Source organism: Klebsiella sp. CN_Kp066, from assembly GCF_040065135.1.
Taxonomy (GTDB): domain Bacteria; phylum Pseudomonadota; class Gammaproteobacteria; order Enterobacterales; family Enterobacteriaceae; genus Klebsiella; species Klebsiella oxytoca.
In genome coordinates, this window is the sequence record NZ_JBEAIU010000025.1 from 115344 (window position 1) to 170834 (window position 55491).

General features: G+C 57.9%; 53 protein-coding genes and 1 pseudogene (2 of these 54 running past the window's edge). 28 read left to right on the forward strand and 26 right to left on the reverse strand.

The features are described from left to right. A protein-coding gene (gene puuA, locus ABLV75_RS06995) for a glutamate-putrescine ligase (protein ID WP_004100960.1) crosses the window boundary here: on the reverse strand, positions 1-278 show its 5' portion. 1141 nt of this gene lie to the left of the window's left edge; 278 of the gene's 1419 nt are visible here — the first part of the coding sequence; the start codon lies at positions 276-278; its stop codon lies off the left edge, out of view. A gap of 224 nt (positions 279-502) precedes the next feature. Here puuA and puuD point away from each other — a divergent pair, with 224 nt between their 5' ends. The 4 genes from puuD (at position 503) to ABLV75_RS07015 (ending at position 4847) form a co-directional block, all read left to right on the forward strand. Next, complete coding sequence (puuD, locus tag ABLV75_RS07000; protein ID WP_160887670.1) at positions 503-1255, forward strand: gamma-glutamyl-gamma-aminobutyrate hydrolase; 753 nt, start codon at positions 503-505, stop codon at positions 1253-1255. Between the two features lie 25 nt (positions 1256-1280). After that, positions 1281-1838, forward strand: coding sequence for an HTH-type transcriptional regulator PuuR (gene puuR, locus ABLV75_RS07005; protein WP_004100955.1), 558 nt, complete (start codon positions 1281-1283; stop codon positions 1836-1838). 238 nt (positions 1839-2076) lie between these two features. Next, the gene (gene puuC / locus ABLV75_RS07010; protein WP_004100952.1) at positions 2077-3564 is read left to right on the forward strand and encodes an aldehyde dehydrogenase PuuC; all 1488 of its coding nucleotides are present in this window, start codon (positions 2077-2079) and stop codon (positions 3562-3564) included. A gap of 2 nt (positions 3565-3566) precedes the next feature. Then, on the forward strand, positions 3567-4847 hold the full coding sequence (locus ABLV75_RS07015) for an FAD-binding oxidoreductase (RefSeq protein WP_004100950.1): 1281 nt from the start codon (positions 3567-3569) through the stop codon (positions 4845-4847). Here the strand turns inward: ABLV75_RS07015 and ABLV75_RS07020 are convergent. Continuing rightward, positions 4844-5824, reverse strand: coding sequence for a LysR substrate-binding domain-containing protein (locus ABLV75_RS07020; protein ID WP_160887672.1), 981 nt, complete (start codon positions 5822-5824; stop codon positions 4844-4846). The genes ABLV75_RS07015 and ABLV75_RS07020 overlap by 4 nt on opposite strands. An 82-nt stretch (positions 5825-5906) precedes the next feature. On the opposite strand from ABLV75_RS07020, the gene ABLV75_RS07025 reads away from it, so the two are divergent. After that, positions 5907-6998, forward strand: coding sequence for a tartrate dehydrogenase (locus ABLV75_RS07025; RefSeq protein ID WP_004100945.1), 1092 nt, complete (start codon positions 5907-5909; stop codon positions 6996-6998). A 467-nt stretch (positions 6999-7465) separates the two neighbouring features. Here the strand turns inward: ABLV75_RS07025 and ptsP are convergent, their stop codons facing one another. Continuing rightward, positions 7466-9967 (reverse strand): phosphoenolpyruvate--protein phosphotransferase, encoded by a 2502-nt coding sequence (gene ptsP / locus ABLV75_RS07030; protein WP_004100943.1) that lies wholly within the window; start codon positions 9965-9967, stop codon positions 7466-7468. A 308-nt stretch (positions 9968-10275) separates the two neighbouring features. Here ptsP and ABLV75_RS07035 point away from each other — a divergent pair, with 308 nt between their 5' ends. Genes ABLV75_RS07035 through ABLV75_RS07055 form a run of 5 tightly spaced genes read left to right on the forward strand, consistent with a single transcriptional unit; the run spans position 10276 to position 15240 of the window. Next, positions 10276-11352, forward strand: coding sequence for a PTS fructose transporter subunit EIIC (locus ABLV75_RS07035; protein ID WP_348854910.1), 1077 nt, complete (start codon positions 10276-10278; stop codon positions 11350-11352). 20 nt (positions 11353-11372) lie between these two features. After that, a complete protein-coding gene (locus ABLV75_RS07040) occupies positions 11373-11693 on the forward strand; it encodes a PTS fructose-like transporter subunit IIB (RefSeq protein WP_004100938.1) in 321 nt (106 codons plus the stop codon). Between the two features lie 51 nt (positions 11694-11744). Next, positions 11745-14042 carry a formate C-acetyltransferase gene (locus tag ABLV75_RS07045; RefSeq protein ID WP_004100936.1) on the forward strand — a complete coding sequence of 766 codons (2298 nt, stop codon included), beginning with the start codon at positions 11745-11747 and terminating at the stop codon, positions 14040-14042. Beyond that, entirely contained in the window at positions 14008-14883 is an 876-nt protein-coding gene (locus ABLV75_RS07050) for a [formate-C-acetyltransferase]-activating enzyme (protein WP_004100933.1), read from the forward strand. Before ABLV75_RS07045 ends, ABLV75_RS07050 begins: the two co-directional genes overlap by 35 nt. A gap of 15 nt (positions 14884-14898) precedes the next feature. After that, positions 14899-15240: a PTS fructose-like transporter subunit IIB gene (locus ABLV75_RS07055; protein ID WP_004100931.1), complete on the forward strand. Its 342-nt coding sequence runs from the start codon at positions 14899-14901 to the stop codon at positions 15238-15240. Between the two features lie 120 nt (positions 15241-15360). On the opposite strand, the gene ABLV75_RS07060 is transcribed toward ABLV75_RS07055, so the two are convergent. After that, positions 15361-16128 (reverse strand): phytanoyl-CoA dioxygenase family protein, encoded by a 768-nt coding sequence (locus ABLV75_RS07060; RefSeq protein WP_004100928.1) that lies wholly within the window; start codon positions 16126-16128, stop codon positions 15361-15363. 252 nt (positions 16129-16380) lie between these two features. Between ABLV75_RS07060 and ABLV75_RS07065 the strand changes: the two genes are divergently transcribed. Next, complete coding sequence (locus ABLV75_RS07065; RefSeq protein WP_004100926.1) at positions 16381-17214, forward strand: AraC family transcriptional regulator; 834 nt, start codon at positions 16381-16383, stop codon at positions 17212-17214. A gap of 1 nt (position 17215) precedes the next feature. Here ABLV75_RS07065 and ABLV75_RS07070 read toward each other — a convergent pair whose 3' ends face one another. From ABLV75_RS07070 to ABLV75_RS07080, 3 genes are all read right to left on the reverse strand, one after another. Then, positions 17216-18118 (reverse strand): GGDEF domain-containing protein, encoded by a 903-nt coding sequence (locus ABLV75_RS07070; protein WP_024274011.1) that lies wholly within the window; start codon positions 18116-18118, stop codon positions 17216-17218. Positions 18119-18484: 366 nt separating this feature from the next. After that, positions 18485-18799: a hypothetical protein gene (locus tag ABLV75_RS07075; RefSeq protein ID WP_004100922.1), complete on the reverse strand. Its 315-nt coding sequence runs from the start codon at positions 18797-18799 to the stop codon at positions 18485-18487. A 33-nt stretch (positions 18800-18832) separates the two neighbouring features. Further along, entirely contained in the window at positions 18833-19231 is a 399-nt protein-coding gene (locus ABLV75_RS07080) for a MerR family transcriptional regulator (RefSeq protein ID WP_004100920.1), read from the reverse strand. An 83-nt stretch (positions 19232-19314) separates the two neighbouring features. On the opposite strand from ABLV75_RS07080, the gene ABLV75_RS07085 reads away from it, so the two are divergent. Continuing rightward, complete coding sequence (locus ABLV75_RS07085; RefSeq protein ID WP_004100918.1) at positions 19315-19788, forward strand: DUF2938 domain-containing protein; 474 nt, start codon at positions 19315-19317, stop codon at positions 19786-19788. 19 nt (positions 19789-19807) lie between these two features. Here ABLV75_RS07085 and ABLV75_RS07090 read toward each other — a convergent pair whose 3' ends face one another. Both ABLV75_RS07090 and ABLV75_RS07095 read right to left on the reverse strand, forming a co-directional pair. Continuing rightward, positions 19808-20581 (reverse strand): nucleotidyltransferase domain-containing protein, encoded by a 774-nt coding sequence (locus ABLV75_RS07090; protein ID WP_004100917.1) that lies wholly within the window; start codon positions 20579-20581, stop codon positions 19808-19810. A gap of 120 nt (positions 20582-20701) precedes the next feature. Next, positions 20702-21286 (reverse strand): LuxR C-terminal-related transcriptional regulator, encoded by a 585-nt coding sequence (locus ABLV75_RS07095; protein ID WP_004100916.1) that lies wholly within the window; start codon positions 21284-21286, stop codon positions 20702-20704. A gap of 681 nt (positions 21287-21967) precedes the next feature. On the opposite strand from ABLV75_RS07095, the gene ABLV75_RS07100 reads away from it, so the two are divergent. Together ABLV75_RS07100 and ABLV75_RS07105 are read left to right on the forward strand one after the other, a co-directional pair. Next, positions 21968-22669, forward strand: a complete 702-nt coding sequence (locus ABLV75_RS07100) for an oligogalacturonate-specific porin KdgM family protein (protein WP_004100915.1) — start codon at positions 21968-21970, stop codon at positions 22667-22669. 72 nt (positions 22670-22741) lie between these two features. Continuing rightward, a complete protein-coding gene (locus tag ABLV75_RS07105; RefSeq protein WP_004100914.1) occupies positions 22742-24451 on the forward strand; it encodes a pectate lyase in 1710 nt (569 codons plus the stop codon). A gap of 56 nt (positions 24452-24507) precedes the next feature. Here the strand turns inward: ABLV75_RS07105 and hpxK are convergent, their stop codons facing one another. The 7 genes from hpxK to hpxU form a co-directional block, all read right to left on the reverse strand. Next, positions 24508-25770 (reverse strand): allantoate amidohydrolase, encoded by a 1263-nt coding sequence (gene hpxK / locus ABLV75_RS07110; protein ID WP_004100913.1) that lies wholly within the window; start codon positions 25768-25770, stop codon positions 24508-24510. After that, positions 25767-27008, reverse strand: coding sequence for an alanine--glyoxylate aminotransferase family protein (locus ABLV75_RS07115; RefSeq protein WP_004100908.1), 1242 nt, complete (start codon positions 27006-27008; stop codon positions 25767-25769). Before ABLV75_RS07115 ends, hpxK begins: the two co-directional genes overlap by 4 nt. A 10-nt stretch (positions 27009-27018) precedes the next feature. Then, positions 27019-27759 carry an amino acid ABC transporter ATP-binding protein gene (locus tag ABLV75_RS07120; protein ID WP_004100907.1) on the reverse strand — a complete coding sequence of 247 codons (741 nt, stop codon included), beginning with the start codon at positions 27757-27759 and terminating at the stop codon, positions 27019-27021. Then, the gene (locus tag ABLV75_RS07125) at positions 27740-28396 is read right to left on the reverse strand and encodes an amino acid ABC transporter permease (RefSeq protein ID WP_032704835.1); all 657 of its coding nucleotides are present in this window, start codon (positions 28394-28396) and stop codon (positions 27740-27742) included. The genes ABLV75_RS07120 and ABLV75_RS07125 overlap by 20 nt, the downstream gene beginning before the upstream one ends. Next, positions 28396-29061, reverse strand: a complete 666-nt coding sequence (locus ABLV75_RS07130; protein WP_004100905.1) for an amino acid ABC transporter permease — start codon at positions 29059-29061, stop codon at positions 28396-28398. Before ABLV75_RS07130 ends, ABLV75_RS07125 begins: the two co-directional genes overlap by 1 nt. A gap of 9 nt (positions 29062-29070) precedes the next feature. Next, the gene (locus ABLV75_RS07135) at positions 29071-29856 is read right to left on the reverse strand and encodes a transporter substrate-binding domain-containing protein (protein WP_004100904.1); all 786 of its coding nucleotides are present in this window, start codon (positions 29854-29856) and stop codon (positions 29071-29073) included. Positions 29857-30071: 215 nt separating this feature from the next. Next, entirely contained in the window at positions 30072-30911 is an 840-nt protein-coding gene (gene hpxU, locus ABLV75_RS07140; RefSeq protein ID WP_004100902.1) for a MurR/RpiR family transcriptional regulator HpxU, read from the reverse strand. A 169-nt stretch (positions 30912-31080) separates the two neighbouring features. Here hpxU and hpxW point away from each other — a divergent pair, with 169 nt between their 5' ends. From hpxW to hpxZ, 4 genes are read left to right on the forward strand one after another with little or no spacing between them, the layout of a single operon-like run. Next, positions 31081-32664: an oxamate amidohydrolase gene (hpxW, locus tag ABLV75_RS07145; RefSeq protein WP_004100900.1), complete on the forward strand. Its 1584-nt coding sequence runs from the start codon at positions 31081-31083 to the stop codon at positions 32662-32664. Between the two features lie 9 nt (positions 32665-32673). After that, positions 32674-32862: an oxalurate catabolism protein HpxX gene (gene hpxX / locus ABLV75_RS07150; protein WP_004100898.1), complete on the forward strand. Its 189-nt coding sequence runs from the start codon at positions 32674-32676 to the stop codon at positions 32860-32862. Beyond that, on the forward strand, positions 32859-34256 hold the full coding sequence (locus ABLV75_RS07155; protein ID WP_004100896.1) for an AtzE family amidohydrolase: 1398 nt from the start codon (positions 32859-32861) through the stop codon (positions 34254-34256). The genes hpxX and ABLV75_RS07155 overlap by 4 nt, the downstream gene beginning before the upstream one ends. Then, entirely contained in the window at positions 34253-34639 is a 387-nt protein-coding gene (hpxZ, locus tag ABLV75_RS07160) for an oxalurate catabolism protein HpxZ (protein WP_004100894.1), read from the forward strand. Before ABLV75_RS07155 ends, hpxZ begins: the two co-directional genes overlap by 4 nt. A 170-nt stretch (positions 34640-34809) precedes the next feature. Here hpxZ and puuE read toward each other — a convergent pair whose 3' ends face one another. From puuE to ABLV75_RS07175, 3 genes and pseudogenes are all read right to left on the reverse strand, one after another. Continuing rightward, entirely contained in the window at positions 34810-35742 is a 933-nt protein-coding gene (gene puuE / locus ABLV75_RS07165; protein WP_004100893.1) for an allantoinase PuuE, read from the reverse strand. Next, positions 35627-36502: pseudogene (gene hpxA, locus ABLV75_RS07170) on the reverse strand (allantoin racemase). The gene puuE and the pseudogene hpxA overlap by 116 nt, the downstream one beginning before the upstream one ends. Continuing rightward, positions 36502-37218, reverse strand: coding sequence for a GntR family transcriptional regulator (locus ABLV75_RS07175; protein ID WP_004100889.1), 717 nt, complete (start codon positions 37216-37218; stop codon positions 36502-36504). The pseudogene hpxA and the gene ABLV75_RS07175 overlap by 1 nt, the downstream one beginning before the upstream one ends. A gap of 143 nt (positions 37219-37361) precedes the next feature. Here ABLV75_RS07175 and ABLV75_RS07180 point away from each other — a divergent pair, with 143 nt between their 5' ends. After that, positions 37362-38849, forward strand: coding sequence for an NCS1 family nucleobase:cation symporter-1 (locus tag ABLV75_RS07180; protein WP_023320685.1), 1488 nt, complete (start codon positions 37362-37364; stop codon positions 38847-38849). 109 nt (positions 38850-38958) lie between these two features. Next, entirely contained in the window at positions 38959-40278 is a 1320-nt protein-coding gene (gene guaD / locus ABLV75_RS07185; RefSeq protein WP_032704642.1) for a guanine deaminase, read from the forward strand. Positions 40279-40425: 147 nt separating this feature from the next. Here guaD and uraH read toward each other — a convergent pair whose 3' ends face one another. From uraH to ABLV75_RS07200, 3 genes are read right to left on the reverse strand one after another with little or no spacing between them, the layout of a single operon-like run. Then, positions 40426-40752 carry a hydroxyisourate hydrolase gene (gene uraH, locus ABLV75_RS07190; protein WP_004100883.1) on the reverse strand — a complete coding sequence of 109 codons (327 nt, stop codon included), beginning with the start codon at positions 40750-40752 and terminating at the stop codon, positions 40426-40428. Continuing rightward, positions 40749-41249 (reverse strand): 2-oxo-4-hydroxy-4-carboxy-5-ureidoimidazoline decarboxylase, encoded by a 501-nt coding sequence (gene uraD / locus ABLV75_RS07195; protein ID WP_004100882.1) that lies wholly within the window; start codon positions 41247-41249, stop codon positions 40749-40751. The genes uraH and uraD overlap by 4 nt, the downstream gene beginning before the upstream one ends. Beyond that, entirely contained in the window at positions 41227-42609 is a 1383-nt protein-coding gene (locus tag ABLV75_RS07200) for a nucleobase:cation symporter-2 family protein (protein ID WP_004100872.1), read from the reverse strand. Before ABLV75_RS07200 ends, uraD begins: the two co-directional genes overlap by 23 nt. A gap of 346 nt (positions 42610-42955) precedes the next feature. On the opposite strand from ABLV75_RS07200, the gene hpxO reads away from it, so the two are divergent. Beyond that, positions 42956-44110, forward strand: coding sequence for an FAD-dependent urate hydroxylase HpxO (gene hpxO / locus ABLV75_RS07205; protein ID WP_004100871.1), 1155 nt, complete (start codon positions 42956-42958; stop codon positions 44108-44110). Between the two features lie 267 nt (positions 44111-44377). Here the strand turns inward: hpxO and hpxR are convergent, their stop codons facing one another. Continuing rightward, the gene (hpxR, locus tag ABLV75_RS07210; RefSeq protein WP_004100870.1) at positions 44378-45310 is read right to left on the reverse strand and encodes a LysR family hpxDE operon transcriptional regulator HpxR; all 933 of its coding nucleotides are present in this window, start codon (positions 45308-45310) and stop codon (positions 44378-44380) included. Between the two features lie 125 nt (positions 45311-45435). Between hpxR and hpxD the strand changes: the two genes are divergently transcribed. Together hpxD and ABLV75_RS07220 are read left to right on the forward strand one after the other, a co-directional pair. Continuing rightward, positions 45436-46473, forward strand: coding sequence for a molybdenum cofactor-independent xanthine hydroxylase subunit HpxD (hpxD, locus tag ABLV75_RS07215; RefSeq protein ID WP_004112020.1), 1038 nt, complete (start codon positions 45436-45438; stop codon positions 46471-46473). 13 nt (positions 46474-46486) lie between these two features. Continuing rightward, on the forward strand, positions 46487-47455 hold the full coding sequence (locus ABLV75_RS07220; RefSeq protein WP_016807371.1) for a PDR/VanB family oxidoreductase: 969 nt from the start codon (positions 46487-46489) through the stop codon (positions 47453-47455). 185 nt (positions 47456-47640) lie between these two features. Here the strand turns inward: ABLV75_RS07220 and ABLV75_RS07225 are convergent, their stop codons facing one another. Together ABLV75_RS07225 and leuO are read right to left on the reverse strand one after the other, a co-directional pair. Further along, positions 47641-48120: a hypothetical protein gene (locus ABLV75_RS07225; RefSeq protein WP_162556713.1), complete on the reverse strand. Its 480-nt coding sequence runs from the start codon at positions 48118-48120 to the stop codon at positions 47641-47643. Positions 48121-48432: 312 nt separating this feature from the next. Beyond that, positions 48433-49380 (reverse strand): transcriptional regulator LeuO, encoded by a 948-nt coding sequence (gene leuO, locus ABLV75_RS07230; RefSeq protein WP_016807369.1) that lies wholly within the window; start codon positions 49378-49380, stop codon positions 48433-48435. A 948-nt stretch (positions 49381-50328) separates the two neighbouring features. Between leuO and ABLV75_RS07235 the strand changes: the two genes are divergently transcribed. The 5 genes from ABLV75_RS07235 to ABLV75_RS07255 all read left to right on the forward strand — a co-directional run bounded on the left by ABLV75_RS07235 (position 50329) and on the right by ABLV75_RS07255 (position 54751). After that, positions 50329-50709: a hypothetical protein gene (locus ABLV75_RS07235; protein ID WP_016807368.1), complete on the forward strand. Its 381-nt coding sequence runs from the start codon at positions 50329-50331 to the stop codon at positions 50707-50709. A gap of 47 nt (positions 50710-50756) precedes the next feature. Next, positions 50757-52781, forward strand: coding sequence for a protein-disulfide reductase DsbD domain-containing protein (locus ABLV75_RS07240; RefSeq protein WP_032734766.1), 2025 nt, complete (start codon positions 50757-50759; stop codon positions 52779-52781). Between the two features lie 6 nt (positions 52782-52787). Then, a complete protein-coding gene (locus tag ABLV75_RS07245) occupies positions 52788-53510 on the forward strand; it encodes a DsbA family protein (protein ID WP_024273993.1) in 723 nt (240 codons plus the stop codon). Between the two features lie 41 nt (positions 53511-53551). Further along, positions 53552-54310 (forward strand): thiol:disulfide interchange protein DsbG, encoded by a 759-nt coding sequence (dsbG, locus tag ABLV75_RS07250; RefSeq protein WP_032734763.1) that lies wholly within the window; start codon positions 53552-53554, stop codon positions 54308-54310. A 105-nt stretch (positions 54311-54415) separates the two neighbouring features. Next, the gene (locus ABLV75_RS07255) at positions 54416-54751 is read left to right on the forward strand and encodes a gamma-glutamylcyclotransferase family protein (RefSeq protein ID WP_024273992.1); all 336 of its coding nucleotides are present in this window, start codon (positions 54416-54418) and stop codon (positions 54749-54751) included. Between the two features lie 51 nt (positions 54752-54802). On the opposite strand, the gene ABLV75_RS07260 is transcribed toward ABLV75_RS07255, so the two are convergent. Continuing rightward, a protein-coding gene (locus tag ABLV75_RS07260; protein WP_004100857.1) for an LLM class flavin-dependent oxidoreductase crosses the window boundary here: on the reverse strand, positions 54803-55491 show its 3' portion. 340 nt of this gene lie beyond the right edge of the window; only the last 689 of its 1029 coding nucleotides appear in the window; its start codon lies beyond the right edge, outside the window; the stop codon is at positions 54803-54805.

The window sequence follows — 55491 nt, forward strand, 5'->3', positions numbered from 1 at the left end:
ATCTCCTGGCCGAGCCCCGCCTCTTCCACCACGTTGCCGAGAATATCCATGGCAAATACCGAAGCCGGGAAATAGCAGCCCTTCTCCAGCTTGTTCAGGCTGGAGACCGGGATCCGCTTACCGCGGAAGCAGCCGTTCAGATCGGTTAACAGCACATCAACGTATTGCGTATTGGGGTAACGCTCAAGGTAGCGCTTCACTTCCCAGGTGAATGCGCTGACCCGTCTCTCTTCCGACTGCTGAACAAAATTCTCAACTTCTACGATATTGGTTTCCATGATTCACCGCCGTTGTTGTAGTTTCGGACCCTGAATTGCACTGTTAAATATAATGTCCACCCTTCGAATGTGTATGCAAACAAATTGTTTGTCAAATGTTAAATTAAGTTTGCAAAGGGCAATATCCACTGCTAGATTGAGAAAATATTGAACGAAATGGCCGTTTTACCCGCTAACCCGGTCATAATTTAGTCCACTTTGTGAGGGCGATCATGGAAAATATAATGTACAAGCCAGTTATTGGCGTAGTGATGTGCCGAAACAGGCTTAAGGGTCACCAGACCCAGACTCTGCAAGAGAAGTACCTGAACGCGATTGTTCACGCCGGCGGCGTACCGATTGCCCTGCCGCACGCGCTGGCCGAGCCGGAACTGCTTGCTACGCTACTGCCGAAACTGGACGGCATTTATCTGCCCGGTAGCCCGAGCAACGTACAGCCGCACCTTTATGGTGAAAACGGCGATGAGCCTGACGCCGATCCCGGGCGTGATCTTCTGAGCATGGCGCTGATTAACGCCGCGCTCGAAAGGCGCATCCCCATTTTCGCCATCTGCCGTGGACTACAGGAACTGGTTGTCGCCACCGGCGGGACTCTGTATCGTCGTCTGTTCGAGCAGCCTGAGCTTCTTGAGCACCGCGAAGACCCCGAACTTCCCGTCGAGCAGCAATACGCGCCCTCGCATGAAGTTCAGGTTCAGGAGGGAGGATTACTTTCTCAGTTAATACCGGGCTGCAACACGTTTTGGGTAAACTCGTTACACGGGCAGGGAGCAAAAACGACGGGTCCACGGCTGCGCGTGGAAGCGCGTTCTCCGGACGGGCTAGCGGAAGCGGTCAGCGTTAACGACCATCCTTTCGCCCTCGGCGTGCAGTGGCATCCTGAATGGAACAGTAGCGAATACGCCCTGTCGCGAATGTTGTTTGAAGGTTTTATCACCGCCTGTCAGAACTATATCGCTGAAAAACAGCGACTCTGACCACTACCGTTAAGGAAATGCAAATATGAGCGATGACGGACTGGCGCCAGGGAAACGTTTGTCAGCGATCCGCCAACAGCTGGGTCTCTCACAGCGTCGTGCCGCCGAACTGTCTGGGTTAACACATAGTGCCATCAGCACCATAGAACAGGACAAAGTCAGTCCTGCCATCAGCACGCTGCAAAAGCTGCTGAAAGTCTACGGGCTGTCGCTCTCGGAATTCTTTTCTGAACCAGAAAAACCGGCTGAACCGCAGGTGGTTATCAATCAGGACGATCTGATTGAAATCGGCAGCCAGGGGGTATCGATGAAGCTGGTTCACAATGGCAATCCGAACCGCACGCTGGCGATGATATTTGAAACGTACCAGCCTGGAACCACAACCGGGGAGAGGATCAAGCATCAGGGTGAAGAGATAGGCACCATACTGGAGGGTGAAGTCGTGTTGACCATTAACGGTCAGGCGTATCACCTGGTGGCTGGGCAAAGTTATGCCATTAACACCGGCATACCGCATAGCTTCAGCAACACTTCGGCAGGTATCTGCCGAATTATCAGCGCCCATACTCCCACCACCTTCTGATTTATTAGCCTGAGCCTTTCTCAGGTTTTCTTCAGGCCTGCGCCGCCCGGGGTGAATTCCGGCGGCGCGAAGATAACGCAGTTCACCTTGCGCAATGCGGAAAAACGTATTCCGCTGGCCCCGGATAATTCACGCCTGTTAATGGGCAATTTAAACGGTACTCAACCCCGGGGACGCCCTGCGCCCTGAGGGTCTGAAATCACCACTTTTTTTCCGATTACGTCATTAAGGAGTCATGATGGATTTTCACAACCTGGCTTACTGGCAAGAAAAAGCAAAGAACATCGCGATTGAAACGCGGTTATTTATTAATGGCGAATACAGCGCCGCCGCCGATAACAGCGTGTTTGCCACCATCGACCCTGCCGCCCAGCAAACGCTCGCCGAAGTCGCGCGCGGCAAAAAGGCCGATGTCGATCGCGCGGTCCAGGCCGCCCGCAGCGCATTCGAGCGCGGCGACTGGTCGCAGGCCTCTCCTGCCCAGCGTAAAGCGGTCCTGAATAAGTTTGCCGACCTGATGGAGGCCCATTGCGAAGAGCTGGCGCTGCTGGAAACCCTGGACACCGGCAAACCGATCCGTCACAGCCTGCGCGACGATATCCCCGGCGCCGCCCGCGCGATTCGCTGGTATGCCGAAGCTATCGATAAAGTCTACGGCGAAGTTGCCCCTACCGGCGGCAACGAACTGGCTATGATCGTCCGCGAACCGATTGGCGTGATTGCGGCGGTGGTGCCGTGGAATTTTCCGCTGCTGCTGGCCTGCTGGAAACTTGGCCCGGCGCTGGCGTCAGGTAATAGCGTAGTGCTCAAACCGTCGGAAAAATCCCCACTCAGCGCCCTGCGACTCGCGGGCTTAGCGAAAGAGGCCGGACTGCCGGACGGCGTGTTCAACGTAGTGAGCGGTTTCGGCCATGAAGCCGGCCAGGCGCTGGCGCAGCATCCTGACGTCGAAGTGATTACCTTTACCGGATCTACCCGCACGGGTAAACAGCTGCTGAAGGACGCAGGCGACAGCAATATGAAACGCGTCTGGCTGGAGGCGGGCGGTAAAAGCGCCAATATCGTTTTTGCCGACTGTCCGGATCTGCAAAAAGCGGTTAACGCTACCGCCGGCGGTATCTTTTACAACCAGGGCCAGGTCTGTATCGCCGGAACCCGCCTGCTGCTTGAGGAGAGCATTGCCGACAGGTTTCTCGATCTCCTTAAAGAGCAGGCCAAAGGCTGGCAGCCGGGCAATCCGCTCGACCCGAATACCGCCATGGGCATGCTGATCGACAACAGCCACGCCGATAGCGTCCACAGCTTTATTCGCGCCGGTGAAGCGCATAGCACGCTGCTGCTGGATGGACGCAAAAATCCGTGGCCCGCGGCGGTTGGCCCGACCATTTTCGTTGACGTCGATCCCGCCTCCGCGCTCAGCCAGGAGGAGATCTTCGGCCCGGTGCTGGTGGTCACCCGTTTTAAAACCGAAGAGCAGGCGCTGGCGCTGGCCAACGACAGCCGCTATGGCCTCGGCGCGGCGGTCTGGACCCGCGATCTCTCCCGCGCGCACCGCATCAGCCGCCGTCTGAAAGCCGGCTCCGTCTTTGTAAACAACTACAACGATGGCGATATGACCGTGCCGTTCGGCGGCTATAAGCAGAGCGGCAACGGACGCGATAAGTCGCTGCATGCGCTGGAAAAATTCACTGAACTGAAAACTATCTGGATTGCCCTGGAGTCTTAATCATGACCGAACATACCACCAGCTATTACGCCGCCAGCGCCAACCGCTATGAACCGTTCCCGGCGCTGGAAGAAACGATCGGCTGCGACGTCTGCGTCGTCGGCGGCGGCTATACCGGCCTCTCTTCGGCGCTGCATCTGGCCGAAATGGGCTACGACGTGGTGCTGCTGGAAGGCGCGCGCATCGGCTTCGGCGCCAGCGGACGCAACGGCGGCCAGTTAGTTAACTCCTATAGCCGCGATATCGACGTTATCGAGAAAACCTACGGCCCGGACGCGGCGAAAATGCTCGGCAGCATGATGTTTGAAGGCGGCGATATTATTCGCGAGCGCATCCAGCGCTATCAGATTGCCTGCGACTATCGCCCCGGCGGGCTGTTTGTCGCGATGAATCATAAACAGCTGGAAACTCTGGAAGAGCAGAAAGCCAACTGGGAGCGCTACGGCAATACCCAGCTGGAGCTGCTGGATGCCAGCGCTATTCGCCGCGAAGTCGACAGCGACCGCTACACCGGCGCCCTGCTGGATCGCAGCGGCGGCCATATCCATCCGCTCAACCTGGCGATTGGCGAAGCTGACGCCATTCGGCTAAACGGCGGCCGGGTGTACGAGCAATCACCGGTTACCCACATTCAGCACACCAGCCCGGCGGTAGTGACCACCGCGCGCGGACAAGTGACCGCTCGCTACGTGATCGTCGCAGGTAACGCCTATCTCGGCGATAAGATCGAGCCGGAGCTGGCGAAACGCAGCATGCCGTGCGGCACCCAGGTGGTCACCACCGCACCGCTGTCTGAGGAACTGGCGCGCTCGCTGATTCCGAAAAATTACTGCGTGGAGGATTGTAACTATCTGCTGGATTACTACCGTCTGACCGCCGATAACCGCCTACTGTACGGCGGCGGCGTGGTCTACGGCGCGCGAGATCCGGACGACGTTGAGCGATTGATTATGCCGAAGCTGCTGAAAACCTTCCCGCAGCTGAAGGGGGTGAAAATCGACTACCGCTGGACCGGCAACTTCCTGCTGACCCTCTCACGGATGCCGCAGTTTGGCCGCCTCGATAACAATATCTATTATATGCAGGGTTACAGCGGCCACGGGGTCACCTGTACCCACCTCGCCGGACGGCTAATTTCGGAGCTGCTGCGCGGGGACGCCGAACGTTTTGACGCCTTCGCGAAGCTGCCGCACTACCCGTTCCCCGGCGGACGCAGCCTGCGCATTCCGTTTACCGCCATGGGCGCGGCTTACTATAGCCTGCGCGATCGGCTCGGCGTTTAATCCCCCCGGCCGACGGCGCCCGCCGTCGGCAATATCGCCGCCCCGCACTGCTGCGGAAAGCGCTGCTGAAAGTAGTGGCGTAAAAACTCCACGGTGGTGCGAATTTTGGCCGAAGTCGCCAGCCGAGACACGTATACCGCCCAGATATTGGCGGGCTGATAGTACTCCGGCAGCAGCTGTACCAGATTGCCGCTGGCGATATTCTCCTTTACGTCCCACCATGAGCGCAGCGCAATCCCCTGCCCGTCGAGGCACCACTGGTGGACGATTTCACCGTGGTTTGACGACAGCGGCCCGGTCACTTTGATGGCGTGCTCACCTTCTTTATCATCGCGCAGCTGCCAGACGCCAAAAGGCCGGTCGCGCTCTTTGATCACCAGACACGGTAGCGCGGCAAGGTCGCTCAGCTGTTTCGGCGAGGGATGGCGGGCGACAAACGCCGGCGAGGCGCAGAGGATGCGATGATTGCTGGCAAGCTGGCGGGCTATCAGGTTGGGCGCAATATCGTCGCCGACGCGAATATCCAGATCGACCCCTTCATTAGCCAAATCTACCAGCCGGTCGGCGACGTCGAAACGGATCTCCAGCTGCGGGTAGCGGCGGGCCAGCTCGGAGAGCGCCGGCGCGACCACCCGCCGACCAAAGCCAAAGCTGCTGATGATCCGCAGCGTTCCCTGCGGCACCTGCCGCACATCGGAGAGCTCATCCATCATCTGGTCGACATCCTGCAGAATGCGCTGCCCCCATTCGTAGATGCGCTCGCCCTCTTCGGTGATAGCCACTCGCCGGGTAGTGCGGTGCAGCAGCTGGACGTTAAGGGTTTGCTCCAGCAGCGATACGCGTTTGCTGACAAATGCCGGAGAGACGCCGAGCTCTTCCGCAGCGGCGGCAAAACCGGCGCGGCGGGCTACCAGCATAAAGACGCGTAAGTCGTTCAGCAGCGGAAGATTATTCATGATTCGTGTTTTATGTTTCACCAGTTGACGGGATTAATTATGAATTAGTCAATTATAGGATAGAGATGAAGTCAATTTTCCTTACCTCAAACTGAGAATAACGATGAATAAAACCTTACGTATTGCCGCCATCCCCGGCGATGGCATCGGTAAAGAAGTGCTGCCGGAAGGGGTGCGCGTACTGCAGGCCGCCGCCGAACGCTGGGGGCTGGCGTTAAGCTTCGAGCACTTCGAGTGGGCCAGCTGCGATTATTACGCCCAACACGGCACTATGATGCCCGAGGACTGGCACGCGCAGCTGAAAACCCTTGATGCGATCTATTTCGGTGCGGTCGGCTGGCCGGATATCGTCCCGGATCATATCTCCCTCTGGGGCTCGTTGCTGAAGTTCCGCCGCGAATTCGACCAGTACGTCAACCTGCGTCCGGTGCGCCTGTTCCCCGGCGTCCCCTGCCCGCTGGCGGGTAAACAGCCCGGCGATATCGATTTCTACGTGGTTCGTGAAAACACCGAAGGCGAATATTCCGCTCTTGGCGGCCATGTGAATCCGGGAACCGAACATGAAGTGGTGATTCAGGAGTCGGTGTTTACCCGCCGCGGCGTTGACCGCATCCTGCGCTACGCTTTTGAGCTGGCGCAAAGCCGCCCGCGCAGAACCCTGACTTCGGCGACCAAATCTAACGGCCTCGCCATCAGCATGCCCTTCTGGGACCAGCGCGTCGAAGCGATGGCGCAGCAATACCCGGAGGTGAAATGGGATAAGCAGCATATTGATATTCTGTGCGCCCGTTTCGTGCTGCAGCCGGAGCGTTTTGACGTAGTGGTCGGCTCTAATCTGTTCGGCGATATCCTTTCCGATCTCGGCCCGGCCTGTACGGGCACCATCGGCATTGCCCCATCGGCAAACCTCAACCCGGATCGCACCTTTCCGTCGCTGTTTGAGGCGGTACACGGTTCGGCGCCGGATATCTACGGCAAAAATATCGCCAATCCGATTGCCACCATCTGGGCTGGCGCGATGATGCTCGACTTCCTCGGCAACGGTGACGCTCGCTACCAGGCCGCCCATGACGGCATTCTCGCGGCGATTGAGCAGACCATTGCCAGCGGACCAAAGACGCCGGATATGAAAGGCACCGCCTCCACCCAGCAGGTGGGCGAGGCCATTTGTCGGGCTATTGTTGAACAAAAGTAGCGCCGCCTCCGGGAGAGTTTCATGCAGCTACGGATATGTCTCTGAAACAACGTGTTATGCAGCGATGCCCTGGCCCCCGCTGAAATCGGCGAACCGGAGGACCGAAGACAAGGGTTGGCCGCCAGGGATGGCGGACAGAGGCGAATCGAGACATTGATGTCGAGTTGAGCCGACCGCAGGCTGAGGGCCGGGAGGTGAGCGCAGTGCGCAGCACCGATTTCTTTGCGGGACCGCGGGGATTGTAAAGGGGGAGACGGTTTTCTCCCCCTTTACCCGTTCACGTTCGACGGAAATACATTTTCTGCCGAATAGCGGTGAACGGAATACGTATACATTCCCGGAGGCACCGGGCCCGGATATCCCGGGTCGCGGCGTAAACGCCTTACCCGGGCTACCGCCCCGCAGATCGCTGGAAAACCGTAGCCCCGGTAAGCGCAAGCGCCACCGGGGAGATTCTCCGGACCGAATTACAGCTCCAGCTCGCGCTGCAGCAGCGCCGCGATCGCCTCGCAGCTCTGCGCCGTCACCAGCGATTGCCGGAACTCTTCATGCATAATGCGCCGCGCCAGCCGCGAGAAAATACGCATATGCTGATCCCCCGCCGAATGCTTATTAAGCGTCAGCATAATCACAAACTGCGCCTCGTCGTCGCCCCACGCTACCGGCTGCGCCAGACGGGCGACGCTGATGGTCGACTGCTCGATATGCTCCGATTTACTGTGTGGAATGGCGAAGCTAAAGCCTAAACCGGTAGAGAACACCGCTTCGCGAGCCCACAGATCGGCTTCCAGCTTACGCGGATAGCGGCAGCGCCCGGCCAGCAGCAGATTATCAGTCATGCCCTTAATGACCTCCTCTTTGCTACGCCAGTCGCTATTCAGCGTAATGCACTGCGGAGTAATCAGCGGCGCGTCCTGCTGAGTCATGCGGAACTGGGCAAGCAGATGTTCCACCTCTAATGAAGTACGGCACTGCATCGCCTGGTTAAGCAGCTGACGGCAGGCGCGGCTGTCAAGCTGCGCCAGACGCGCCTTGGTTGCCGGAATCGACGGCGCGCTCATGCTCAACTCATCCAGCCCCAGCCCCACCAGCAGCGGCAGCACCGAACCTTTAGCCCCCAGCTCGCCGCACAGGCCAATCCATTTCCCCTGACGATGCACCGCCTGAACCGCGTAATCCAGCGCGCGCAGAAAAGCCGGATTGAGGCTGTTGTAGTGGCGCGTCACCCTGGCGTTATCGCGATCCACCGCCAGCAGGTACTGGGTCAGGTCGTTGCTGCCGATACTAAAGAAATCAATCTCTTCGCAGCACTGATCGATGATAAACATCACCGACGGCACCTCAAGCATAATGCCCAGCGGGATCTTTTCATCAAACGGGATATGTTCGCTGCGCAGCGACTGTTTAGCATCCGCCAACTGCTCTTTGACCCATAAGATCTCTTCCATCGAGGAGATCATCGGGATCATGATTTTCAGCGCGCCGTGCGCGGAAGCGCGCAGAATCGCCCGCAGCTGAGTGCGGAACAGCGCCTGATACTCCTCATAAATACGCACCGCCCGGTAGCCGAGGAACGGGTTATTCTCCGCCGGGATGTTGAGGTAGGCCACCGGCTTGTCGCCGCCGATATCCATGGTGCGGATGATAATGCTGCGCCCGTTGGCCGGCTCCAGCGCCTGGCAAAAGATGTTATACAGCTCGTTTTCCGACGGCGCGCTGGGCCTGTCCATATAGAGCATCTCGGTGCGGAACAGTCCTACCGACTGCGCGCCGTTGTTGAAGGCCGCCGCCGCCTCTACCGAATGGGCGATGTTGGCCGCCACCTCCAGACGAATACCGTCTTCCGTTCGGCCCTCTTTATCCAGCCAGGCCTGCTGCTGGCGGCGGATTTGCGCCTGTACCCAGGCTTCCTGCTGATAGTAGCGCGCCACCGCTTCATCGGGATTCACCGCCACCAGCCCGGCGTTACCGTCAATCTGTACCCGGCGATCGACCCACGGCAGCAGCGCCTCCATATCGACGCCCACCAGGGTAGGAATATTGAACGAACGCGCGAGGATCACCGTATGTGAAGTGGTGCCGCCGCTGCGCAGCAGCAGGCCTTTAAGCAGCGTTTTATCCAGTTCAAGAAACTGGCTGGGGGTGAGTTCATCGGCGAGGCAGATGGCCTCTTCGGTCAGCTTACCCGGTGCCGGAAAACGATCCTCACCGTAGATATGCTGCAGAAGCTGGAAGCACACATCGCGCACGTCCAGCACCCGCTCCTGCAAATAGCTATTGCCGGAAGCGCTGAACTGGGCGCAAAAATGTTCGCCGGTCGCGACCACCGCTTCAGCGCAGCTCAGACCGTTCAACAGCCCGTCCAGCAGATGCTGGCGCAGCGAGGCGTCGGTGGCCAGAGAGCGATGCGCCTCAAGGATCGCGCTGGCGGTACCGTCGTTATCCAGCAGGCGGAACTCAATATTTTTTACCAGCAGGGTCAGGCCCCTGTCCAGCGCCGCCTGTTCCTGTTCGATTGCGCCCGCTGCAGGCAGCGCGCCTGAATCGCGCAGGTCGAGGGACTTAAGATGGGTGAGCCTGCCGCCCGCGCTGCCGGCGCAGACCGGCAGCGCGTGAAACAGGGTAGGATTAAGACGCGAGAGGGATTCAGGAACCGGCTGAACGGCCATTTGCTCCGCCGCCGGCAGCGGCGCATCGCAGTGCGGGAACTCGTCGGTGATGAACGCCGTCAGTGTATTAAACGCCTGCTGTTCATCTTCACCGCTGACAACAAGCTGGCAGCGGTCGCCCTTTAAGGTATTGGTGCCAATAATCCCCAGCGCGCTTTTGGCGTTTCCGCGTCCTTCTGTGCGGGTGTTTACCCATTCGACTGAAGATGAAAAAGTATTGCACAGCGTTTCTACCAGGCTTGCCGGACGCGCATGTACGCCGTTGGGCAAATCACATATGAATTCAATTACCAGAGCCATCGCCTTCCTCCTGAATAATGCGTATTAGCCAAAAGGTAAAGAAAGAAGCCGCCCGCCACTACACGATAAAAGTGGTAATTACTGGATAATTGTATGGCTGAATCTTTTTTATGCTCGTGGTCACAAATCGCCTCGTGAAGGGCGTCAAAAACCCACCAGAACTAAGATTTGAGGTGGATCGCAATTTTCTCCTCGCCTTACAAATATCCAGTAAATGCACTTTTTCTCTACTATTTTATGCGCCGCCCTTTTTCTAATGTTGAGACATCAACTCAGTCACGGGCCACGCAGCGCTCAGGAGAAAAACAATGAACGAACTGGTGCAAATATTAAAAAATACCCGCCAGCACCTCATGACCGGGGTTTCACATATGATCCCGTTTGTCGTGTCCGGTGGGATCTTGCTGGCAGTCTCCGTCATGTTGTACGGCAAGGGCGCGGTGCCCGATGCCGCCACCGACCCTAACCTGAAAAAACTGTTTGATATCGGCGTCGCCGGTCTGACGCTAATGGTGCCATTTCTGGCGGCCTATATCGGCTACTCCATCTCCGACCGCGCGGCGCTGGCCCCCTGCGCCATCGGCGCCTGGGTCGGCAACAGCTTCGGCGCCGGTTTCTTCGGGGCGCTGATTGCCGGGATCATTGGCGGGCTGGTGGTTTACTACCTGAAGAAAATCCCGGTGCACAAGGTGCTGCGCTCGGTGATGCCCATCTTCGTTATCCCGATTATCGGCACCTTTATAACCGCCGGGATCATGATGTGGGGTCTCGGCGAGCCGATTGGCGCGCTGACCGCCAGTCTGACCGGCTGGCTGCAGGGCATGCGCGAAGGCAGCATCGTTATTCTCGCCATCATTATGGGCCTGATGCTGGCCTTCGACATGGGCGGTCCGGTGAATAAAGTCGCCTACGCCTTCATGCTGATTTGCGTTTCTCAGGGCGTTTACAGCGTAGTGGCCATCGCCGCCGTCGGTATCGCCGTGCCGCCGCTGGGCATGGGCCTGGCAACGCTGATTGGGCGTAAATATTTCTCCGCGGAAGAGCGCGAAACCGGGAAAGCCGCGCTGGTGATGGGCTGCGTTGGCGTGACCGAAGGCGCGATCCCCTTCGCCGCCGCCGACCCGCTGCGCGTTATCCCGGCCAATATGATCGGCGCCGCCGCCGGCTGCGTCACCGCCGCGCTGCTCGGCGCCCAGTGCTACGCCGGCTGGGGCGGGCTCATCGTTCTGCCGGTCGTCGAAGGTAAAGGCGGGTTTGTTGCCGGTCTGGCGGTCGGCGCCATCGTCAGCGCCGCCTGCGTCATTCAGCTCAAAGCCCTGGCGAAAAAGAAAACGTCAGACGCCAAAGCCGATGACGAGATGGATCTTGATTTCGAAATTAACTGAAACAGTGGAAGGAATATCGTATGACCAAAATTATCGCCGTTACCGCTTGCCCCTCTGGCGTTGCCCATACCTATATGGCCGCCGAATCGCTGGAGAGCGCCGCTAAAGCCAAAGGCTGGCAGGTCAAAGTCGAGACTCAGGGCTCCATCGGCATTGAGAACGAGCTGACCGCAGAAGACGTCGCCAGCGCCGATATGGTGATTCTGACCAAAGATATCGGCATTAAGTTTGAAGAACGCTTTGCCGGTAAAACCATCGTGCGCGTCAACATCAGTGATGCCGTGAAGCGCGCCGAAGCCATTATGAACAAAATCGACAGCCACCTTTCACAGAATGCCTGACTGAATGCCCGGGGCGCGCCCTGCGCCCCGCAAAATAACATGGAGTTTGTCATGACCAATCGCACTCAACGCTTAAAAGATCGTCTGTTCGCCAACCCGCGCGAAATCTCACTCGAGCGGGCGCTGCTCTACACCGCCAGCCATAAACAGACGGAGGGTGAGCCGGTAATGATCCGCCGGGCGAAAGCGACCGCATGGATCCTCGATCATGTGCAGATTTCGATTCGTGATGATGAACTGATTGCCGGCAACCGGACTATCAAGCCGCGCGCCGGAATTATGTCCCCGGAGATGGACCCCTACTGGCTGCTCAAGGAGCTGGACCAGTTCCCGACCCGCCCGCAGGACCGTTTCAATATCAGCGAAGAAGACAAGCGCATCTATCGCGAAGAGCTGTTCCCCTACTGGGAAAATCGCTCGATGAAGGACTTCATCAACGCCCAGATGACCGATGAAGTCAAAAACGCCGTCAGCACGCAGATTTTTAGCGTCAACCAGACCGATAAGGGCCAGGGACATATCATTATCGACTACCCTCGCCTGCTGGAAAACGGCCTCGCCGCGCTGGTGACGGAGATTAAGGCGGTGCGTCAGCAGCACCCGCAGAACAGTTTTTATCAGGCGGTGCTGATCCTGCTGGAAGCCTCCCAGCGCCATATTCTGCGCTATGCGGCCCTTGCCGATGAAATGGCCGCCGATTGTGCTGATGAACAGCGGCGCAAAGAGCTGGAGACCATCGCCAACATCTCCCGCCATAATGCGGTACACCGCCCGGAAGATTTCTGGCAGGCCTGCCAGCTCTTCTGGTATATGAACATCATTTTGCAGTATGAATCCAACGCCAGCTCTATCTCGCTGGGACGCTTTGACCAGTACATGCTGCCGTACTATCAGGCTTCGCTGAATCGCGGCCAGGATCCGCAGTTTCTTCAGGAGCTGCTGGAGTCGCTGTGGGTGAAGTGCAACGATATCGTTCTGCTGCGCTCCACCAGCAGCGCGCGCTACTTTGCAGGCTTCCCGACCGGCTATACCGCGCTGCTCGGCGGCCTGACCGAGACCGGACGCAGCGCGGTCAATATTTTGTCGTTTCTGTCCCTCGACGCCTACCAGAACGTTCGACTGCCGCAGCCGAACCTTGGCGTACGCGTCAACGAGCTCATCGATCGTCCTTTCCTGCGCAAAACCGCCGAGACCATTCGCCTCGGTACCGGCATTCCGCAAATCTTTAATGATGAAGTGGTGATCCCGGCATTTCTCAACCGCGGCGTATCGCTGGAGGACGCGCGGGATTATTCGGTGGTTGGCTGCGTTGAGCTGTCGATCCCGGGGCGCACCTACGGCCTGCACGATATCGCCATGTTTAACCTGCTGAAGGTGATGGAAATCGTGATGCTGGAAAACGAAAGCAATCCTGATATCACCTGGGATGGGCTGATTAACCAGATCCGCGACAAGATTCGCTATTACATTAAGCTGATGGTGGAAGGCAGCAACATTTGCGATATCGGCCACCGCGACTGGGCGCCGGTTCCCCTGCTCTCTTCTTTTATTGAGGATTGCGTGCAGCACGGTCAGGATATTACCGCAGGCGGCGCGCGCTATAACTTCTCCGGGGTCCAGGGCATCGGCATTGCTAACCTCAGCGACTCGCTGCACGCGCTAAAAGGGATGGTTTTTGAGCAAAAACGGCTCAGCTTCGCTGAACTTATCGCAGTGCTGAAAGCCAATTTCCAGACGCCGGAAGGGGAAAAAATTCGCGCTCGCCTGATCAACCGCTTCGAGAAATACGGCAACGATATTGACGAAGTGGACAACATCAGCGCCGCTCTACTGCGCTTTTACTGCAAAGAGGTAGAACAATACCAGAACCCGCGCGGCGGTCAGTTTACGCCGGGTTCCTATACCGTCTCTGCCCACGTGCCGCTCGGTTCGGTCGTCGGCGCCACCCCGGACGGACGCCTGGCGGGAGAACAGCTGGCGGACGGCGGGCTGTCGCCGATGCTCGGCCAGGACGTTCAGGGACCGACCGCGGTGCTCAAGTCGGTCAGCAAGCTGGATAACTTTCTGCTCTCCAACGGTACGCTGCTGAACGTCAAATTCACCCCGGCAACGCTTGCCGGCGACAGCGGCCTGAATAAGCTGGCCGACTTCCTGCAGGCATTCACCAGGCTGAGGCTACAGCATATTCAGTTCAACGTGGTCAACGCCGATACGCTGCGCGAAGCCCAGCAGCGGCCGCAGGATTTTGCCGGTCTGGTGGTGCGCGTTGCGGGTTACAGCGCCTTTTTCGTTGAGCTGTCGCAGGAGATTCAGGATGACATTATCCGCCGCACCGCGCATCAGCTGTGAGGTCATGGAAACGCGCGCCGATAAGGCGCGCATTTTTAACATCCAGCGCTACTCTTTGAATGACGGTCAGGGGATCCGCACCGTGGTGTTTTTTAAGGGCTGCCCGCATACCTGTCCGTGGTGCGCTAATCCGGAGTCGATCTCGCCGAAAATTCAGACCGTACGCCGGGAGAGCAAGTGCCTGCGCTGCTCGCGCTGCCAGCAGGACGTGGTCGAGTGCCCCTCCGGCGCGTGGGAGCAGATTGGCCGCGACGTTACCCTCGATCATCTGCTTAAAGAGGTGCTGAAGGATGAGATCTTCTTCCGTGCCTCGGGCGGCGGCGTGACCCTGTCGGGCGGCGAAGTCCTGATGCAGGCCGAATTTGCCGCGCGTTTTCTGCGCCGCTTGCGCGAATGGGGGATCAGAACGGCAATTGAAACAGCGGGCGATACCGCGTTCAGCCGCTTTTTTCCGCTGGCTCAGGCGTGCGACGAAGTGCTGTTCGACCTGAAAATCATGGATGAAACGCTGGCCCGGGAGCAGCTGCGGATGAATATGCCGCGGGTGCTGGATAACTTCACCCGTCTGGTCGAAGCCCAAATCCCGCTAATTCCCCGGGTGCCGCTGATTCCGGGATTTACGCTTAACGAAGAGAATTTCCGCCAGATCCTGGCGTTTTTGGCCCCCTTTAAGCTGCGCGAAATTCATCTTCTGCCGTTCCATCAGTTCGGCGAACCAAAATATCATTTACTGGGAAAAAAATGGTCGATGTCGATGATTAAGGCCCCTGCAGAATCTGAGATTCAGCCATTCAAGACGCTGGCCGAACGGGCCGGTTTTAGCGTGACCATTGGCGGATAACGCCTGGAGGATGCTATGGATTTCAATATCGTTGCCGTCACGGCCTGCGTCAGCGGCGTCGCTCACACTTATATGGCGGCCGAACGCCTGGAAAAGGTCGGCCACCATGAGAAATGGAATATCAAAATCGAAACCCAGGGCGCGCTGGGGGTTGAGAACAAAATTACCGCTGACGATATTGCCCATGCCGATGTCGTTCTGCTGGTGACGGATATTGAAATTGACGATGCCAGACGCTTCAACGGCATCCGCACCATTAAGACCAGCATCAAAACTTTTCTGCTGCAGCCGCAGCAGATTGTCGAAGCGGTTAAATGCATTATGAAAAAGCCGGTGGTTTATATTGAGATCCCTTGAGAGCGGGAAATCCCGGAGGCGGCGCGATGCGTCTGTCCGGGCTACCGGTGCTCAACGATTTTGTAGCCCGGACAGGTGCGCAGCACCGCCTCCGGGAACACCGTGTTTCGGCAATTTAATTTACGCCACCCCCAGCAGCCATTTCTGCGCGGGGGTCAAACGGCTGGCGGTTTCCGGCGTCAGCCAGCGCTGCTGATCCTGCTGCGCGGTATCCGCTCTGTCGATATATAAGCCGTGCAGCACCCGCCTTCTGCTGCCGACGCGGTTGCGCGTCCCGCCGTGCCAGGCGTGGGCGTTATAAATCATCACGCTGCCCGCCGGCGCGGCGAACACCACTTCATCAGGATGCGCCAGCTCCGGGTCGTCCAGCACCTCTTCCGGTAGCTCCGGACGCAAATGGGTGCCGGGGATAATGCGCGGTGCGCCGTTTTCAGCGCTCAGGTCATCAATAGCCCATATCGTATTCACCAGATGTACTTTCGGAAAGTCAGGACGCGGTTTTTTCCAGTCCGCATGCAGCGGCTGATGGCCGCCGTTAAACAACGCTTCCCGCGCGTTCAGGCTGGAGACTTTAAAATCGCCCTGAAAAATATACCGGCAGGCGGAAAGTATCAGCGGATGCGACCAGACCTTTTCCCAAATCACCCCTTTATTAATCAGGTTGGCAATGCGCGTGGCGGTCGCTTCCTGGTGGTGTTCAATGGCCAGACTGTCGCCCTCTCTCTCGACGATGGCGTCGATAAGCTCACGCATCGCCGCCAGCCACTCCGCGTCCACCACGTTATGCACAACGGTGTAGCCCAGGGTATCCAGTTCCTGTTTCATTGTCGGGCTCAGCGCAACATTTGCCCCCAGCGCATCCAGATAAACCGCAGATTGTTGTTCCATATTTCTATTCCTTAACTTATCGATAACACAAAACAAACTCTAATCTGCACCGACCGGGAATACATGAGGCCAAAACTACGAAAAACTGGACAAGCGTACGCGAGGAAGAAAAGTGTGATGGCTATCAAAATCCAGCTTTTTTCCTCTTTCTGTAGGGCAAACATTCGCGACCCAGCCTGACACAGAACAAATCACCACTGATAAAATAGATTATAATCAACAAGATAATTGTTCTCTTCTAAGGCGTACGGAATGATTGACGATCTGGCGGATATTTTAAATCGTTTAGTAAATCAGAAAGATAATCTGCACGTCAGATTCCCCGACCCGGATATCTCCGAGCCTGCGCTGGCGTTTAAAGTGCCCTTTCCGCGGCTGGAAATTGTGCTTGAGGGTGAGCTTAAGGAGAGCGGGCTGCCGCTATCGGAGACGATGCTCTCCGCCTCGCAGGTGCTCTACGTTCAGGCGGGCAAGTGGACGCTGCCGGAGTGGACCGGGTCAGCATCGACGTTAAGCATCCTCTTTGGCCGCCAGAAGCTCGGATTCTGCGTTCAGTACTGGGACGGCAAGCAGCTGCGCACGGAAAAGCAGAACGTTGCCCGCCTCGGGCCGCGCGTCGGCTCCTATCTGCTGCTATCGCTTAATGAAATCTGCCTGCAGCCGGATCCGGTGACCGCCAGGCTGGTGGTCGCGGCCCTGTTAAGCCACTGCCTTGAGCAGCTGGTGGGGCTGGAGATGCGCGTCAGCCGCAGTCGCGATCTGTTTCTGGCGGTGCAGGACTATCTCGAAGAGCATCTCAGCCAGCCCCTGACCCGCGAGTCGGTGGCGAAACGCTTTCATATTACGCCCAATTACCTGTCGCATATTTTTCAGAAATCCGGCTCCGTCGGTTTTAATGAGTTTCTCACCAGCGTTCGCCTGGAAAAGGCCAAAAAGCTGCTGCGCGGCTACGATCTCAAGGTAAAAGAGATCGCCCACAACTGCGGGTTCGTCGACAGCAACTATTTTTGCCGGGTGTTTAAACGCTACACCGAGCGTTCGCCATCAGAATATCGTCGCCACTGCCGCAGCGCGCAGCAGGGCTGACTCAGACGGCCCACTCGACCCGCCCGCGACCGTTATTTTTGGCCTTATAGAGGGCGTCATCGACCTTTTTAATGAACAGGTTTTGCGGTTCCCCTTTGTTACGCAGACCAACGCCGATACTGATCGACAGCGGATGGTCGTGGTTGATCAGGATCGCCCGGGCGTTTTGCAGAATAGCCTGCGCCAGTTCATCCACTTCCTGCGCCGTCATTCCGTCGACAATAATGGCAAACTCTTCGCCGCCAATCCTCGAAGGCAGCACCTTATCGCTGGTGAGCTTAGCCAGCTGCTTACCGAGAGCAAAGAGGACTTCGTCCCCCACCAGATGGCCCCAGGTGTCATTAATTTTCTTGAAGTAATCGATATCGACAATCATTAGCCCCAGCCTGCGTCCCTCCTTCTCGCGGATGGTGTCGATAAAGAAGCGACGGTTAGGCAGTTGGGTCAGCTCATCCTTTAATGATTGGGAACGCGCATCAACGTACAGCAGATTGATGCGCTCAATAATTTTGTAGACCCCGACCGCGCTCAGCAGCATGCCGGACAGGCGCAGCAGATCTTCACAGTAGTACCCCATCCAGCGCGGCTGGTGAAAGATTTCATCCATCAGATCGAACGTACCGCCGGCAATCCACAGCAGCAGTCCGTAGCGTACCCAGTTAACCGCCACGTGATTCATGCGCACTTTGGTGGAGCTCCAGAGCATAAACAGCAGAAATAGCAGCGCCAGCAGATCGATATACATTCCGGGATTAATCAAAATTTCGCGCCACGGCCCCAGCGGCGACGAGATATACGCGCACAGTCCGGTCACGGCGACGATGGCCAGCAGCGCCGGTAGAATATGGGTGCGGGAGATTGAAGATGAGGGTTGAATATGGATGTTTTTCTCGCGTTCGGGCATGGTCAGGTCTCTTAACAGCGCGGCTTGCCAGACTTTTAGCATAACAGCGCAGAGCGATTGAGCGAACTTTAAAGGCGCGCAGCCTGACGATGCGCAGCAGCGAGCAGAAGAGAGTGGACTGACCCCGAGGAATGTTCCAACCTACTACCAATCCATGGCGACGAAGTCAGTGGCGCGAATAATAAAGAGTTAACGCTACGAGGATGTGGCAATCGGTGCTGGGGGAAAGGCCTTTTCTGGACTCCGGGAGCGGTCTTCCATTTTTAGCCCGATGGCCGATGCTGAAGGGGCTGACTCTGCTATGCAAACAAGGCAGTGCTGATGCAGTTTATAACGCTCTGGTCCGCCGCAGACTCAGCCTCAAGGCTATCTCGAACTATCAGCTTCAACGTTAACGCTGACGTTCAGTCTCTTCGCCTCCATGGTTATTATCTTCCGGGCAAGGGCCCTGTCGCCGCCGTGCACCCGATCTATCAGCGCCTGGACGATTGTCATCATAAGAAAGTGCTGATTAGCCGGACAGAAATCGGTCATATCAATCCCGCAATCCGCCAGCTGCTGGTGCGCATCGCGCTCTGTCTGCGCAATAAGGTCAGTCACTTGCTCTTTCATTTGTTCGACGCGCGCAAAAACCACGCGATTAATGATTTCGATTTGCTCAGGTGTAAAATTTTTGTCCATTATAATGCTCTCATCACAGTCTGAAGTAATTAATCAGCCAACCAGCCTCAACCCTTTCGCCACCACTCTTTTGAACTCTTCACAATGAACAGGCTCCGGCTGCGTGCAGCGCGCTGCGTGCTTCAGCCCGCGGCTTAACAGCTGCAGCTTGCGCACGGTGGCATCAATCTCTTTCGCCCGCTGGAGGAGCAGCCCCCGGTTAATCGTGACCCCGGCTTGCGAACCAAACATCGCGGCAAGTTCATCCAGCGTAAACCCTGCCGCCTGCCCCAACGTAATGAGCTGCAGTTTATTGAGCACATTTTGGTGATATTGCCGTCGTAAACCGTTACGGCCAACAGGCTGAATTAATCCTTTTTTTTCGTAATAACGCAGCGCGGAGGGATTTATGCCAGAAAGATCGGCAATTTCCCGGATATCGAGGGCTTTCATGGTTGACTTAAACCTCGCTTCAAGTTGCACACTGGCTACCAGCCTGACATGCATTGGAAAAGGAGTACACCCTGGAGACGATGATGGTAGTAAAAACGGTCATAACGGGTATTGGCGCGACGCTGATAATGGATCTCTGGTCATTCGGCCAAAAATACCTGCTCAAGCTGCCGCCGCTAAACTATGCGCTGGTGGGTCGCTGGATTGCATGGCTTTTCAGAGGAAAGCTTTGCCATAATACCATCGCTTCCACGCCGGCATTGCGTGGAGAGAGCGTTATCGGCTGGGTGTTTCACTACCTGACCGGGGCCATTTTTGCTTTTGTCCCGCTGGCATTGAACGGAACCGTCTGGTTAAACGAGCCGACGCTGACGGCAGGCCTGCTGGCAGGCGTGCTAACGTTATTTGCGCCGTTCTTGATTCTTCAACCCGCATTGGGCTTCGGCATTGCGGCGTCACAAACACCTCGCCCGTGGCTGGCTCGCTTGCTGAGCGTGCTTACGCACCTGGCCTGGGGATGCGGACTTTATATCACGGCTATGGTTAGCAGAGCATGAGGCCAGGGCGCGTTTCCGCTCAGCTTTGACGACGATGAAACTCGACGTTAAGCCAGCGGGCAAAAGCCAGAATCCTTTTTTCAAAGTCGGCCAGGTCTCCCTGAGGTTCATGACTCACTGCCAGCAGGTAATCCATGTCATCAGCTTTTTCAGGATAGCGGGCAATGAGCTTACCATGGTGCTCAGCAAGGGTGTCCGGCCAGTCTTTGTCGTACTCACTACGCAGGATACTGGTTGCGCGGATGATTTTGCGTGCGGCAGCGCGCTGCAGCTGTAACCCTTCATTCTTATCCGCGGATGAGCGTATTTGTGCCATGAATTTTTCCAGTACCGGCAGGAAATCCCCATTTACGGCAACGGCGATAGCTTTTGCCGGTTTAAAGGGAGCAAACCGGCGGCTCAGATCTTCGCCGTACACGCAGACGCAATGATGTTTAAGCCAGTATCCCCAGCTCAGCGTATGATCCGGGTGCAGGACTTGCGGCAGCACACCGCAATCAAAATCGATTTTACTGACAACCGGATAGCTCTTTTCCAGTTCACGCTTAATCTCAGCGAGCCGCGCCGCTGTGGCCCGATCGGGGCGATCGTGGAATATCACGCTCATGTCGAGATCGGACTTGTCGGGCGTTGCTCGTCCTTGCGCCACGCTACCGTAAACATAAAGGCTATGCATCAGTTCAGGGAAGCACCGGGTTAGCGTTGCCACGACCCCGTCCACTACGCGGGCGAATTCGGGCTGCATTGCGTTCACTATTGGCAGGGCAATGTCGCCATTGCGATCGACAGCCATTCTTTCTCCTGTTTACTGACGGTATGCCCGCAACAACCTGCGGGCGGTACGTTGGCGCCTGACGGGCAAACAATATTATCTCGCGTTCGCCTTTCGCGCTTACCCAACGGGCTGCATTAATCAATAACCGCGATCCTCATTCAGCTTAGCCGGAGTGCGTGAGCGATCGCTGGCGCGCATTGCCGCATAGAGGGAGCATAGCTCCTGCAGGCTTTTGGTTCCCATACGCTTCATCAGCCGGGTACGCTGGACGCTGACCGTAGAGGGGCTAACCCCACGGATACGGGCAATATCATCCAGGGAATGGCCGCGCAAACTGAGCCGCATAATCTGTCGCTCCGCATGGGTAAAATTCAACCTGGTGGGCAAATAGGCCACGCTTTGGTTCTGCGCCGAGAACAGGCGCATCACCCTTAACGCCTGATGCAGCTCGTCTACCGTCAACCGCTCAGCTAAACAGAGCTTTAACAGGCCCGGAAACAGGCGGTTGATCGCCTCAAAATGGCGTTCGGAGGTGATGAAGATGGCGTAGTGCTCCGGCGGGTGGCGGAAGAAAAGAGCATAGATCTCCTGAATATCCATCCCATGGGTGACGTACATACAGGCCGCATCGCTCTCTGCCTCCGTTCCCGCCTCATCGCTAAGCGCCTGCAGTATCTTTTCTACTCCATAAATAAATACACGATCCTTTCCATAAATGGTCATCTTGTAGCCCCGAGGTCACCGTCTTTTATTATCCTTCCACATGGACGCGTTTTTGTGAGTGTTATGTCGTCAGTCAGGCAGATCAATACCGCGAGCCTATCCGTTTAGCTTTTGTTTAACTAAAGCACATCGCAAGCATTAGCCCCGATTTAACCATTGATAACGCCGGAATATTTTTTAATTTTTAACAAAATAATCCCTTAAAAATATAGGAATAAGATTACCGTTAATTCAATTAAAGCCGTGCATAGACCAGAAATAAAACACCAAAAACACCGCAACCACATGATTATAAATGTTAATTTTCTTTAGGATTATCTTTATAAATGTAATAAAAATTATTTAATCACTCTTTTAAATATTCCGATCTTGATCTCAAAACATCATTTCATTTTGTGTAAAAGTTATTTTCAATAAAATCACAAGCAGTACAAACTCGTCATCACCGGGGAATAAAGAATAATGTGTGGTGAATCCCCCTAAGCGGCGGGGTCATGCTGAATAGAGGAATACCCTCATCGACGTTTCGTTTTTATAGACGGATCAGGAAGTCAGCGCCTGATTCACCGGGAGGCACCCGGCACCACACAACCATTTAAAAATTTCATTTGTATCGTTCTGCCTGCTTTACGGCAGGTCATTTCTTGTACCTTTGGAAAATAAAAAAAGTAGAGGCACCCTATGTTTCGCTCATTATTATTAGTCACAATTCCTTTCATCAGTATTGCTGCTCACGCGGTGACCTTTGATTATCGTCATGAAACGAATGACAAAGCCGGGAACAATCATAAAGATCGTCTGTTGATGTCTCACCGTTTTGCCAATGGCTTTGGCTTATCGCTGGAAGGAAAATGGAAAGGATCGCAAGATAAAAATAAAGCCTATGATGAAACCGTGAGTAACGGCACCGAAGTGGTGGCGAGCTACGTGCATAAAATAAATAAGACCTTCCAGATTGAGCCCGGCTTCTCTCTGGATACCAGTTCGTCCTCAAATAACTATCGGCCCTATCTGCGCGGTAAAGCGAATCTGACCGACGATCTCAGCGCCTCATTGCGCTATCGCCCTTACTACAAGCGCAATTCAGGCAATATTGGCACGTCTAAAGACACCTCGGAGAACGGCTATAATCTGACCAGCGTTATTTCCTGGAAATTCCTCAAAGATTATCAACTGGATTATGAGCTGGACTATAAAAAAGCCAACTCCGCCGGGGTTATTTTAGCGGATAACGAAAGCTATGACTGGACCCATGATTTTAAGCTGACCTATAAATTTGATAAAAACTGGTCTCCTTATATGGCCATCGGCAACGTTTCCGGTAGTAAATCCACCGATGAACGCCAAACGCGTTATCGCGTTGGCGTGAAATATTCCTTCTGATAACGTCCTGTCAGTCAGATAAAAAATAAATAAGGGTTTAATTAAACCCTTATTTTCATTAAGAGGAAAATAATGAAGATTGCAAAAATCACCCTGGCATTGGGCGTTCTGAGTCTCTTCTCACTGAATGCGGGTGCCCAGGAGAACGAGCGCCTGAGCAGCGTAAAGCAGTTCGCCGACGTCGTGCTGGACAAAGCAAGCGATCGGTACGGGCATCACTCTCCCCTGCTGGCTAATGGCGTGGACCCACGCACCGGCAAACAAATGGAATGGGTATTTCCGGACGGTAAAGTGACCGTGCTGTCGAACTTCTCTGCCCAGCAAAACTTGATGCGGGTGCTGGTAGGGTTAAGCAACCTGACCGGCGAAACAAAATATAAACAGCGGGTCGCGGAGAATATACGCTACTACTTTGACCACTATCAGGATGCAAGCGGGCTGCTGCTATGGGGAGGGCATCGTTTTGTTGATTTAAAAACGCTGCAGCCTCAAGGCCCAAGTGAAAAAGAGCGGGTTCATGAACTTAAGAATGCCTATCCCTATTACGACATGATGTTTGCCGTCGATGACCAGGCGACCGCGCGCTTTATCAAGGCTTTCTGGAATGCCCATGTTTACGACTGGAAAACGCTGGAAACCAGCCGCCACGGGGAGTACGGCAAACCGATGGGCGCGCTCTGGCAAAGTGATTTTGTCCAACAGCCGCCCTTTTTCGCCACCAAAGGTCTGAGCTTCCTCAATGCCGGCAACGACCTGATCTACTCCGCATCGCTGCTGTATCAATACGATGGTGACGCTGGCGCACTGACGTGGGCAAAACGGCTGGCCGAACAGTACGTTCTGCCGCGAGATAAGAAGACCGGGCTGGGCGTATACCAGTTTACCCAACCGTTAAAACGCGCCGATACCAGCGATGACAGCGACACGCATTCGAAATACGGCGACCGCGCGCAGCGTCAGTTTGGCCCGGAACTGGGCCCGGACGCGCTGGAAGGCAATATGCTGCTTAAGGGCCGAACCAGTACGCTCTATTCAGAAAATGCGCTGATGCAGCTTGCCCTGGCAAAATCGCTCGGCAAAGACGGTGACGATCTCAAAAAATGGACTCTTGATGGCCTCAAGGCCTTCGCGACCTACGCTTACGATGAGCAGAATAATACCTTCCGCCCGATGCTGGCCAACGGCACGGATCTCTCCGACTACGCGTTAAAACGCGATGGCTATTATGGAAAAAAAGGGACGGTACTCAAAGCCTATCCGGCGGGAAATGAATTTCTTCTCTCCTATGCCCGCGCCTGGACGCTTGAACCGGATGATGCCATCTGGAAGGTCGCCCGCGGCATCGCGAAAGGCCAGGGGTTAGGCGATATCGGTGAACCCGGCGGCGCAAACCGCAGGCTGAATAGCCAAACGGAGAACCATCAGCCGTATGCGATTTTCGCGCTTATCGACCTGTGGCAGGCCACCGGGCAGCGGGATTATTTGACGCTGGCGGATCGCATCGGCGCGAACATCATCAACAAGCAGCGCCTCAACGGCTTTTTTGTCGATGATCCTGAGGCCGAATATGCCAGTATCGATAGTATCGCCCCCTATGCGCTTCTCGCCCTGGAAGCCGCCTTCCGCAACACGCCGGACGCGGTCGCTCCGTTCCTGAACGGCGCTGGATTCACGGAAGGCGCTTATCGGATGGCTGACGGAACCGTGCGCTACTCCACCCGAGATGACGAGCTGTTCAGGCTCAGACCCGGTGAGCAGCTGAAACCGAACGGCAAAAAATAAAACTGGCCCCCATCGCCACCGGTGGGGGACCGTACCGCGACGGGACAGCCCGGCGCTTACTTCCCGGCTGCCAGCGCCGTCACCGCGCGAAAATAGGCCTCAATCGCCAGCGCCACATCGTCGGCGGTGACCGACTCGGCAGGATGATGACTGATGCCGCCTTTACAGCGGACAAAAAGCATCGCGGACGGCCAACGTTCAGCCATGGCGATAGCGTCATGTCCGGCGCCGCTCGGCAGGGTCAGCGAACGCCCCTGCACCGCCTGCACCGCCTCGCTCAGTACCTGCTGCAATCCGCTATCGCAGGCGGTGGCGGCAATGCGGTAAAACTCTTCCGCGCTAAACTGCAGCTGGCGATGGGCGGCAATCGCCTGTGCCCCCGTCAGCAGCGTCTCGAGCAGCGCCTCGAGCGGCTGGTCGTGCGGCCCGCGAATATCCAGAGTCAGCGTAACGTCGCCGGGGATAACGTTAACCGCGCCGGGCGCGCAGCGCAGCGTGCCCACCGTGGCGACCAGGTTTCCGCCCTGCTCGCGGGTCAGAGACTCTATCAGCACCATCCACTCGGCGGCGGCGGCCAGCGCATCTTTCCGATGGCTCATCGGTACGGTCCCGGCGTGTCCCGCCTCGCCGGTAAAGCGGCAGTTCAGCCGACGCGCGCCGTTAATCGCTTCCACTACGCCTAAGGCCAGTCCTTCCTGCTCCAGGCACGGCCCCTGCTCGATATGCAGTTCCAGATACGCGGCGATCTCCTCCTGGCTGCGGGCGGCCAGGTGAATGCGCGCCGGATCCAGCCCGGCCAGCACCATCGCCTGCGCCACGCTGACGCCATCGGCATCGGTCTGCGCCAGCCAGCTCTCAGGCCAGGTACCGGTCAGCCCGCGGCTACCAAGCAGCGTAATGCCGAAACGCGTCCCCTCTTCATCGCAAAAGCCGACAATCTCAATGGCTTTTTTCAGCCGTCGCCCCTGTTGATGCAGGCGATGCACTACCTCAATCGCCGCCAGGACGCCGAGCATACCGTCATAGCGCCCGGCGTTGCGCACCGTATCAAGATGCGACCCCAGCAGGATGGCCGGCGCGCCCTCCTGCTCACCCTCATAGCGACCGCAAATATTGCCGACGCTGTCCTGCCAGGCGGTCATCCCGGCCTGGGTCATCCACAGCGCCGCCCGCTGGTTAGCCGCAAGATGCTGTGGAGAGAGATAAACCCGGGTCAGGGCGTCCGGCGTTTCGCTGATCGCCGCCAGCTCATCGGCGCGGGCCAACACCCTGGCCGCGGCCTGCTGCATATCCGCCTGCTGGCGTTGTGCTTGACTCATTGCGCGCTCTCGCTGCGATAGTGATCCCACGCGGCCTGCATCGCGGCGCCCTGAGTGGTCGGGAATTTGAGATAGTTAAGTACCGACTCCAGCGCGCTGAGCGTGGTCATCACGCAATCCTTACGCGCGTTGTAGCCCATGGTGCCGATACGCCACACTTTGCCGTGCAGCGGGCCGAACGAAGTGCCGATTTCAATGCCGAAATCTTCCAGCATCAACTTGCGTGCCTGGTCGCCGTTTATCCCCTGTGGGATGACGACGCCAAGCACGTTGTTCATCTTGTGTTTCAGGTCACCGAAGGTCTCCAGCCCCATCGCCTGAATGCCTTTTAGCAGCGCATCGCCGTGCAGCTTATGGCGGGCAATGCCGTTATCCAGCCCCTCCTGGAGGATCAGACGCGCGCATTCGCGGGCGCCGAACAGCGCGGTAGTGGCCTCGGTATGGTGGTTAAGGCGCTCCGGTCCCCAGTAGTCCATCACCATGCCGAGATCGAAATAGTTGGAGTAGATCATCTCCTCGTCGCCGTCGCGGTGGGCATCGGTGCGAATCCCTTCTTCGACGCATTTGCGGCGGCGAATCGCCTCCTCCATGCGCGCGCTGAGGGTAATCGGCGAGGTGCCGGACGGGCCGCCGAGGCATTTTTGCATCCCCGCCGAGACCGCATCCAGCTGCCAGGCATCGGTTTCCAGCGGATTGCCGCCCAGCGAAGCGGTGGCGTCGGTGTAAAACAGCACGTCGTAGCGGCGGCAGATCTCCCCCAGCTCCGCCAGCGGCTGCAGCATCGTGGTCGACGTGTCGCCCTGCACCGTCAGCAGCAGGCGTGGACGAATACGTTTGATGGCATCCTCCACCTGGTCCGGGGTAAACACCTCACCCCACGGCACTTCGATGGTGTGCACTTCCGCCCGACAGCGGCGGGCGATTTCGCACAGCAGATGGCCGAAGCGGCCAAATACCGGCACCAGCACCTTGTCCCCCGGCCGAATAGCCGAAACCAGGATCGCCTCAATCCCGGCCCTTGAGGTTCCATCCACCAGCATCGTCCAGCGGTTTTCGGTACGAAATACGCCGCGGTAGAGCGCCATCACTTCGTTCATATAATGGGTCATCGCCGGGTCGTACTGGCCGATCAGCTGGCTCGACATGGCGCGCAGCACGCGCGGGTCGGCGTTAATCGGGCCTGGCCCCATCAGCAGACGCGCCGGCGGATTGAGTTGCGGAAACTGTGTCATGTCCATTTTTGATTCCTTATTGATTTAAGCCGCGCACGGATGAAATAAACTGCTTCAGTTCGCTGGTCTGCGGGTTAGCGAACAGCGTTTTGCTGTCCCCCTGCTCCCAGACGCGCCCCTGATGCATAAACACCACGCGGTCGCCCACTTCGCGGGCAAAATTCATTTCATGGGTCACGAGAATCAGCGTCATGCCCTCCGCCGCCAGCTGCTCCAGCACTTTAAGCACTTCGCCAACCAGCTCGGGATCCAGCGCCGAGGTGATCTCGTCACAGAGTAAAACTTTTGGCGACATCGCCAGCGCGCGGGCAATCGCCACGCGCTGCTGCTGACCGCCGGAAAGACTGGACGGGTAGTAATCCAGCCGGTCGCCAAGCCCGACCTTTTCCAGCATCCGCTGGGCCAGCTCCCGACACTCGGCGGCGCTCTTCTTCAGCACCCGACGCGGCGCCAGCATCACGTTTTCCAGCGCCGTCATATGCGGGAACAGGTTAAAGTTCTGGAACACCATGCCGATAGAGCGGCTGATCTCCCGCGCCTGCGAGTCGCGGTCGGTAATAGTCATCCCGCCGAGCTTAATGCTGCCATCCTGATAGCCTTCCAGGCCGTTGATGCAGCGCAGCAGCGTACTTTTGCCGGACCCGCTGCGGCCGATAATCGAGATCACTTCGCCCATATCGATATCCAGATCGACGCCCTTGAGCACGTGATTATCGCCGTAATACTTCTGCATCTGATTAATGGTGATGAGAGGCATTGAATTTGTTCTCCAGATAACGGCTGTAGCGGGACAGCGGATAACACAGAATGAAATAGCCCAGCGCCACCAGCGCGAAGACTTTAAACGGCTGATACGTCACGTTGGTCAGCATGGTGCCCGCTTTGGTCAGCTCAACGAAGCCGATAATCGACGCCAGCGCCGTGCCCTTAATCACCTGCACGGCAAACCCCACCGTCGGGGCGATGGCGATCCGCAGCGCCTGCGGCGCAACGACCCGATAGAGCGTCTGGCCAAAGCTCAGCCCCAGACAGCGCGATGCTTCCCACTGCCCTTTTGGCAGCGCGCGGATGCTGCCAAACCAGATATCGAGCAAAAACGCGCTGGTATACAGCGTCAGCGCCAGCGATGCCGCGGTCCACGCCGAAACGTCGATGCCGAACAGCGCCACGCCGAAAAAGGCAAGAAACAGCTGCATCAGCAGCGGCGTTCCCTGAAACAGCTCAACATAGCCGCGGATCAGGCGCTTTATCTGGCGCCCGCCGGTCATGCGCAGCAGCAGCAGCGGCAGCGTGACCAGCGCGCCGCCGAGAAACGCCACCAGCGACAGCAGCACCGTCCAGCGCCCGGCCAGCAGCAGATTGCGAACAATGTCCCAATCGGTAAAGGTGGTCATCATGCCTGCACTCCCAGCCATTTTCGTCCTGCCGCCATCAGCAGCTGGCGCATCGTTATCGACAGCACCAAATAAATTCCTGTCGTCACCAGGTAGACCTCAAAGCTGAGGAAGGTGCGCGACTGGATCAGGTTAGCGGCAAAGGTCAGCTCTTCATAAGAGACCTGCGACACTACCGACGAACCGAGCATGACGATGATGCACTGGCTCACCAGCGCCGGATAAATGCGCTGCAGCGCGGGCGGCAGAATCACCTGAATAAAGGTCTGCGTCCGGGTCAGCCCCAGCACGCGTCCTGCTTCCCACTGCCCCTTCGGCGTGACCTGAATACCGGCGCGCACGATCTCGGTACTGTAGGCCCCAAGATTGACCACCATCGCCAGCAGCGCGGCCTCGCCCGCCGTCATCTTTAGCCCCAGGTTCGGTAAGCCGAAGACGATAAAAAACAGCTGTACCACAAATGGCGTGTTGCGAATCAATTCGACATACCCGCCCCAAATCCGGCTGAACCACGTGGGCCGCCCGCTGCGGATGGCGGCGCCGAAGATGCCAATCGTCAGGCCACCGAGCGTCGCCAGTACCGTTAGCTGGATGGTCACCCACAGCCCCGCCAGCAGCTCCGGCCAGTGCGGCCAGAGCGCAGAGAAATGAAGTTGCTCCGTCATGCCCGGACCTTATGCGCCGAGGCTGGCAGGCAGCGGCGCTTTCAGCCATTTCTCGGAAAGGCCGTTGAGAGTGCCGTCTTTTACCCCCTGCTCAATCAACGCATCCACTTTCGCCTTCAGGGCCGGTTGGTTCTTTTTCAGACCAATAAAGCACGGCGAATCTTTCAGCATAAAGCTCGGCACCGGCGCTTTATCGGCGTTCTGCCGGGCGATGGCCGCCACCACCAGGTTACCGGTAGCCACATACTGCACCTGACCGGAAAGGTACGCCGACAGCGTGGTGTTGTTGTCTTCGTAGCGCTTAATCTGCGCCTCTTTCGGCGCCACGCTGGTCAGCACCATGTCTTCCACCGCGCCGCGGGTTACGCCAACGCTTTTACCGCTCAGCGCCGCCGGGTCTTTCAGCTCAGCGCCTTTCGCGCCAAATACGCCGAGAAAGAACGGCGCGTAGGCCCGGCTAAAATCGATCACCTTCTCGCGCTCGGCGTTTTTACCCAGGCTGGAAATCACCAGATCTACCTTATCAGTTTGCAGATAAGGCACGCGATTGGCGCTGGTCACCGGTACCAGCTGCAGCTTGAGCTTCATCTCTTTGGCAAGATAGCGCGCCATATCGATGTCGTAGCCCTGCGGCTGAAGGTCGGTGCCCACCGAGCCAAACGGCGGGAAATCCTGCGGCACCGCAATGCGGATCACGCCGCGTTTTTCGATATCCTGCAGCTGGTCAGCTTTCGCCGCCGAGAGGTGGGTTAACAGACAAGCGGCCCCGGCCAGCGCGATCAACAGTTTCTTCATGATATTTACCCGTTACGTTAGCATGAAACAAAAGATTCTTTAAAGTCGCTTCTGCAACTAATGTGCCAGATAAATTTATGCACTGCGCCATCGGCAACGCTTCGCTTAAAGGCCAGTAAAACAAGAGAAAGAGAAGAGTAAAGAGGAACCAGCGGCGCTGATTCCTGCATATTTCATCGCACCAAAACCATGCAAAGCACCACGCTGGCGCCCCATCATCGCTGTTCCAGCTCATCCAGCTGCTGGTAGAGCGTGGCAATATCGTGAATGCGCGGGCGACCTTTATCGAGAATTTCATGCAAAAAGGCGTTCGACAGCAGATTGATCAGGCTGTTGACCGACGCGTAGCTGTCGTAGGCCGACACGCTATCCAGCGGCGCGCAAAGCCGCCAGCGCGCCAGCGGAAACAGACCGTGGGCCTGCGGCTCGCACATCAGCAGCACCGGAATATCGCTGCTCTGTAGCTGCTGCAGCAGAGGGCGAATGATTCGCGGGCGGCGGCGGAATGCCATCACCACCACCAGGTCGTCGGCGCTGAGATCCACCAGTTCCTCGCTCAGGCTTTGTCCGGGCTGCGGCAGCACCAGTACCTGCCCGCGCGCCTGCAGTAGCTGCTGACGCAGATGCAGCGCCGCAGGATAAGCATTACGCATGCCGACAATCACAATACGCCGGGCGGCGACCAGCGCCTGAATCGCCTCGGCGAACTGCTGAACATCCAGCGCGTTAACCCATTGTGTCAGGTTGGCCATCTCCTGTTTATAGTGGCGCGCCAGCAGAGTATTGCCCTGTACCGCATCGCGATTGTCGGTCAGCGGCATACCGCTCTGGCGCAGGGTACGCAGCTCATCGCGCATATCCTTATACTTCTCATAGCCCAGGCGCTTGAACAGCCGGCTGACCGTGGCTTTTGACACGCCGCTAAGCTGCGCCAGCTCTGCGCTGTTGTAGCTAATCAGATCATCAAAATGATCGAAAATAAAATCCGCCACCCGCTGCTCCTGCGGCGATAATGACGGGTACTGCTCTTTCAGTCGTTCATCAAGCTGTTGCATAAGACCTCTGTAACTTTCGTTTCACCGCATCATAACCGTATCCGCATTCATAATGTATGCCAGTCCCGCCAAAAAAAGCGCGTTGTCGGCAACAGGTGAAACTTTACGTTCAGATATGGAACAGCTTTTGCAACCCTCAGCGGACGAGTCGCTTAATTGAGGAAAATTCATGCAAAGTCATGTTGCCGCCCACGGGATGGCGGTCGCCCCCCATCATCTGGCCAGCCAAAGCGCGCTGGCGGTACTGCGCGAAGGCGGAAGCGCCATCGAAGCCATGGTCGCCGCCGCCGCGACCATTGCGGTGGTTTATCCGCATATGAACGGCCTCGGCGGCGATGGTTTCTGGCTTATCGTGCCGCCCGAGGGCGACCCCATCGCCATTGACGCCAGCGGCGCGGCGGGTTCGCTGGCGACACCGCAGGCCTACGCCGGCCTCGCGCAGATCCCCCATCGCGGTCCGCAGGCGGCGCTGACCGTGGCGGGCACCGTCAGCGGCTGGGACGAAGCGCTTAAGGTGTCGCGCGAGTTAACCGGCGCGGCCCTGCCGCTCACGCGTCTGCTGGAAGATGCCATCGGCTACGCCGCAAACGGTATCCCGGTTACCGCGTCGCAGGCCAGCGCGAGCGCCGATAAATTCAGTGAACTGTGCGACCAGCCCGGCTTCGCTGAAACCTTTCTGGTGGACGGCCAGCCGCCGAAGGCCGGGAGCCGCTTTCTGCAGCCGGCGCTGGCGAACACCCTGCGCCGATTAACCGAAGAAGGCCTGGATAGCTTCTATCGCGGGCCGCTGGCGGAGCAGCTGGCCCGCGGGATGGAAAAGTACGGACTGCCCGTCACCCTTAGCGACCTGCAGCAGCATCGCGCTCGCCGCCCCCAGCCGCTCAGACTGGCGCATCGACACGGCGAACTGTGGAACCTCGCGCCGCCGACTCAGGGGCTGGTTTCGCTGGCGATCCTCGGCATCACCGACAGGCTGGCGATGGCCGACGCCGACGATGCGATGACCGTCCACCGTATTGTGGAGGCGACCAAGCTGGCCTTCGGTCTGCGCGACGCGCACATCACCGATCCGCGCCACCTTGATGTTGATATTCAGAGCCTGCTGACACCGGCGGCGCTGCAGCCGCTGGCGGATAACATCGACGACCAGCGGGCGGCTCCGTGGGGCGCAGGTAAAGGCCCGGGCGATACCGTCTGGATGGGGGTGATCGATAAAAGCGGGCTGGCGGTCTCCTTTATCCAAAGCCTGTACCACGAATTCGGCAGCGGCGTGGTGCTGCCGGAGAGCGGCATTGTCTGGCAGAACCGCGGGGCATCGTTCAGCCTCGACCCGAGCCACCTGCTGGCGCTGGCGCCCGGTAAACAGCCGTTTCACACCCTCAACCCGGCCGCAGCAAAGCTGAACGATGGCCGGGTGATGGTTTACGGCTCCATGGGCGGCGACGGCCAGCCGCAAACCCAGGCCGCTATCTTCACCCGCTACGTCATGCAAAACGCGCCGCTGCAGGAAAGCATCACCCGACCGCGCTGGCTGCTGGGGCGCACCTGGGGGCAGACTTCCGACTCGCTCAAGCTGGAGGGCCGCTTCAGCGCCGAAAGCGTTGACCGCCTGCGTCAGTTGGGGCACGAGGTTGAAGTGCTGGCCGATTTCAGCGAAGCCATGGGCCATGCGGGGGCGATTGTACGTCATCCCAACGGCCTGTTTGAGGGGGCCAGCGATCCGCGCAGCAACGGCTCCGCCGCCGGATATTAGGAGCTGATAATGACAACATCGCAGAACGAATGGGACGCCTGGCTCTCGCAAATGGAACAGCTGCTGGCGCTGGAGCTGGACGATACGCGGCGCGCAGAACTCAGAGTGCAGTTTAGCCGCATTGCCGCCATGGCCGGGCCGTTGATGGCCTTTCCCCTCGACGAGCGCGTCGAAATCGCCGGAGTCTATAAAGCATGAAGCTGCCTGAAATGACCATTCACGAAATCCAGCGCGCGCTGGCCACCGGCGAACTCAGCGCCAAAGAGATTGCCCGCCACACCCTGGAGAATATCGCTCGCGTTAACCCGCAGATCAACGCCTGGACCCACGTCAGCGGAAAGCGCATGCTCGCTGAGGCGGAGAATATCGACACCCTGCGACGGGAAAAAAAGCCCCTGCCCGCACTGGCAGGCGTTCCCTACGCGGTGAAAAATCTGTTCGATGTCGCCGGCCATACCACCCTTGCCGGGGCGCAGCTGTTGAGCGATCGCCCTGCCGCCGTAGCCGACAGCTGGGCGGTGCGCCAGCTGCACAGCGCGGGCGCATTATTATCCGGCATGCTAAATATGGATGCCTACGCCTACGGTTTTACCACGGAAAACAGCCACTACGGGGCGACGCATAACCCGCACGATCTTTCGCGGATCGCCGGCGGCTCCTCGGGCGGGTCGGCAGCCGCAGTGGCCGCCGGGCTGGTGAATTTCTCGCTGGGCAGCGATACCAACGGCTCCATTCGCGTCCCGGCCTCGCTATGCGGGATCTTTGGCCTTAAGCCCACTTTTGGCCGCCTGTCGCGCTCCGGCAGTCATCCCTTTGTCGCCAGCCTTGACCATATCGGTCCTTTTGCCCGCAGCGTCGGCGATCTTGCGGCAGTTTACGATGCGCTGCAGGGGCGCGATCCGAGCGATGGTTTTCAGGCCGATAAAGCCAGCGAGCGTACGGCTAATCTGCTGCCGCGTGGTCTCGATGGCCTGCGCTGCGCCGCGCTCGGCGGCTATTTTACGACATGGTGCGATGACGATGCCCGTGCGGCGGTTGCCAGCGTTGCCCACGCCCTTGAGGCGCATGAGGAGCTGATATTCCCGGAGGCCGAACTGGCCCGCTCGGCGGCGTTTATTATCAGCGCCGCCGAGGGCGGTAACCAGTACCTGCCCGCGCTGCGGAGCCAGTCCGAACGTTTTGAGCCGAACTCCCGCGAACGGCTGCTGGCCGGAGCGATGATCCCCTCCGCCTGGTATCTCCAGGCTCAGCGCTTTCGCCGTTATGCGCAGCAGGCGTTCAAAGGCCTGTTCGCTCATGCCGATGTGCTAATCGCCCCGGCCACGCCGTGCAGCGCGACGCTCATCGGCGCGCAGACCATGGAGATCAACGGCCAGCTGCTGCCGATTCGCGCCAGCATGGGGATGCTGACCCAGCCCATCTCCTTCCTTGGACTGCCGGTCGTCACGGTGCCGCTGCGCACGGCGAACGGTCAGCCGATTGGCCTGCAGCTGATTGCCGCGCCCTTTAATGAACAAGCCTGTCTGCGCGCGGCGCGGGCGCTGGAAGAGATGGGCATCACCAACGCCCGCCCGGTGGAGATCGCCGCATGATGAGCCCAGAACAGATTAATCGCCCGTTGGTTCTCGCCGAGGTGACGGCGGCGTTTTACCGCTATGAGGAAGCGCTGGTAAGCAACGACATCGCGGTGCTGGATGAGCTGTTCTGGCACGATAAGCGCACGGTGCGGCTGGGGGCCGGGGAAAATCTTTACGGCATCGATGAAATCCGCGCCTTTCGCGCCGCCCGTCCGGCAGCGGGTTTGCAGCGCGAGCTGCGGCATACCATCATCACCACCTTTGGCGAGGATTACGCGGTGTGTAGCACCGAATTCACCCGCGCAGGCAGCGAGCGCATCGGTCGCCAGCAGCAGACCTGGGTACGCTTCCCCTTTGGCTGGCGCATTGTCGCCGCTCAGGTCAGTTTGATGAGTTAAGCCCTGCGCATTTCCCGGTATCCCCCGGGTTGCGCTGCGCTTACCCGGGCTACGGGTCCGCAAACGTCTGCGATCCGGTAGCCCGGACAGATGCGCAGCATCGCCTCCGGGAAATGATGCCACTCTGCGCTATGCTCCCGGGTTGCGCTGCGCTTACCCGGGGAACGACTTTACCCCCTGAACGGATGAACGTCGCGCCAGTGGTCGGCAATCTGCTGACGGGTACAGACCCAAACCTGGTCGTGCTGCTGCACATAATCAAGGAAGCGCTGCAGCGCCCGGAAGCGGCCCGGGCGCCCCAGCAAACGACAGTGCATACCGATGGACATCATCTTCGGCGCGCTGGCCCCCTCCGCGTACAGCACATCGAAGCTGTCTTTTAAATAGGTATAAAACTGCTCGGCGGTATTGAACCCCTGGGCTGTGGCGAAGCGCATATCGTTAGCGTCGAGGGTATAAGGCACGATCAGGTGCGGCCTACGCGAACCGTCGCTACAGGCCACTTCGCTCCAGAACGGCAGGTCGTCGCCATAATAGTCGCTGTCGTAATCAAAACCGCCGTGCTCCACCACCAACTGGCGGGTATGGGGGCTGTCGCGCCCGGTATACCAGCCGGTGGGCGGTTTGCCAAACAGGTCGGTTAATACCTGCACGGCTTTATGAAGATGCTCCCGCTCCTGCTCGATAGGCATATTCTGGTAATGGATCCAGCGCCAGCCGTGACTGACCACGTCATAGTTCGCCCTCTTAATCGCCTCAACCACCTCGGGATGCCGCGCCAGCGCCATCGCGACGCCGAACACGGTCAACGGCAATCCCCGTTTGCTGAACTCATTATGGATGCGCCAGAAGCCGGCGCGGCTGCCGTACTCATACAGCGAATCCATCGACATATGCCGGTCAGGATAGCTGGCGGCGCCGATAATATCGGACAGAAACTGTTCAGAACCGGCATCGCCGTGCAGCACGTGGTTTTCCGAGCCCTCTTCATAGTTCAGCACAAACTGCACGGCGATGCGCGCGTTGTTCGGCCACCGCGCGTGCGGCGGCTGTCCGCCGTAGCCGCGCAGGTCGCGCGGGTAATCTTCTGCCAAAAATGCCATCTGCCACCTCTTTCATTTAAAACGGGGTTAATGCCTGAAATTTGCCGCTCAACGCCTTGCTTTCCGGAAAGGCTAAATCGCCCTGCTTGCTGGTCGACAGGCCTAACGCCACCAGCGACTCAACCATTTTGACCGCCGCGCTGACGCCATCGATTACCGGTACGCGCAGCTCGCGGGTCAGCTCCTGAGCCAGCGTCGCCATCCCGCCGCATCCCAGTACGATAGCCCCGCAGCCGTCCTCCTTTAGCGCCTGAATACAGCGCGCGCGCACCTTCTCCTGCGCCAGACCACTACCGTCCTCCAGCGCCAGCACCGGTAAATCAATGGCGTGCAGGGCGGCGCAATGGTGATGGAAACCGTACTGGTGCAGCAGGTGGCGGGCGATAATCAGGGTGCGCGGCAGCGTGGTCACGATGGAGAAACGGGTGGCCACCAGCGTCGCCATATGCATCGCCGCTTCGGCAATCCCTACCACCGGCCCCTGCGCCAGCTCGCGCGCCGCCAGCAGCCCGGGGTCGCCAAAGCAGGCGATGACATGACCATCAACGCCCTGCTGGCGACCGGCCTTAATTTGCTCGAGCACGCCGACAGCGGCGATGGCTTCATCAAAGTGGCCCTCTATCGACGGCACCCCTTCGCCGGGGCAGACCGCCAGAATCTCGGTTCCCGGCGCGGCAACCGCCCGCGCGGCGGCGCCGATGCTTTCCGTCATGGCCAGGCTGGTGTTGGGATTGATGACTTGTATACAAACGGCGGCCATTACGGCTCCTTATAGCCGGCAAACAGCCGGGCAAAATCAGGCAGGGTCACGCCAGAACGCTCAAAGCAGAGACTGGCGACAATATGTTCAAAATGGTGGCTTAAGGCGTCGCTCAGGGGCTGCAGCGTTTTATCGCGCAGCAGCTGGATCAGCCGTTCGTGATCGTCGCAGCGGCAGCCCTGCCGCCACGGCGATCCCCACGCCGCGATAACTAATGAAGAGCGCTGGCTCAGGCGGGTCACCATCTCAGTGAGCACCTGATTGCCGGAGATCGCCTGCAGCTGAATATGAAACTCGGCGGAATAGCGAATCGCCGCCGGGCCGTCATGGCTTTCGTGGGCCAGCTGTTCCTGGCGGGTGATGGCTTCCAGCGCCGCCAGGTGCGGCGGCTGACAGCGGGCCAGCACATCCGGCAGGTTGGCCACTTCCAATAGCGCGCGGGTACGGAAGATCGCCTGCGCCTCTTCAACCGTCGGGCTGGCAACCTGTGCACCACGTTTGGGCGTCAGGATGACCATTTGCACGGTTGCGAGTCGCTGTAGCACTTTTCTGATCCCGGTACGGCTCACGCCAAACACCTCCGCCAGCGCCTCCTCCGGCAGTTTGCTGCCCGGCGGTAGCTGATGCTCGACGATAGCGGTCATCAGCGCCTGAAAGATGGACTCGTCTTTGTCATGCAGCTCTGGCGCGGCCTGCAGCCGTTGTTGGTTGTTCATTAACCACTCCAAATTTTACTTTTTGACACTGAATCGTATACATAAAACTGATTTCTTGTATACAAAATTAACTATTTGGCCCAAATCCTGCAACGACACCAGCAATCCATTTCAACGGGTGTTCATTTACAGGAGCAGGTTTCATGCCAAATACACAAGCGATGCATCAGGTTAAGGCCGCTGATCCCCACGCTGGATACAGCCCACGGCTTTGCAATGAGGATCTGGCGCCGACGCGCGACCAGAACTGGAGCTGGTACAACATCTTTTCTTTCTGGATGTCGGACGTGCACAGCATGGGAGGCTACGTGGTGGCGGCGAGCTTCTTTACGCTTGGTCTTGCGAGCTGGCAGGTGCTGCTGTGCCTGCTGGTGGGGATTTGTATCGTTCAGCTGTGCGCTAACCTGGTGGCAAAGCCCAGCCAGATGGCGGGGGTGCCCTACGCGGTGATCTGTCGTCAGGCGTTCGGCGTCTTTGGGGCTAATATCCCGGCGGTGATCCGCGGGCTTATCGCCTTCGCGTGGTACGGTATTCAGACTTATCTCGCCGCTAACGCGCTGATGCTGGTGCTGCTGAAGTTCTGGCCGTCGCTGTCGACCCTCACCGCATCCAGCTTCCTGGGCCTGTCGCATCTGGGCTGGCTCTGCTTCGCCACCATGTGGCTGCTGCAGGCGATGGTGTTCTGGCACGGGATGAACGCCATCAAGCGCTTTATCGATATCGCCGGCCCGGCGGTCTACGTGGTGATGCTGGCGCTGGCGGGATGGATTGTATACAAAACCGGTTTTGACGGGATCTCCTTTACCCTCGCCAGCAAATCGCTGAGCGCCGGGGAGCAGACCTGGCAGATGATCACCGCCACCGCGCTGGTGGTCTCCTACTTCTCCGGCCCGCTGCTCAACTTTGGCGATTTCTCGCGCTATGGCAAAAGCATGGGCGAGATCCGCCGCGGCAACCGCTGGGGCCTGCCGTTTAACTTCCTGCTGTTCTCCATCGTGACCGTGGTGATTGTCTCCGGCACGCAGTCGCTGTTTGGCCGCATGATCACCGACCCGATTGAGACCGTGAGCCGCGTAGGCAACGACCTGGCGGTCGCCATTGGCCTGCTGACCATGATCACCGCCACCATCGGGATTAATATTGTGGCCAACTTTGTCTCTCCGGCCTTCGATTTCTCTAACTGTTCGCCGCAGAAAATCAGCTTCCGCACCGGCGGGATGATTGCCGCCGTAGGGTCTATTCTGCTGACGCCGTGGAACCTGTTTAACTCGCCGGAGCTGATCCACTACACCCTCGACGTGCTGGGGGCGTTTATCGGCCCGCTGTTCGGCATCCTGATCGTGGATTTTTACATCATTAAGCGCGGGCAGGTTTCCGTTAACGACCTGTTTGACGACACGCCCAGGGGCCAGTACTGGTACCGCAACGGCTTTAACCCGAAAGCGATCGCCGCGCTGGTGCCCTCCGTCGCCATTGGCCTGATCATCAGCTTTATTCCGGCCCTGCACGAAGTGGCTAACTTTAGCTGGTTTATCGGCGTCTTCCTGAGCGGCGCGGCCTATCGCTGGATCGCCCGCGACGAACGCGTCGGCGCCACCGCTGGTTTCAGCCCTCTCGCCCAGAAAGAGTAACCCTGCATCCCCGCCGCGGCGTCACGTCGCGGCGACTTTCCGCCCGCACAACCTGGCATCAATCTTGCTTTATCCACCTATCCTTTCGCTTACCCACAGGGCAGCTATGATGTTTGACTACCATGCCGCGGTTCGCGGCGCATTTTTCGATATCGCCGAGGTTGCCGAGAGCGCCGACGATATCGCCCGCCAGGCGCGCTATCTGGAGGATGGCGTGCTGTTTCTTCGCGACGGACGCATTCAGGCGCTGCTGCCGTGGCAGGAGGGCGAACGCTTTCTGCACCCGCAGAAGGGCTATCGCGACCTGCGCGGTAAGCTGCTGCTGCCGGGCTTTGTCGATGCCCACGTCCACTATCCGCAAACCGAGATGATCGGCGCATTTGGTGAGCAGCTGCTGGAGTGGCTCACCACCTATACCTTTCCGGTGGAGAGCCAGTTTGCCGATGCCGACTACGCCGCGGAGATCGCGCAATTTTTTGTCAACCAGCTGCTGAGCCACGGCACCACCACCGCGCTGGTCTTTTGTACGTTGCACCCTGAATCGGTGGATGCCCTGTTTAACGAAGCGCTGCGCCTCAATATGCGCCTGATCGCCGGGAAAGTGATGATGGACCGCCACGCACCGGAATATCTGAGCGAAAGCGCGGAGCAGAGCTACCGGCAAACCCGCGAACTGATTCAGCGCTGGCACCAGCGCGGCCGTCTGGGATACGCCATTACGCCGCGCTTCGCGCCGACCTCAACGCCGGAGCTGCTGGCGGCGGTGCAGCAGCTCCGGGAAGAGTTTCCCGATACCTGGCTGCATACCCACCTGAGCGAAAACCTCAATGAAGTGGCGTGGGTTAAAAGCCTCTGGCCGGAGCATGAACACTATCTGGATGTCTATCATCACTATCGACTGACCGGCGAGCGCAGCGTATTTGCCCACGGTATTCATCTGGCGGATGCGGAGTGGCAGTGCCTGCACGAGACCGGTTCGGCGCTGGCCTTCTGCCCGACGTCAAACCTGTTCCTCGGCAGCGGGCTGTTTCGTTTACCGGCCTGCTGGCAGAACAAGGTGCGGATGGGTATCGGTAGCGATGTTGGCGCGGGCACCACCTTCAGTATGCTGCGCACCCTCGGCGAGGCGTATAAGGTCAGCCAGCTGCAAAGCTATCGTCTGCGCGCCAGCGAAGCGTTTTACCATGCGACCCTCGGCGGCGCGCGCGCCCTGCGCCTTGATGAGAAGATTGGTAATTTCCAGCCCGGTAAAGAGGCCGATTTTGTGGTTATCGACCCGGCGGTCACGCCGCTGCAAAGGTTACGCGGCGGGCGCTGCAAGGATATCTATGAGCAGCTGTTCGTCCTGATGACCCTGGGCGATGAGCGTAATATCAGCGAGACGTGGGTGAACGGCGAGCGCGTATGGGGAGATGCGGCTGCGGAGTAGTCCCTTTCCCGGAGGCGGCACGTTGTGCCTGTCCGGGCTGCCAGACCACAGGCAGTGCCAAACTCGTAGCCCGGACAGGCGCGCAGCGCCGCCTCCGGGGAAATTCAGAACCTGTAGCCCTGCCAGGCGTAGCGCCGCCGGGGCCATTTAGCTGCCGCGATAGGTGGACCAGCCGCCGGGGGCAATTAAAAACGGTAAATGATAGTGCTCATCCGCCTCCTCGCGGATGACGAAATCAATCTGCGCGCTCAGGTAGAGCGTCTCGCGCCCGCCGGCGGCAAACCACGCGCCAATTTCCGCGCTTAACCGGTAATGTCCTGGCGCCAGCGGCCCGGCACCGAGTTCGCCAATGCGGCCGTTATCATCGGTGACGCCGCAGGCAACCTGCGCGCCTTCGCACTCCAGCGTAATCTTTACGCCCTGCGCCGGTCGGCCGGTGGAAATATCGAGAATATGGGTGCTTAAGGTGCTCATTCGCCAATCGCTCCTTTCAGTCTTAACAAGGTAATTTCGCCTAGCTGGGCTAACGCGTCCCGTACTTCTGCGCTATCGCTGTTGTGCAGCCGACGCGACAGCGCCGCCAGGATTTCCTCCCCGCTGCGCCCTTTGGCGCGAATCAAAAAGACCCGGCCAAACCGCGCCTCGTAGCGGGCGTTACCCTCTTTCAGCGCCTGCGCCAGCGCAGCATCACGGTCATCAACGCTCCCCTGCTCCTGGCGGGAGAGCGCCGCATGGGCCTGCTGCCCGGTGGGCTTTTCGCCGATACGCGGATGGGCGTTCAGCGCCTCAGCCAGCTCCGCTTCCCCCCAACCTGCCATCAGCCGCTGGGCGGCGTCCAGCAGTTCCGCGCGGCTGCGCCATGGCCGACCGGCTGCCAGCGTCGCCGCCCAGCCAGAGACGGCCACGCAGGGTTCCAGCACGGCGACGGCCTGTTCGCCGCTCAGCTGATTAAAGTGATTCAGCGCGATCATCAGTACTCCTTGTGGCCGCCGCCGCGGCCGGTTTCTCTTCCGGGATAATCAGATTCAGGACAATCGCCACCAGCCCGCCGCTGGTCGCCGCGGAACCGAACAGGTTGCCGACGATCGGCGGGAAGTGGGTCAGAAACGCCGGGACCGCTTCAATGCCGAGACCAAAACCAAAGGCCAGACCGACGATCAGCATATCGCGGCGGGTCAGCGGTTTCTGGGTGATAATGCGGATCCCCGCCGCCACAACGCAGCCAAACATCACCATCGTCGCGCCGCCCAGCACCGGCGCCGGGATCTGGCGCAGTATCTCGCCGAACGGCGGAAACAAACCCAGCAGAATCAAAATCACCCCGATGTAGCGGCCAACGTAGCGGCTGGCGACGCCGGTCATCTGAATCACGCCGTTGTTTTGCGCAAAGGTCGTATTGGGGAACGCGCACAGCATCGCCGCCACCATGCAGCTGATGCCATCAGCCAGAATGCCGCCTTTCAGCCGTGAACGGAAGGCTTCGTTATCTATCGACTGCTGAGAGATGAGACAGTTGGCCGTCAGGTCGCCCACCGCCTCAAGAATGCACACCAGCGACACCAGGGCAATCGGCAAAAAAATGGCGCTGTTGAACTGGAAACCAAACGGGAACAGCTGCGGTAAGCGAAACCAGACATCGCCGACGCCTTTAAGCTGGAACGAGCCGCTCAGCGCCGCCGCCGCGCAGCCGACGGCCATCCCCACCACCACCGACGAGAGGCGTAGCCAGCGGTTTTTCGCGCAGCTCAGCAGAACGATGGTCCCCAGCGTAACCGCGCCGAGGGCAATATTGCTCGTGCTGGCAAAGGCTTTAGCCTGCTCACCGCCGCACCAGTTAATCACGCTGACTTTGATCAGGCTAATGCCGATCAGCGCAATCACGCTGCCGGTAATCACCGGGGTAAAAATACGCTTCAGCGGTTCAATAAAGCGGCTGACGAGGCAGGGCACCAGCGCGGCGACAAAGTTGACGCCAAACAGCATGGCCATAATATCCTGCGGCGTGCCGCCCTGCCCTTTTACCCACATACCGCCGGCAATCGCCACCCCGAGGAACGCAAAGCTGGTTCCCTGCATACAGATCATGCCCGCACCGATCCCCCACAGGCGGTTGGATTGCAGGAAAGTGCCGATGCCGGAAGCCAGCAGGGACATGCTGATCAAATAGGGCAGCCACTCCCCCAGCCCCAGCGCCGCGCCGATAATCAGCGGCGGCGTAATAATGCCTACCAGCCCGGCGAGTACGTGCTGTAAGGCGCTAAAAAAGGCCGGGAGCGGCGGGATCCGCTGCTCAAGGCCGTACAGTAAGCCGCCGTTTTTTTCATCTGACATGATCGTTTCATCCCGTTGCGAATAAGCGTGCGGGAACGGGTGCACAAAACAGGCCAAACTCACTCACATCTGAGCAACATTTAATTTTATTCATTTTTTTCAAACAGATAACACATCCTTTTCGCGACGTTCCCGCTATATGACCTCGGCGCGCCTATGAAACATTAGATTCTCAATTGAAAATTTAGAAATTATTGATTCATAAAAAGGCAATAAAAGCCGCTGTGCGCACCAACGTTGTGCAACCGCACGGTAGCGGGGAGCCCGAATCGGCGAAATCAGCGCCTGCGCCAAAGTGGTACGCAAATTGCTCAAGCCAATAACGACGTATGTAAAGGAGAAGGAAATGAAAGCATTAGTTATCGGCGGCGGAATCGGCGGCCTGAGCGCGGCGGTGGCATTAAAAAATGCCGGTATCCACTGTGAAGTGTTTGAAGCGGTGAAAGAAATCAAGCCGGTGGGCGCGGCCATCTCCATCTGGCCTAACGGCGTCAAGTGCATGAAGCATTTAGGCATGGGCGATATTATCGAAAACTACGGCGGACCGATGCATTTTCTGGCCTACAAGGAGTATCTGCGGGGAGAGACGCTGACTCAATTTAGCCTCGCTCCGCTGATTGCGCGCACCGGCGGACGCCCCTGCCCGGTTTCCCGCGCCGAATTGCAGCGCGAAATGCTCAAATTCTGGGGACGGGAGGCAGTGCAGTTTGGTAAACGCGTTACCCGCTGCGAAGAAAACGCCGACGGCGTTCGGGTCTGGTTTACCGACGGATCGATGGCGGAGGGCGATTTTCTGATTGCCGCCGACGGCAGCCATTCGGCGCTACGCCCGCACGTGCTCGGCTATACGCCGGAACGCCGCTACGCGGGCTACGTTAACTGGAACGGTCTGGTCGATATTGATGAAGCGATTGCGCCCGGCAATCAGTGGACGACCTTCGTCGGAGAAGGGAAACGCGTTTCGCTGATGCCGGTTTCCGGGGGGCGATTTTACTTTTTCTTTGATGTCCCGCTCCCGGCGGGGCTGGCCGAGGACCGCAGCACCCTGCGGGCGGATCTCAGCCGCTATTTCAGCGGCTGGGCGCCGCAGGTGCAGAAGCTGATCGCCGCCCTCGACCCGCAGACCACCAACCGTATTGAAATCCACGATATTGAACCGTTCGCCAAGCTGGTTCGCGGCAGAGTTGCGCTACTGGGCGATGCCGGACACAGCACCACCCCGGATATCGGCCAGGGGGGCTGCGCGGCGCTGGAGGATGCGGTGGTGCTGGGGGAGTTGTTTAGCCAGAGCCGCGATATCAGCGGGGTTTTGCGTCAGTACGAAGCGCAGCGCTGCGACCGGGTGCGCGACCTGGTGCTGAAGGCGCGTAAGCGCTGCGATGTGACCCACGGTAAAGATATGGCGCTGACGGAAGCCTGGTATCAGGAGCTGAAATCCGAAACCGGAGAGCGAATTATCAACGGCCTGTGCGAAACCATTCAGGGCGGCCCGCTGGGGTAAAGCTCCTGGCATCAGCCCCCTTCCCGGCTCGCGGCGTAAACGCCTTAGCCGGGCTACCGGTCAGCAGACGGTGGTGAACTGGTATCCCGGTCAGCGCAGCGTCACCGGGGAAGCTGGCCGCAGGGTATTTCAGGCAGGACATATTCCCGGAGGCGGCGCTGCGCGCCTGTCCGGGCTACCGGATCGCAGACGCCGGGGAACCCGTAGCCCGGTCATACAGCAACGCCACCGGGGAAGCAGGCCGCAGAGAATTGCAGGCCGGACAGTTTACGCAGACGGGAGGGAAGCCGCTGTCCCGCCCTGTATCGCCTCCATCACCGCGGTCAGCTTCTGGATCGCCATCTGCGCCGGACGTGAAAGCTGGCGTGATGGCGCGGCGCACAGGGCCAGGGTAAGCGGCCGCAGCAGACGGTTGCGCAGCGGGACAAACGCCAGCTGGCCGAGCGCGATCTCCTCCAGCACATCCAGACGGCTGAGGAGGGTCACGCCGCCGCCTTTAAGCACCAGCGATTTAATCAACCGAATATCGTTGCAGCTGATGCTGTTCGTCGGGGAAAAATCATAATGGCGATAGAGCATCGCGACCCGCTCGTGGACGATCAGCGGCGCGCCGGGAAGAATATGCCGCTCCTCGCTTAGCTCGCCCAAAGACAGCATTTTAGCCTGCGCCCGAGGATGATCCGGACACATCACCACCCCCATCTCCAGTTCGGCAAAAGCCAGCACGCTAAGCCCCGCCTGGCCTTCGGGATCGAGAATCAGACCGAAATCGAGATCCGCCTGCCGTACCTTCTGGCTGACGCTATGACTATCCGCCACCTGCAGATCCAGTTCCAGCCATGGCCAGCTGCTGATAATGTCCGCCAGCGCGGCGGCAAAGCTCCCTTCCGCCAGCGCCTGCACCATGCCGAGGCTGACGGAGCCGCGTTTAAGCCCCTGCAGCTCATCAAACTTTTGCCGCGTCAGCTGAAACTCCTTTTGCCAGCGCAGCAGATTGTCGTACAGCAGCTCGCCGGCGGTGGTCATGCGTAGCCCCTCCGGCAGACGCTCAAACAGCGGCGTGCCGAAATCCTCTTCCGCCTGCAGAATTTGCCGGTTGATAGCCGAAGCGGAAATATGCAGTTTCTCCCCGGCCCGCCGCAGGCTACCGCTGCGCGCCACTTCGGTAAAATAGATAGCGAAACGTGAAAATGGGCTCATCGTGGACCTGTTCTCTTTTTTGCAACAGCTGAATGAATTCTTGCTGATGGATGTCAACACCCTAATATGGCAACAATAAACTCACAACAATTAAACAAATATTTTTGTGAGCAGGAAGAGAAGCCATGAACAGACCACAACCTACCCCACCCGCCCACTGCACCTTTGCGCCAGAGGACTGGCTGCGCCTGGCAAAATGCTGGCACCCGGTTGCCCGCGCCTGCGATATTGGCCCCGCCCCGGTGAAAGCCACCCTGCTTGATGAACAGCTGGTCATCTATCGTATTAAGGGCCAGGTGGTCGTTGCACGCGACGTCTGCCCCCATCGCGGCGTACCGCTGACGCTCGGTTTTCACGATGAAGAGGGAATTGTCTGCCCGTACCACGGCCTGCGCTTCGGTGAGGATGGCCGCTGCAACCGTATCCCTTCCAGCCCCGACCAGCCGGTACCGGCGAAACTCAACCTCACCAGCTTTGCGGTAGAAGAACGTTATGGCCTGATCTGGACCTGCCTGGCCTTCGATCCGCAAGACCCGATGCCGCTGCCGGTGATGCCGCACTGGCACGACGATGGCTTTCAGCAAATCAACTGCCCGGCTTTTGAGGTCAACGGTTTTGCGGGTCGCCAGGTCGAGGGATTTCTTGATGTTGCCCATTTTGCCTGGATCCATACCGGGACTTTCGCCGACCCCAATAACCAGGTGGTGCCGGACTACAACCCGCAGGAGACGGCGTTTGGGTTTATCGCCGATTACTGGAGTTCAGTCGGCAACTATCCCGCCAGCACCGAATTTCGCGCGCCGGAAGGCTTCCAGTGGCTGCGCCATTTTGAAATGCATTTGCCGTTTACCGCCACCCTGACGATTCATTTCCCCGAGGACGCCAGGCTGGTGATTATGAACGCCGCCTCGCCGGTATCCTCGCGCATTACTCGTATGTTCGCGCCCATCGCGCGCAATTTCGATCTGCACGTACCGGTGGAAGACGTTCACGCCTTTAACCTGCGCGTCTTTGAGGAAGACCGCATGATGGTAGAGACCCAGCGCCCGGAAAGATTGCCGCTGGATTTAACGCTGGAAGCGCATATTCCTGCCGACCGCAGCTCCATCGCCTATCGGCGCGGGCTGAAGAAAATGGGCTTCGGCGATTTTTTCCTCGTGTAAGTGGAGCAGCACTATGAATGAGGTATTACAGGTCATTGTCGACGGCCTCTGGCGTCAGGGAAGCCAGAGCCTCGCCGTCAGGCTGGTGGCGCCGGAGGGTCAGACGCTCCCTGCCTGGCAGCCCGGCGCGCATATTGACGTTCATCTGCCGTGCGGCATTATCCGCCAGTATTCGCTGACCGGCCCTGATAGCGTCGCTGACGGATATCTGATTTGCGTGGCCCTCGACAGCGCATCCCGCGGCGGCTCGCGCTACATTCATCAGCAGCTGCGCCCCGGCCAGACGCTGTTGATTTCCCCTCCGCGCAATCTGTTCCCTCTGCAGGCGGCAGAGCGGGTGACGCTGCTGGCCGCCGGCATCGGGATTACGCCGCTGTATGCCATGGCGCTAAGGCTGGAGGCAGAAGGCGTGCCGTTTACCCTGCACTACTATCTTAAGAGCCGCGCGCGCGGGGCGTTTATCCGCGAACTGCAACAGCGATTTAGCGCCGAAAGCGTGGTAATTCACTGTTCAAGCGAAGGGCGCAGCGCCAGGCAAAACCTGGATGCGGCGCTGAATAGTGCACATGCCGGGCAGCCGATATATCTCTGCGGGCCGGCAGGATTTATGGCCGCCGCGCACCGGGCCGCCCTGGCGCAGGGATGGGCGGAAGCGCGGATCCACAGCGAAGCCTTTCAGCCTGTCGCTACGCCAGCGGCGTGCGCAGAGGAAAACACCTTTAACGTGATCCTTGCCTCCTCGGGCGAACGCTGGCCGGTACCCGCGCATAAAACCATCGCTCAGGTCCTCCAGGAGAACGGCATCGCCGTCCCCCTCTCCTGCGAAATGGGGATTTGCGGCGCCTGCCTGACGCCGGTTATTGAAGGCATCGTCGACCACCGCGATACCGTGCAGTCGGAGGCAGAGAAATCCGCCAGCGCGCAGCAGATAGCCCTGTGCTGCTCGCGCAGCCGGTCAGCGAATTTGTGCATTGATTTATAGCCCGGCGGCGTTGGCCTGTGACCTGCCCGTAATACAATCAATCATAAGCCAGCGGGGGCACCGAGGGTTAATGACGAATAAGTACGATTTAACAGGCTCCATTGCCTCAAGCAATAATCTTATGAAGTAAAGGCGTTATCGCGATACATGAAAAACATCGCGGCTGGCGAATGTTGTATGCAGTATTAACGAAAACTCCACTGCACGCTGATGACAAAAACGGCCGGGAGAATAATTCCGCTTTCGATGCCGAAATAATCGGTAAAGTTATACTGGAGACCATGGTAAATATAGGGAGAAAATCCAATGCCGGTCGCATCTTTAAAATCCTTATATGAGCCATGGTCGCCGCAGTGCTCAAAAGCATCGAAGAAAAATTCGCCGACGTAGCCATAAATCCCCTTAAATACCCAGCCGTTGCCCAACGACGCCCAGTCGCGGCGTACCCCGAGCGCAATACAGCGATCGTCAAAGCTGTTTTTCATCGTCCCGACCAGCAGGCTGTACTTCGAATCCGCGGAGAACTTGCGTTCAACCGAGGCAAACTGGTTATCAAAGCCCTCGGTGTACTGGCCGTGATTGTTTGACAGATGATAGATCCAGGAGCCGGTATTAACCGAATAAAGAGTGATTTCATCAGCCTCTGCGGCCGTCGACGCAGCCATCAGGGCAGCACTCGCCACGGCGATGGTTATCTTTGTGCCCATTAACATCATCCTCTGCTTGAGGTCGCCGCCCGGTTGGATAATCAGAGTATAGAAATCGTCGGTGGCCCCTGCCTGAGAAATGATAAATTTTCTGCAAAAAGATATTTAAATGTAGTTTCAAAGATGAATAATATTTAGATAGCGCATTTCGTCAGATAATTATGCCGCCAGGAAGCGAAAAAATCAGATATGATTATATTTCTCTGTTCCAGGATTGATTAAGGAGTCATAAAATACCTGGCGTGCCACCAGGCATTTTTTGCAATAGCATTAACGCTGGCAAATGTTAATCAGCAATTCCGCCATCCAGCGGTGGCTCCTCTCCTGGGCCGCCGTTTCATGCCATGAAAGATAGCAGGTGCGACTGTTCATTTCTAAAGGCAGCGGCAGCAGCTGGAGCGCAAACTGTTCTTCAAACTCTTTGGCCAGCCACTCAGGCGCAATGGCCACCATATTGGTTTGCGACACCACGCTCAGCACGCTGACCATGGCGTTTCCGTGGAATGCGACGCAGGCCTGCTGTTCCTCAGAGCTATACCAGGGATGGCTGAATGAGCCGTAGCGATCCAGCGCGACGGTAGCGTGCTGCTCGCGATAAATATCCAGCTCGGTCAACGGCGATGCAATACGCGGATGATTCCGCCTGGCCACCAGCACCATGCGATCGTTGAACAGCGGGATGCTGGTGAACTCCGGGTGGTTGAACTTGTTGTAATCGAGAACAAATTCAACTTCCTGATAGCGAAGCTGGTTGATGACCTGCTGGCTTAGGGTAGATTTAAAGGAGAGACTGACCCGAGGCGCAATCTCGCTCACTTTATTAAAAATAAGCGGTGTCAGATAGTTATCCAGCGGGCTACAGACGCAAAGATGGTAAATACGTTCGCAGTCCAGCGGATCGAACAGCGTATCCGGTAGCTCATTTTGCACCAGCTGCAGAGCGCGTCGAACCGAGCCGAATAGCTGAAAGGCGCGATCGGTCGGTTTAATCCCACGACCGTTACGGACAAACAGTTCATCCTTAAACAGCACCTTGAGGCGCGATACCGCGCTGCTCACCGCTGGCTGAGACATGCCGAGCGTTTGTGCCGCCTTGGTTAAGCTTTGCTCTTGCATAACGGTATCGAAAATAGTCAGCAGGTTAAGATCGACTTTCCGTAATACGGGCTGCAGGACTTTCGGTTCAGAGGTTGGTTTAGATATTGTATTTTCACTCATGTAGGGAACTCCACCAGCACATTAATCAGCGATCCTGCTTCGTAACACTGAGACCTTTCGCCAAAGCAAAAAAACAGGCAGATAAATCATCATCGGCCACAGTAGCCATGTGTTATCGGTTTCCAGCAGCACGCTCAAATGGACGAAACTTATTAGTAAAATGGTAAACAGCAGAAGAATATGAAACGTGTTGTGTTTTCTGGAGAAAACGGCATAGCGGTAAAGCATTATTTTTCCTTTCGTTCACTCCTTGAACAAAAGAGAATACCATATAAAAAGTGGTGAAATTTCTGAAAAATACGCGACTTAATCCGAATAAGTTAATTCTCATTGAAATTATTAAGATGTTCTTAGGTAAATCGCAGAAAAAACCAAAATCCAGATATTAATTTACCGGCGGTAACCAATAATACTTTTCATTAACATTCCATCGCGATGAATAACTGACAACGGAAACTATTACACGCGTAATGGTCACCTCAATGCAGTAATCGTCATAAAGCGATTATCGGACTGTGATAAAGAAATCGTTAATTTCAGCGCTAGCATCTTTAGCGCGCGTGATGACCGGGAAAGGCTGACGGACGGTCGGCGGTTGCCAGGTGTGCAATGTTAATCAGTGGGCTAAATCGGATTTGGGCCGCCATCGAGGCCTCGAACCCCGTTCCCTACAACGTACGTCGTTCGCTCTTCCTGATGAGCTAATGGCGGTCAGATGCTAATCGCTCAACGTCAGCAGCGGCGTGCCGATAACGATGAGCGGCGCGCATGGTATCGAGAATAATTAGCCATGTAAATAATATAAATGCATGAAATATCCCTGTGACAGCGCTATCTGCTGGAAAGTCGCCGCCCCGTTAAGCAGACAGACAAAACCTTACACGGTACCCTCTTGAACATTGATAAGTATTGTTTATGATCCTCGGTTCTGAAACGTACGGGTCACCTATGCGCAATCGTCAGCTTCCTGGAAAATGGTTTTTGGTATTGACTTGCCTGGTCATGGCTATTTGCCTTGTTCAGCGGGCGGTCTATGTACACCATTTTTTGGACAACGCCGCGCGCCAGGTTCAGGAACCCGCCGTCAGCGCACTGTCGCAGCAGCCGTCAGCGGATGAAGCTGAGCAAGGGCCCTCTCCCTGTCAGCTGAGCGCCAAATCTCTGCTCTGCGCGCAGCCGCTGTTCTTCGATGGCGCCTTACCGGCCATCATTCTGTTCCTTACTCTGCTTCAGCTGCCTGCCGCGGCACGTGCCTGGGTATTCCGGGACGATCCCGTTCGGCCGCCCACGCTACGAATTCATCTCAAAAACTGCGTTTTCCGTGAATGAAAAAATCGTTTTTTAAACGATTAATTTTTTAATTCACGGAGAAAATAATGCTGAATATCTTCAGGGGCCTCGTCTTCCTGTTGCTGACCTGCGCGAGCGTTGCTCATGCGGCAGACACCGGATGGCTGACATCCCCACAGAACGACCACGCCCGGGTCCGCTTCCAGGCGGAGAAAGAGAACGATCGGATCGACGCCCTGCTCTCTATTGAGCTGGCTTCCGGCTGGAAAACTTACTGGCGCTCGCCGGGTGAGGGCGGCGTCGCCCCGCAAATCGTCTGGCATAACGGTGAACAGGCGCAGTGGTACTGGCCGGTTCCCTCAAGGTTCGAGATTTCCGGTCTGACGACCCAGGGCTACCATCAGCGGGTCGTTATCCCGATAATCATCACCGCCGTTCCCGGCGACCTGCTGGACGGTACGCTCACGCTATCCACCTGCAGCAACGTCTGTTTGTTAACCGACTACAGGCTGCGTCTGGATTTGAGTCAGCCCGCCACTGCCGGTTTTCAGGAGGCTTTTGCACAGGCGATGCGAACCATTCCGACTGATAAAGGCGTGTCGGACGATCTCGCCGCGCATCGGGTCGGCAGCGACCTGGTGATAACCGCCACCACGGTCGGTGAGTGGAAAAACCCCGCTATCTTTTTTGATCCCATGGAGGGCGGGATAATCGCTGGCGCTCCGCGCCTCCGTACCGAGGGCGCCAGCCTCAAGGTAACGGTACCGGTAACCGATGAATGGGGGGAAGAGCCCGCAACCCTTGCGGGGAAAGCGCTGTCGTTGGTGCTGACAAATGGCGCAAAGGCGCAGCAGACCAGTCTGACGATCGGCGCAGATCTTGCGCCAACCTCAACGGTTAGCCTCTGGAAGATGCTGCTTTTTGCCCTGATCGGCGGATTAATTCTTAACCTGATGCCCTGCGTGTTGCCGGTAATGGGCATGAAGCTCAGCGCCGTGCTGCAGTCCGGGTCAGATAAGCGCGCGATCGGGCGGCGTTTTCTTGCTACCAGCGCAGGTATTCTGACCTCATTTGTCCTGCTGGCGCTGATGGTAACGATACTGAAGCTTACCGGCGCGTCCCTGGGCTGGGGGATCCAGTTCCAGAACCCCTGGTTTATCGGCTTAATGATTGCCGTTACGTTTATCTTTTCGCTCAACCTGTTTGGCGTCTTCGAGGTGCTGCTACCGTCATCAGCCGTTAACCGGATGGCGACCGCCGGCGGCACCGGCATGGCGGGCAGTTTCTGTGAAGGCATTTTTGCCACGCTGCTGGCGACCCCCTGCTCTGCCCCCTTCCTGGGGACCGCCGTCGCTTTTGCGCTTGCTGCCCCACTGCAGGAACTGTGGCTAATTTTCCTGGCGCTCGGGCTGGGTATGGCCATCCCCTGGCTATTCGTCGCCCTGTTGCCCGGGTCGGCCGCTCTGATCCCGCGCCCCGGTCGCTGGATGAATTCACTGAAAATGGCGCTCGGCCTCATGATGCTGGCCTCCAGTTTTTGGCTGACGACGCTGCTGGGCCTCCATCTGGGTGAGACCCCCGGCGGCATTATTGCGCTGGTTCTTACCCTGGCGGCGCTGGCCGCCCTACGGGTAACCCATAAGCGTACGACATCTGCCTTCTGGCTGGTGATTATTGCGCTGGCGGCGTTTGCCGGCTTCCAGCTTCGCGGCCTGCTGGCAGGAGAACCCGCGCGCGCTACCACGGAGGCAATGGCTCAGCCGATCCGCTGGCAGCCCCTTAGCGAGGAGGCTATCCAGAACGCGCTGGCGGCGGGCAAACGGGTCTTTGTCGATATTTCGGCCGACTGGTGCGTGACGTGCAAAGTGAATGAACATCGGGTATTAAATCAGCCCGCCATCATTAGCGCGCTCTCCCAGCCCGACGTAGTAGCGCTGCGCGGGGACTGGAGTCTGCCCTCCGAACCGATCGCCCGTTTCCTGCGAAGCAGAAATCGCTACGCCATTCCGTTTAATCAGGTCTACGGCCCAGGCCAGCCGCAAGGCGACATACTGTCGCCGCTGCTCGATAAACAAACCGTCCTCAACGCCCTCAGCCGTGCCAAAGGTTAATTTACGATGAAAAAAACGCTGCTTGCTTTCACTCTTCTTTCGGCCTCTTTGCCGACACTGGCATCTTCGCCGCTTACCCCTGCGCAGGAGGCTCGCGTCCAGGCACTGGTGCAGGAGACGCTGCTTAATCATCCCGAAATCTTGATCGCCGCCGCCGAAAAGCTCGATCGGCAGAATGCCCTTGCCGGGCAGGAACAGCTTCAGCAGGTTCTTACTCAGTACGGCGATGTTATCTTTCACGATCCCAACTCGCCGCGTATCGGCGCGCAGCGACCGAAGCTGACGCTGGTCGTCTTTACGGATCACAACTGCCCGTATTGCAAAAAGTTTGACCCGTATCTGCAGAAGATTGTCGAGAAATATCCGGATGTTGCCGTGGTCTTTAAATTTCTGCCCTGGCGTTCTGAAAGTTCGCTGACTTCGGCAAGGGCTGCGCTAACTCTGTGGCGTGCGCATCCTGAACAGTTTGTGAAATTTAACCATATCCTGATGGCAAAAAAGGGATATCACGACGGCGCCAGCATTGAGCAAGCCAAGACGAAGGCCGGGGTCAGCGTAGCAACGCCGGATGAACAAAGCCTGGCGACGATTAAGCAAAGCCTGCTGGTGGCCGAAAAGCTCGGCATTCAGGGTACGCCAGCCACAATCGTCGGCGACGAGATGCTGTCGGGCTGGATCCCCTGGGAGCAATTTGACGCCATGGTCAGCGACGCGCTGAAAAAACAGTAACCCTCTCCGGGGTGGCCCCCCCGGAATTCAGAGATAATGAGATGAAATACATTCTACTGCTGGCGGCCTGGATAATGCCGGGCCTGGCATCTGCCGGGGAAGCTCTCCCTCAGATAGTGAAAAATTTTGGCGAACAGCAAGGGATCGCCCTGATTAAAGAGATCGATTCGCCCGGCGGGGTAAAAGGGTGGATCGGCCAGTATCAGGATATGGGGGTGACCCTGTTTTTGACGCCGGACGGAAAGCACGTGATTTCTGGATATCTGTATGACGAAAAAGGTAAAAACCTTAGCGAGGCCTATTTTCAGGAAGCCATCTATACCCCTTCAGGCCGCAAAATGTGGCAGACGCTGAATAATGCTCGTCCGCTGAAGGAAGGTGCGGATTCGGCTGCCAGAAAAATCTTTGTCTTTGCCGATCCTTTCTGCCCCTGGTGCAAAGCGTTCTGGTCGGCGGCGCAGCCGTGGGTAAAAGCGGGCAAGGTCCAGCTAAATACCCTGCTCGTTGCTTTTCTCAACCCGAAAAGCGGCCGATACGCTACGGCAATCCTGAACGCGCGCGATCCGGCCGCCGCGTGGCGAGAGTATGAGCTTTCAGGCGGCAAAAAAGTGCCGCATTTTGAGGGCGTTACTCCACGCGACACCTTTAATCTTCTTCAGCATCATCAAAAACTGATGGATGATTTGGGCGCCAGCGCGACGCCGGCTATTTATTACATGAATGAGCAGAATGAGCTCCAGCAGGTCATCGGCATGCCCGACGAACAGCAGCTGCGGGAGATGTTCGGGCCAGCGCCCTGACAGATAAGGCGCTCTGCGGGGCGCCTTGCCAACCCAGGCCAGAGTTCGTATTTTATGGCCTGTTCTGCCCGTTTGGGTCTTCAACGCTTGAGTTAATGAGGGATAATGGAACGCTTATTTGTCTACGGCACGCTGCGCCCGGGCCACTCTAACGCCCATATTATGGACAGCATTGGCGGAGAGTGGCAGCCAGGCTACGTCACCGGCACCTTTTATGAACGCGGCTGGGGAGCAGCAGCAGATTTTCCGGGCATTGTTCTCGACAAAAACGGCCCCCGGGTGCCCGGCTTTCTGTTTCTGTCGGCGAATCTCGAGGCCCATTGGGCCATGCTGGATGCGTTCGAAGAGGGCTACGATCGCGTTGCTGTTGAAGTCACCACCGATGAGGGTCAGCGAGTGACCGCCTGGACCTACCAGCTACAGCCGAAGAGGATCCCGTAGACGATTTCGCCCCGCACAGCGATTGCCGGCGGGGCATCGACCGCGACTAACTCAGGCATCGCGCCAGCCCATTGCCGGCGCAACGTGCTTCAGAATCGACTCAATGACATGCGCATTATATTCCACGCCCAGCTGGTTCGGCACCGTCAACAGCAGCGTATCCGCTTCGGCGATGGCCTCATCCTGTTTCAGCTGCGTGATGAGCTTGTCCGGCTCTGCGGCGTAGCTGCGGCCGAAAATAGCGCGGGTTTTCTCATCGAGGAAACCGATCGAATCACTCTCGTCACGGCCTGAACCGAAATAGAGACGATCGCGATCGTCCATCAGGGCGAAAATGCTGCGGCTAACCGAGACGCGCGGCGTACGGGTATGGCCCGCCTGTGCCCACGCTTCGCGATAGGCGCGGATCTGTTTCGCCTGCTGAATGTGAAACGGTTCCCCGGTTTCATCATCCTTCAGCGTCGAACTTTGTAGGTTCATACCCAGCGTTGCCGCCCACTTCGCGGTAGCATTCGAACCGGCGCCCCACCAGATTCGTTCGCGCAGACCTTCGGAATGCGGTTCCAGACGCAGCAGCCCCGGCGGGTTGGGGAACATAGGCTGCGGATTGGGTTTCGCAAAACCTTCCCCGCGCAGGACGTCCAGCAGCACTTCGGTGTGACGACGCGCCATATCCGACTCGTTTTCGCCTTCGCCCGGGACGTAACCAAAATAGCGCCAGCCATCAATAACCTGCTCCG

What these genes read in the sequence shown, in the direction of transcription:
- puuD (WP_160887670.1), top strand. Translation starts at nt 503, where the DNA reads ATGTACAAGCCAGTTATTGGCGTAGTGATGTGCCGAAACAGGCTTAAG.
- puuR (WP_004100955.1), top strand. Translation starts at nt 1,281, where the DNA reads ATGAGCGATGACGGACTGGCGCCAGGGAAACGTTTGTCAGCGATCCGC.
- puuC (WP_004100952.1), top strand. Translation starts at nt 2,077, where the DNA reads ATGGATTTTCACAACCTGGCTTACTGGCAAGAAAAAGCAAAGAACATC.
- ABLV75_RS07015 (WP_004100950.1), top strand. Translation starts at nt 3,567, where the DNA reads ATGACCGAACATACCACCAGCTATTACGCCGCCAGCGCCAACCGCTAT.
- ABLV75_RS07025 (WP_004100945.1), top strand. Translation starts at nt 5,907, where the DNA reads ATGAATAAAACCTTACGTATTGCCGCCATCCCCGGCGATGGCATCGGT.
- ptsP (WP_004100943.1), bottom strand. Translation starts at nt 9,967, where the DNA reads ATGGCTCTGGTAATTGAATTCATATGTGATTTGCCCAACGGCGTACAT.
- ABLV75_RS07035 (WP_348854910.1), top strand. Translation starts at nt 10,276, where the DNA reads ATGAACGAACTGGTGCAAATATTAAAAAATACCCGCCAGCACCTCATG.
- ABLV75_RS07040 (WP_004100938.1), top strand. Translation starts at nt 11,373, where the DNA reads ATGACCAAAATTATCGCCGTTACCGCTTGCCCCTCTGGCGTTGCCCAT.
- ABLV75_RS07045 (WP_004100936.1), top strand. Translation starts at nt 11,745, where the DNA reads ATGACCAATCGCACTCAACGCTTAAAAGATCGTCTGTTCGCCAACCCG.
- ABLV75_RS07050 (WP_004100933.1), top strand. Translation starts at nt 14,008, where the DNA reads ATGACATTATCCGCCGCACCGCGCATCAGCTGTGAGGTCATGGAAACG.
- ABLV75_RS07055 (WP_004100931.1), top strand. Translation starts at nt 14,899, where the DNA reads ATGGATTTCAATATCGTTGCCGTCACGGCCTGCGTCAGCGGCGTCGCT.
- ABLV75_RS07060 (WP_004100928.1), bottom strand. Translation starts at nt 16,128, where the DNA reads ATGGAACAACAATCTGCGGTTTATCTGGATGCGCTGGGGGCAAATGTT.
- ABLV75_RS07065 (WP_004100926.1), top strand. Translation starts at nt 16,381, where the DNA reads ATGATTGACGATCTGGCGGATATTTTAAATCGTTTAGTAAATCAGAAA.
- ABLV75_RS07070 (WP_024274011.1), bottom strand. Translation starts at nt 18,118, where the DNA reads ATGCCCGAACGCGAGAAAAACATCCATATTCAACCCTCATCTTCAATC.
- ABLV75_RS07075 (WP_004100922.1), bottom strand. Translation starts at nt 18,799, where the DNA reads ATGGACAAAAATTTTACACCTGAGCAAATCGAAATCATTAATCGCGTG.
- ABLV75_RS07080 (WP_004100920.1), bottom strand. Translation starts at nt 19,231, where the DNA reads ATGAAAGCCCTCGATATCCGGGAAATTGCCGATCTTTCTGGCATAAAT.
- ABLV75_RS07085 (WP_004100918.1), top strand. Translation starts at nt 19,315, where the DNA reads ATGGTAGTAAAAACGGTCATAACGGGTATTGGCGCGACGCTGATAATG.
- ABLV75_RS07090 (WP_004100917.1), bottom strand. Translation starts at nt 20,581, where the DNA reads ATGGCTGTCGATCGCAATGGCGACATTGCCCTGCCAATAGTGAACGCA.
- ABLV75_RS07095 (WP_004100916.1), bottom strand. Translation starts at nt 21,286, where the DNA reads ATGACCATTTATGGAAAGGATCGTGTATTTATTTATGGAGTAGAAAAG.
- ABLV75_RS07100 (WP_004100915.1), top strand. Translation starts at nt 21,968, where the DNA reads ATGTTTCGCTCATTATTATTAGTCACAATTCCTTTCATCAGTATTGCT.
- ABLV75_RS07105 (WP_004100914.1), top strand. Translation starts at nt 22,742, where the DNA reads ATGAAGATTGCAAAAATCACCCTGGCATTGGGCGTTCTGAGTCTCTTC.
- hpxK (WP_004100913.1), bottom strand. Translation starts at nt 25,770, where the DNA reads ATGAGTCAAGCACAACGCCAGCAGGCGGATATGCAGCAGGCCGCGGCC.
- ABLV75_RS07115 (WP_004100908.1), bottom strand. Translation starts at nt 27,008, where the DNA reads ATGGACATGACACAGTTTCCGCAACTCAATCCGCCGGCGCGTCTGCTG.
- ABLV75_RS07120 (WP_004100907.1), bottom strand. Translation starts at nt 27,759, where the DNA reads ATGCCTCTCATCACCATTAATCAGATGCAGAAGTATTACGGCGATAAT.
- ABLV75_RS07125 (WP_032704835.1), bottom strand. Translation starts at nt 28,396, where the DNA reads ATGACCACCTTTACCGATTGGGACATTGTTCGCAATCTGCTGCTGGCC.
- ABLV75_RS07130 (WP_004100905.1), bottom strand. Translation starts at nt 29,061, where the DNA reads ATGACGGAGCAACTTCATTTCTCTGCGCTCTGGCCGCACTGGCCGGAG.
- ABLV75_RS07135 (WP_004100904.1), bottom strand. Translation starts at nt 29,856, where the DNA reads ATGAAGAAACTGTTGATCGCGCTGGCCGGGGCCGCTTGTCTGTTAACC.
- hpxU (WP_004100902.1), bottom strand. Translation starts at nt 30,911, where the DNA reads ATGCAACAGCTTGATGAACGACTGAAAGAGCAGTACCCGTCATTATCG.
- hpxW (WP_004100900.1), top strand. Translation starts at nt 31,081, where the DNA reads ATGCAAAGTCATGTTGCCGCCCACGGGATGGCGGTCGCCCCCCATCAT.
- hpxX (WP_004100898.1), top strand. Translation starts at nt 32,674, where the DNA reads ATGACAACATCGCAGAACGAATGGGACGCCTGGCTCTCGCAAATGGAA.
- ABLV75_RS07155 (WP_004100896.1), top strand. Translation starts at nt 32,859, where the DNA reads ATGAAGCTGCCTGAAATGACCATTCACGAAATCCAGCGCGCGCTGGCC.
- hpxZ (WP_004100894.1), top strand. Translation starts at nt 34,253, where the DNA reads ATGATGAGCCCAGAACAGATTAATCGCCCGTTGGTTCTCGCCGAGGTG.
- puuE (WP_004100893.1), bottom strand. Translation starts at nt 35,742, where the DNA reads ATGGCATTTTTGGCAGAAGATTACCCGCGCGACCTGCGCGGCTACGGC.
- ABLV75_RS07175 (WP_004100889.1), bottom strand. Translation starts at nt 37,218, where the DNA reads ATGAACAACCAACAACGGCTGCAGGCCGCGCCAGAGCTGCATGACAAA.
- ABLV75_RS07180 (WP_023320685.1), top strand. Translation starts at nt 37,362, where the DNA reads ATGCCAAATACACAAGCGATGCATCAGGTTAAGGCCGCTGATCCCCAC.
- guaD (WP_032704642.1), top strand. Translation starts at nt 38,959, where the DNA reads ATGTTTGACTACCATGCCGCGGTTCGCGGCGCATTTTTCGATATCGCC.
- uraH (WP_004100883.1), bottom strand. Translation starts at nt 40,752, where the DNA reads ATGAGCACCTTAAGCACCCATATTCTCGATATTTCCACCGGCCGACCG.
- uraD (WP_004100882.1), bottom strand. Translation starts at nt 41,249, where the DNA reads ATGATCGCGCTGAATCACTTTAATCAGCTGAGCGGCGAACAGGCCGTC.
- ABLV75_RS07200 (WP_004100872.1), bottom strand. Translation starts at nt 42,609, where the DNA reads ATGTCAGATGAAAAAAACGGCGGCTTACTGTACGGCCTTGAGCAGCGG.
- hpxO (WP_004100871.1), top strand. Translation starts at nt 42,956, where the DNA reads ATGAAAGCATTAGTTATCGGCGGCGGAATCGGCGGCCTGAGCGCGGCG.
- hpxR (WP_004100870.1), bottom strand. Translation starts at nt 45,310, where the DNA reads ATGAGCCCATTTTCACGTTTCGCTATCTATTTTACCGAAGTGGCGCGC.
- hpxD (WP_004112020.1), top strand. Translation starts at nt 45,436, where the DNA reads ATGAACAGACCACAACCTACCCCACCCGCCCACTGCACCTTTGCGCCA.
- ABLV75_RS07220 (WP_016807371.1), top strand. Translation starts at nt 46,487, where the DNA reads ATGAATGAGGTATTACAGGTCATTGTCGACGGCCTCTGGCGTCAGGGA.
- ABLV75_RS07225 (WP_162556713.1), bottom strand. Translation starts at nt 48,120, where the DNA reads ATGGCTGCGTCGACGGCCGCAGAGGCTGATGAAATCACTCTTTATTCG.
- leuO (WP_016807369.1), bottom strand. Translation starts at nt 49,380, where the DNA reads ATGAGTGAAAATACAATATCTAAACCAACCTCTGAACCGAAAGTCCTG.
- ABLV75_RS07235 (WP_016807368.1), top strand. Translation starts at nt 50,329, where the DNA reads ATGCGCAATCGTCAGCTTCCTGGAAAATGGTTTTTGGTATTGACTTGC.
- ABLV75_RS07240 (WP_032734766.1), top strand. Translation starts at nt 50,757, where the DNA reads ATGCTGAATATCTTCAGGGGCCTCGTCTTCCTGTTGCTGACCTGCGCG.
- ABLV75_RS07245 (WP_024273993.1), top strand. Translation starts at nt 52,788, where the DNA reads ATGAAAAAAACGCTGCTTGCTTTCACTCTTCTTTCGGCCTCTTTGCCG.
- dsbG (WP_032734763.1), top strand. Translation starts at nt 53,552, where the DNA reads ATGAAATACATTCTACTGCTGGCGGCCTGGATAATGCCGGGCCTGGCA.
- ABLV75_RS07255 (WP_024273992.1), top strand. Translation starts at nt 54,416, where the DNA reads ATGGAACGCTTATTTGTCTACGGCACGCTGCGCCCGGGCCACTCTAAC.